The following is a 56,118-nucleotide window of genomic DNA, read 5'->3' as shown; positions in this document are numbered from 1 at the left end:
GCCGTACGGGCCCTACTCCTCGCCCGAGCCCTTCTTCAGCTGCCGGGCACGCTCCCGCTCCCGTTCCTTCTCCGCCTTCGTCCGCTTGCGCTCCACATCGACCCCGCCCATCAGCGCGAAGCCGGTGATCCGCACCCGCGGCGAGCCCGGCGAGGGGATGCCCTCGCCCGACGCACGGTCGCCGAAGCCGCCCATGATGCCGATGCCCCTGACCTCGACATCCAGCTCCGGCGGGACCGTCACCTGCATCCCGCCCATGATCGTGAAGCAGCGGACGACGACCTCACGGTCCTCGAAGCGGGCCTCGCGCAGATCGATCTCGCCGCCGCCCCACATCGCGAACGCGGTGAACTTCCGGGCCACCGTCCACGTACCCTTGCGCCTGAAGCCGCCCCAGAAAGCGAACGCCCCCGTCGAGGTGGCGGGGCCGCCGACACGTGCCGCCCAGTCGACCCCCGTCGAACCCGTCCGCGCGGGCGAGCTTCCCGGACCCACCGGTGCCACCACCCCGCCCGGCGCCGGAAGATCGCGGACCAGCGGCTCCAGCTCGCCATGCGTACGGGCCTTGTAGGCCGCGTCGAGCCGCTGCTCGAACTCCTCCATCTGCAGCCGGCCCTCGGCCACCGCCTCGCGCAGGACCTCGGCGACACGCTCACGCTCGGCATCGGAAGCACGCATGTCCGGATGTTCGCTCGTCATACCGCGCAGCCTATTGAACGCGCCCGCCCACGTCACCGATCCGACTGCCACCAGCGGTAATTGACGCCGCTTCACATTCCTCTACGCACCGCCGGCCGACGCGTACATCCTGGCGATCACGGCCTCGATGTCCGGCTCCCGCACCGACAGGTCCACCAGTGGGTACTCCGCCGCGATCCGCGCCACCAGCGGGGCGGCCGATCCGGACGCGGGGAACGCCAGCCACTGCCGCGGCCCCTCCACCTTCACCGTACGCACCGAATGCTCCGACTCCAGCCGGATCGCCGGGAGTTCGCGCTCCAGGTCGACGACCAGGGTGCGTTCGCTCGCGCCGATCTCGTGCAGTCCGGCGAGCGCCCCGTCGTACATCAGACGACCGTGATCGATCACCATCACCCGCCGGCAGAGCTGCTCGATGTCCGTCAGGTCATGGGTGGTGAGCAGCACCGTCGTACCCCGCTCGGCGTTCAGGTCGCGAAGGAAGCCGCGGACCTTCGCCTTCGAGACCACATCGAGGCCGATCGTCGGCTCGTCCAGGTACAGCACCTCCGGGTCGTGCAGCAGCGCCGCCGCGATATCGCCGCGCATCCGCTGCCCGAGCGACAGCTGCCGCACCGGTACATCCAACAGCTCACCCAGATCGAGGAGTTCAACGCAGCGGTCCAGGTTCTCCCGGTAGCGGGCGTCCGGGATCCGGTACATCCGGTGCACCAGCCGGTACGAGTCCCGCAGCGGCAGGTCCCACCAGAGCGTGGTGCGCTGGCCGAAGACCACACCGATCCGGTGCGCCAGCCTCGTACGCTCCCTGGAAGGGTCGATGCCCGCGACCCGCAGCCGGCCGCCGCTCGGGGTGAGGATGCCGGTCAGCATCTTGATGGTGGTCGACTTGCCCGCGCCGTTCGGGCCGATGTAGCCGACCATCTCACCGCGCGGCACGCGGAAGCTGATCCCGTCGACCGCGCGGACCTCCCGACGCTCACTGCGCAGGAAGCCCGTCCTGCGGCGCACGTCGAAGACCTTCTCGACGTCGTCGAGCTCGATGAAGTCGGTATCCGTGTCCATGCCCATGTCCGATGCCCTCGTTCTCCCGCCGGTCAACTTCCCGTGCTCCGGTACGAGCGCAGGCCCGCCCGCCATGCCGTCCCCGCGAGCGCCCAGCACACCCCCGCCACCACCGGAGGCAGAAACGCCACCCACTCCGGCAACCCCAGCGGGTAGTCCCGGCCCAGCACATACAGGGCGGGCAGCCAGTTCACGAAGGCCAGCGGCACGACGAACGTCACCCCGCGCACCAGATCCTTCGCGAAGATCGTCGGCGGGTACTGGAGCAGCGTGTTCCCGCCGTACGTGAAGGAGCTCTGCACCTCGGCGGCGTCCTGCGCGAAGAACTGGAACGCCGCCCCGCACACGAACACGGCCCCGAAGATCGCTGCCCCGGTCAGCAGCATCAGCGGCACCATCGCCACCCGCAACGGTGTCCAGTCGATGTCCAGCGTCGCCAGGGCGTACCCGAGCACCAGCAGCCCCTGCGTGATCCGCCCCAGCCTCCGCAGCGCGAACCGGTCCGCCGCCACCTGGGCGAGCACCGGCACCGGACGCACCAGCAGCGTGTCCAGCGTGCCGTCCCGGACCCTGCGGCCCAGCCGGTCCATCGACCCCAGCACCAGATCGGCCAGGCCGAACGCGGTGCCCGAAGCCCCGTACAGCAGGGCGATCTCCGGCAGCGTGTAACCGCCCAATTCGTCGACGTGCGCGAACATCAGCATGATCGCGACGAAGTCGAAGCCGGTCGCCGCGAAGTTCCCGAACGTCGTCATGACGAACGACGCCCGGTACGCCATCGTCGAGCGCAGCCACATCGAGGCGATCAGCCCGTACGCACGGACCCCCTCGACCAGCCTCGACCGTTCGGCGAACGCCACCTCGGGCGCCTCGACGCCCCCGCCGGCCTCCGCCGCCTGTGCCGTCTGTGCAACCTCAGCCACCCTGGACCACCACCCTGCGCGTCGCCACCGACTGCACCAGCCGCCCCGCCAGCAGCAGCGCCAGCGCCCAGCCGCCCTGGAACGCGAACGCCTCCACCAGCCCCCACCCCGTGTGCTTGCCGAGGAACACATCGGCCGGCACCTGCAACAGCGCCGACCACGGCAGTGCGCGTGCCACCTCGCCCAGCAGCCCCGGGAACAGCGTCAGCGGAAGCAGCATCCCGGAGAAGAACAACCCCGCCAGAAACGCGATCTGCGTCGCGCCCGCCCCGTCCATCAGCCAGAACGCGGAGAGCGCCACCAGATAGCGCACCGCGAAACTGACCACCACACCGAGCGTCACCGAGACCAGATACGCCAGCCAGATCCCCGGCGACACGGGCAGCGCCAGCGGGAAGGCGAGCGCGCCCAACACCATCGGCACGATGCCGCGTGCCAGCAGCTGATACGCCGCGCGCCCCAAGTCCCCGGCCAGCCACCACATTTGAAGATCGATCGGCCGGTAGAGATCGATCGCCACATCGCCGGTACGGATCCGCTCCATCAGCTCGTCCTCGAAACCGCCGCCCATCATGGCGCACGTCGCCAGCAGCGCCTGACCCAGCCACACGTAGGTGAGCGCCTGGGACATGTCGTAACCGCCGAGCCGCGGCCGCTCGTCCCACAGGGCCATATAGGTGTACGCCAGGATGAAACCGAAGACGGTGTTGGTGAACACCCCCGCCGCCGTCGCGATCCGGTAGGTGGCATAGCGCCGGAACCCGCCCGCAGCGACCACCGCGTACAGCCGCACCTCAATCGCCCCCGCACTCGTTCGCACTCGGACGCCCAACGGCGCCGGGCACCAAAGCGCACGACCCTAGTCCAGCGGCAGCAGCCGCCGCGACCGCTTTTCGGCCTTCCCTCCGGAGGTCGATCCGGTGCTTATTGCGCAGAAAAGTGCAGTATGGGGGAACCGACCGCGGCCGAGGAGTCTTCACCGACATGAGCGACGAGCCACAGCAGCAGAGCGGGGATCCCGGCAACGGGAACTGGGCCCCGAGGGACCTCTCTGCCGGCACCGGCGCACCCGCAGGCCAGGCAGCCGCGCCCGGAGGGAGGAACGGGCGCACCGGCCGGCCCAGGCGCACCGGCTGGCGCCGGGCCGTCCCCACCTGGCGGGCCGCACTCGGCACGCTCCTGGTGATCGCCCTGATCCTCATCGGCGGCTTCATCGCCGGATACCAGCTCGTCGGCATCCCGCCCGCCAACCCCACCGCCACCGCGCAGTCCAACGTCTATCTCTACAAGGACGGCACCGTCATCGCCCGCGACGGCGACGTCAACCGGCAGAACGTCCAGCTCGCCCAGGTCCCGCTCCCCGTCCAGCACGCCGTCCTCGCCGCCGAGGACCGCAACTTCTACTCCGAGCGCGCCGTCGACATCAAAGCCATGTTCCGGGCCGGCTGGAACACCCTCACCGGCAAGGGGAGACAAGGCGGTTCGACCATCACCCAGCAGTTCGTGAAGAACTACTACCTCGGCCAGGAACAGACCGTCATCCGCAAGATCAAAGAGTTCTTCATCGCGATCAAGCTCAACCGCGAAGTGAGCAAGGACCACATCTTCGAGGGCTACCTCAACACCAGCTACTTCGGCCGCAACGCCTACGGAATCCAGGCCGCCGCCCAGGCGTACTACGGCAAGGACATCGGCGACATCACCCCCGCCGAAGGCGCATACCTCGCCTCCCTGCTCAACGCCCCCAGCGCGTACGACGTCGTCGTCCACCCCGAGAACAAGCCCGCGGCCGTCGCCCGCTGGCACTACGTACTCGACGGCATGGTCAAGGAGAACTGGCTCAGCGCATCCGACCGCGCCACCATGCAGTTCCCCGTGCCCGACAAGGTGAAGAGATCGACCGGCCTCTCCGGACAGCGCGGCTACATCGTCCAGGCCGTCAAGGACTACCTCACCGACCACCAGATCATCGACGAGGGGACCCTGGCCACCGGCGGCTACCGGATCACCACCACGCTGGAGAAGAAGAAACAGAACGCCCTCGTCGAAGCCGTCGACGACAACGTCATGTCGCAGACGAGCGACGATCGCACGGCCGACCGCAACGTCCGCGCCGGCGGCGCCTCCATCGACCCCACGAACGGCCGGGTCGTCGCCATGTACGGCGGCATCGACTACACCAAGCAGTACGTCAACAACGCGACGCGCCGCGACTACCAGGTCGGCTCCACCTTCAAACCGTTCGTCTTCACCGCCGCCGTCGCCAACGGCTCCAGGACCCAGGACGGCCGCCGCATCACCCCCAACACCGTCTACGACGGCACCGACAGGCGCATGGTCCAGGGGCCCAACGGACCCACCGGCTACGCCCCCTCCAACGAGGACGACGTCAGCTACGGGCCGATCACCGTCCGCATGGCCACCGACAAGTCCGTCAACGCCGTCTACGCGCAGATGGCCGAGGACGTCGGCCCCGAGATCGTCAAGCAGACCGCCATCGACCTCGGCATCCCCAAGAACACCCCCGACCTCACCGCGTCACCGTCCATCGCCCTCGGTACCGCCACCGCCAGCGTCCTCGACATGACAGGGGCGTACGCGACCCTCGCCAACCACGGCAGGCACACCCCCTACACCCTCGTCGACAAGGTCAGCAAGGACGGCGAGGAACTCCCCCTCCCCGACCGGAGCACCGAGCAGGCCGTCAGCCGCGAAGCCGCCGACACCACCACCTCGATCCTGCAGAGCGTCGTCGAAAACGGCTCAGGAACCGCAGCCCAGGGCGCCGGCCGCCCCGCCGCCGGCAAGACCGGCACCGCCGAGGAGGACAAGGCGGCCTGGTTCGCCGGCTACACCCCCGACCTCGCGACCGTCATCTCCGTCATGGGCCAGGACCCCGAGACCGGGGTGCAGAAACCGCTGTACGGAGCGCTCGGCCTGTCCCGGGTCAACGGCGGCGGCCCGCCCGCCCAGACCTGGGCCCAGTACACCGGCGCCGCACTGCAGGGCACCAGCGTCCAGAACTTCGACCTCACCCTCGAAAGCGGCGCCGAGGAACCGTACCTGCCGACGGACGAAGGCACCGGACCGACCGACACCGACACCCCGTTCGGGACACCGTCGGTCACGCCGCCGAGCAGCCCGGCCTTCCCGCCCACCGTCCCCGACGACACCGAACCCGCCATCCCGCCGGGCCCACCGACCGCCCCGCCGGACGGCGAATTCACCGACGGAGGGGACAACGGCGACTTCGACGACCTCTTCCCACGCGGCGACGGCGGCGCCCCGCCGGACCCGGCCTCGACCCCGGTCCCGGCGCCGCTGCCGGCCCCGGTCCGCCAGTGAACATCCGGCCGAGCCACGACTCAGTGCCCCGAGGTCGCCTTCAACCCCACCACGGCCACCAGCAACAGAGACACGAAGAAGACCCGGGCCGCGGTCACCGGTTCGTGCAGCACCACCATGCCCAGCACCGCCGCCCCCGCCGCACCGATACCGACCCACACGCCGTACGCCGTACCGATCGGCAGCGACTTCGCCGCCTGCGACAACAGCACCATGCTGGCCACGATCCCGAATCCGGTGAACACACTCGGCCACAGCCGGGTGAACCCGTCGGTGTACTTCATCCCGATCGACCAGCCCACTTCCAGCAGACCGGCCACAAAAAGCAGAACCCACGCCACGACGGCACCTCCGACACACAGACACACGGACATCACGGGTGCGTCGTCTTTGCGAAAAGCCCGGTACGGCGCGTCTCGTCGGGGTCCCACCAACATAGCAAAGAACAAGCAAAAGGCCTGGTGACGGCTGTCACCAGGCCTTACGTCAGACACATCCGGAGAGCTACAGATAGAGCCCGGTCGAATCCACCGAACCCTCGAACCGGTCCGCGGCCACCGCGTGCAGATCGCGCTCCCGCATCAGCACATACGCCACGCCGCGCACCTCGACCTCCGCACGGTCCTCGGGGTCGTACAGCACCCGGTCGCCCGGCTCTACCGTCCGCACGTTCTGGCCGACCGCGACCACGACGGCCCAGGCCAGTCGACGACCGACCGCAGCCGTCGCCGGAATCAGGATGCCGCCGCCCGAACGCCGCTCGCCCTCGGGCGTATCGGACCGGACCAGCACGCGATCATGCAGCATGCGAATGGGCAGCTTGTCGTCGGTGTTCTCGCTCACGACCCGAAACCTACCTGTCCACAGCCGCGCCACACGCCCCCGGGGGTCAGCCTTCTCAGCGCTTCTTCCGCCGCGCGGACACCACGACCAGTCCGAGCACGCCCGCTGCCAGCAACGCCACCGGAATCACCCGCTCCAGACGCGGCGCGCCATCCTCCGAAACAAACTGCGCCTTCACATCCGACACCGTCCGATTCACCGCGACGAACGCCCGCCCGGCCGTCCGGTCCGCGGCCTCGACAGCCTTGGCCTTCGCATCGCCGATGATCGTCTTCGGGTGCACCCGCACCCCGATCTCGTCGAGCACCACCGCAAGCTGCTCACGCCTGCTGATGATGTCCGCCTCGATCTGCGCAGGGGTCCTGGCATCCGACACTGCGCCGCCTCCGTGGTCGTCGTCCGGTAAACCTTCATCGACAGTCTGTCAGCTCGGCCGCCCGCACACCCGGCGGCACCCCTATTACGCTCGGTCCCGTACACCCCACACGCCCTTGAGGAGAACCATGAGCGAGCGACTCCAGCCCGGCGACACCGCCCCGGCCTTCACCCTCCCCGACGCCGACGGCAACGACATCTCGCTCGCCGACCACAAGGGCCGCAAAGTCATCGTCTACTTCTACCCGGCCGCCCTCACCCCCGGCTGCACCAAGCAGGCGTGCGACTTCACGGACAACCTGGAGCTCCTGACCGGCGCCGGATACGACGTCATCGGCGTCTCCCCCGACAAGCCGGAGAAGCTCGCCAAGTTCCGCGAGAAGGAAAACCTCGAGGTCACACTGGTCGGCGACCCGTCCAAGGAAACCCTCCAGGCCTACGGCGCATTCGGCGAGAAGAAGCTCTACGGCAAAACGGTGACGGGCGTCATCCGCTCCACGATCATCGTCGACGAGGAGGGCAAGGTCGAACGCGCCCTCTACAACGTCAAGGCCACCGGCCACGTAGCCAAAATCATCAAGGACCTCGGCATCTGACCGCCACCACGCCCCTGTGACGGGCGTCGCACTTTCACCCCACATCGGTTTGCGACCGCCATGACCGCGCAGAAGCCTTTCCTGGAACACCCACCGAGGAAAGGACCCGGCCATGGCGGCCTCCGACCTTCAGCAGGTGGCCGACCCCGAAGCGGTCAAACGCCACCCCACCCTCTTCCGCGCCATCCGGCAGCGGAAGAACCCCAGGCTGCGCCGGTCCGACATCACCGTCACCGACGACCAGGCAGTCAAGCGGGCGGTGAAGGCGGCCTCCCTCGGCAACGCCATGGAGTGGTTCGACTTCGGCATCTACTCCTACCTGGCCGTCACCCTCGGGCACGTCTTCTTCCCGTCCGGGAACAACACCACCCAGCTGCTCTCCTCGTTCGCCACGTTCGCGGTCGCCTTCCTGGTACGCCCGCTGGGCGGAATGTTCTTCGGCCCCATGGGCGACCGGATCGGCCGCAAGAAGGTCCTCGCCCTCACCATGATCATGATGGCGGTCGGCACCTTCGCCATCGGCGTCATCCCGTCCCATGCCTCGATCGGCCTCTGGGCGCCCGCCCTGCTGATCTTCTTCCGCCTGGTCCAGGGCTTCTCCACCGGCGGAGAGTACGGCGGCGCATCCACCTTCATCGCCGAGTACGCCCCCGACAAGCGCCGCGGCTACTTCGGCAGCTTCCTCGAATTCGGCACCCTGGCCGGATACGTCGGCGCGGCCGGTCTCGTCACCGCACTCACCGCCGTCCTCGACACCCCCGCCATGGAGTCATGGGGCTGGCGCATCCCGTTCCTCGTCGCGGGCCCCCTCGGCCTGGTCGGCCTCTACCTCCGGCTGCGCCTCGACGAGACCCCGGCCTTCCAGAAGCTGGAGGGCGGCAGCGCTCAGGCCACCGAGGCCGCAGACAGCGTCGAGACCACCACCAAGGATGACCTCGCGAAGATCTTCCGGCAGTACTGGCCGACGCTGATCCTCTGCATCTGCCTCGTCGGCGCGTACAACATCACCGACTACATGCTGCTGTCGTACATGCCGACGTACCTCTCCGACGAACTCGGCTACAGCGAGACCCACGGCCTGCTCATCCTGCTCGCCGTCATGGTCTTCCTGATGCTGATCATCAGCCAGGTGGGCAAGCTCTCCGACCGCTTCGGCCGCAAGCCGCTGCTGATGGCCGGAATGCTGGGCTTCCTCTGCCTCTCGCTCCCCTCCTTCCTGCTGATCCGCCAGGACGGCATCCCGGCCATCACGATCGGCATGCTGATGCTGGGTCTCTCCCTGGTCTGCATGCTCGGCACGATGTCCGCCGCACTCCCGGCCCTCTTCCCCACCCAGGTCCGCTACGGCTCCCTGTCTGTCGGCTACAACCTCTCGGCCTCGCTCTTCGGCGGTACGACCCCGCTGGTGATCACCGCGCTGATCAGCTGGAGCGGTACGAACCTGATGCCGGCGTACTACGCGATGGCGGCGGCCCTGGTCGGCGTGATCGCGGTGGCCTGCATGAAGGAGACCGCCCAGCGGCCGCTGGACGGCTCACCCCCGTCGGTGGAGACGGAGGAGGAGGCGGCGGAGCTGTGCGCGGCCCAGACTCCTGAGCCCAAGTTCTGACTCCTGACCCCTGACCCCGTCCCCGGGAACGGCCCGCACCGCTTCTGCGTCGACTGAAGCGGGGCGGGCCGTTCCGCATCTTGTCGGATATCGGACGTGACTCTCCGATAAACGGTTCGTTGTTCCGTACGACACCGCGAACGTGCGGTCGGGAACGGAGGGGATCGATGGCGGTTCGATACACCCGTGAGCTGCTCGAAGAAGCGGCACGTGAAACGACCAACTTCGACGACGCCATTCGCTGGTGCGGGGGCACACCCACGGCGGGAAGCCGGCGATACCTGCGCCAGAAGATGGCAGAAGCGAAGATCGACACTTCACACTTCCCGAAGACATGGGTGCGCTACACGGAAGAGGCGCTGAGGGAGGCGGTCGCACCCTCTTCCTCGGTCACGGAGGTCCTGCAACGGCTGGGGATCAAACCCGTGGGCGGCAGCCATACGCACATCAGCAGACGGATCACGTCTCTGGGCATCGATGTATCTCACTTCGCGATGCGCCGAGGCCGGCCCCGAGGCTCACGCGGAAACCTGCTCATGCTGGGCTCTCCACAAGACGGGCGGATCCCCGGCGCACGGCTCCGTCGAGAGCTCCTTCGGATCGGGATACCGGACCGCTGCGCAGAGTGCGGCACAGGCACCGTATGGAACGACAAACCACTGCGGCTCGAGGTCGACCACAAGAACGGCAACTGGTGGGACAACCGACCGGAAAACCTGCGGTTCCTCTGTCCCAACTGCCACTCTGCGACGGACACGTATCGCGGGCGGAAGCGGAGGGCGACGTGAGCGCTCCCACGTACACGCGCGACCGACTGGCAGCGGCCGCCGCCGAGTCATCCAGCATGGTGGATCTGATGCGCAGACTCGGCGCCACGCTCGGCAGCGGATCGCGCAGCTACCTGAACCGGCGACTGCGGCACTATGGCATAGACGTGTCCCATTTCCGCGAGGAACCCCTGCCGGAGCGAGAGCGCCGCTCGTACTCGAAAGAGCTTCTCGCCAAAGCTGCGGCACACTCCCACAGCATCCGAGAAGTGCTCGAGTACATGGGCCTCCCGCCGCGGGACAGTCCGTACGGCCATATCCGCAAGAAGCTCGATCAATACGACATCGACACCTCGCATTTCACTCGTGGCCGACGGTATGGAGCAGGCACTCTGGCCCGAGACGATCTGGTGGCGGCCGTGGAGGCGTCATTCAGCCTCGCCGGCACGCTCAGGCTTCTCGGTCGTATCGACAACGGCGCCGGTCGTGCTCTCGTGAAGCGGAGCATCGAAGCACATGGCATTTCGACCGAACACTTCACAGGGCAAGGCCACTTCCTCGGGGCCTCTTCTCCCTACCGCAAGCCTGCACAGGAGGTATTGAGGCGGCTCGCCCCACCCTCACCCCGGACAAGGACGGTTATTCTGCGGCGTGCGCTCGATGATCTGGCCTTCCCGCACAAGTGCGCCGCATGTGGCATTGGGGATGTCTGGCGGGGCAAGCGACTGGTCCTGGAGATCGACCACATCAACGGCGACTGGCTGGACAACCGCCCTGTGAACCTTCGGTACTTGTGCCCGTCCTGTCATAGCCAGACGGCGACATTCGCCAATCGCTCTCCGTCCCTCCGCGGAAGGCAGTAGGATCTCGTTCGCATGCGCCCGTACGCCATCTGGTTGAGCGGCGATCTTTAGGTGGTCGTGTATGTCGGTTCGAATCCGACCGGGCGCACCAAGTATCCGATGTCGGGCTTCCTAATAAGGCACAGGAAGCCCGACATCAATGCGTCACCCCACCAGCTCCCGCACCACCGGTACCAGCGCCCGGAACGCCTTGCCCCGGTGGCTGATCGCGTTCTTCTCCGCCGGGGTCAGCTCCGCGCAGGTCACGGTCATGCCCTCCGGCTGGAGGATCGGGTCGTAGCCGAAGCCGTTCGTGCCGGACGGGGTGTGGCGCAGGGTGCCGAGGAGGTGGCCTTCCACCACGTGTTCCGTGCCGTCCGGGAGGGCGAGGGCCGCGGCGCAGGCGAAGTGGGCGGCACGGTGGGTGTCGTCGATGTCGGAGAGCTGGGCCAGGAGCAGATCCAGGTTGGCGCGGTCGTCGCCGTGGGTGCCGGACCAGCGGGCCGAGAAGATGCCGGGGGCGCCGCCGAGTACGTCGACGCAGAGGCCGGAGTCGTCGGCGATCGCGGGGTGGCCGGTGGCCTGTGCGAGGGCGTGGGCCTTGAGGAGGGCGTTCTCGGCGAAGGTGACGCCGGTTTCCTTGACGTCGGGGATGTCGGGGTACGCGTCCGCGCCGACGAGTTCGTAGGTGAGGCCGGCGTCGGCGAGGATCGCGTGGAGTTCGTTGACTTTCCCGGCGTTGCGGGTGGCGAGGATCAGGCGGGTCATGTGCCGATTATCGCGGGGCGGGCCGGGCCCGGTGCTACGAGGTGCAGACGTTGCCGATCTCCTTGGCGGCGTCGGTGACCGGGGTGATGTCGGGGGTGGCGTCGCCGTTGTCTATGGAGGTGCGGACGTTCTTGACGCCGGTCTGGAGGTCGTCGACGGCCTTGGAGAGGTCGGCGTTGTCGGTCGTGTCGCCGAGGTTGCCGAGTTCCTTGTCGATCTCGTCGAGTGCTTCGGCCGCCTGGGTGGGGTCGTTCGAGGCGTTGGAGACGGCCTGTTGGAGGTTGTTGACGCTGGTGGCGATGGCGTCGGCGGTGCGGACGCAGTCGAGCGCCTTGTCGACGGCGCCGCAGCCGGTTGCTGCGGTGAGAGCGACGGTGAGGGCGGTCAGGGTCAGCGCGACGGTGGTGCGGCGGTGGCGGGTGGCCTTGGCCATGGTGCGGGTTCCTCCCCGGGTGCGGATACGCGGACGGGCGCACGGTTCGACCCGTGCGCCCGTACTCGTCACGACGCTCTGTGGTGCGTACTTGGTTGCTTCTTTACTCGCCGAGGGTGCGGGCGAGTGCCACGTGCTGGTAGGCGGTCAGGTCGACGCAGCCCGCGGTGGCGAGGTCGAGGAGCGCGTTCAGTTCCTTGCGGTCGAACGGCTCGGCCTCGGCGGTGCCCTGGACTTCGACGAAGCGGCCGTCGCCGGTGCAGACGACGTTCATGTCGGTCTCGGCGCGGACGTCCTCCTCGTAGCAGAGGTCGAGGAGCGGGTTGCCGTCGACGATGCCGACGCTGACGGCGGAGACGGTGCCGGTGAGCGGTTTGCGGCCGTGCTTGATGAGCTTCTTGCCCTGGGCCCAGGTGATGGCGTCGGCGAGGGCGACGTATGCGCCGGTGATGGCGGCGGTGCGGGTGCCGCCGTCTGCCTGGAGGACATCGCAGTCGAGGACGATGGTGTTCTCGCCGAGGGCCTTGTAGTCGATCACGGCGCGCAGGGAGCGGCCGATGAGGCGGCTGATCTCGTGGGTGCGGCCGCCGATCTTGCCGCGTACGGATTCGCGGTCGCCGCGGGTGTTGGTGGAGCGGGGCAGCATGGAGTATTCGGCGGTGACCCAGCCTTCGCCGCTGCCCTTGCGCCAGCGCGGGACGCCTTCGGTGACGGAGGCGGTGCAGAAGACCTTGGTGTCGCCGAAGGAGATGAGGACTGAGCCTTCGGCGTGCTTGCTCCATCCGCGTTCGATGGTGACGGGGCGGAGCTGTTCGGGGGTGCGGCCGTCGATACGAGACATGGCGTCGAGCCTATCGGCTGCGCCGCAGGCCCCGGTCCGGGCGGGAGCGGGGCCTGTGGGGTGTGGAGCCGGCGGGCTCAGCGGGTGGTCACATCATGTCTTCGATGTCGGCGGCGACGGGGTCGGCGTCGGTGCCGATGACGACCTGGATCGCGGTGCCCATCTTGACGACGCCGTGGGCTCCGGCGGCCTTGAGCGCGGCTTCGTCGACCTTGCTCGGGTCGATGACTTCGGTGCGGAGGCGGGTGATGCAGCCTTCGACCTCTTCGATGTTGTCGATACCGCCGAGCCCGGCGACGATCTTCTCAGCCTTGCTGGCCATGTCGTTCTCCCTGATTGTTCGCGTCCGCATGCCGGCCCACCATGGGTCCGTTTCGTCACGGTAACGCACGGTTGGCCCAACTTCGCGGGCGAGCTGTCGGCCCATCACCAATGATGACGATCACCGGCGCCCTGCCTTTCGGGCGGACTCCGCACCGTATCGCAACTGGTCTACACCACTTTGCGGCGACCGCCAAACGTGGCCTGTTCCGAGAGGACGACGATGAGCTCAGACAGCGCCGCCGTGCCACGGAAACAGTGGTGGAACGGCCTGTTCCAGGGCCTCCAGAAGATGGGACGCAGCCTCCAGCTCCCGATCGCGGTACTCCCGGCCGCGGGCATCCTCAACCGGCTCGGCCAGGAGGACGTGTTCGGGAACAAGGGGCTCGGCTGGAACAACGTCGCCAAGGTCTTCGCCGCGGCCGGTGGTGCGCTGCTCGACTCCGGACTGGGACTGCCGCTGCTGTTCTGCGTCGGGGTCGCCATCGGTATGGCGAAGAAGTCGGACGGCTCGACGGCGCTCGCCGCGGTGACCGGCTTCCTCGTCTATTACGCGGTGTTGCACGCCTTCCCGGTGGACTGCGCCCCGGGCTCCACGTTCACCGCCGGCGGTACGTGGTTCGGTACCTGTGTCACGGGCGACGCCAAGGTGACGGCCGCCGAGTACCAGAACCCCGGGGTGTTCGGGGGCATCGTGATGGGCCTGCTGTCCGCGTGGTTCTGGCAGCGGTACCACCGCGTCAAGCTGGTCGACTGGCTGGGCTTCTTCAACGGCCGACGGCTCGTACCGATCATCATGGCGTTCGTCGGGCTGCTCTTCGCGGCCCTGTGCGCCTGGCTTTGGGCCCCGATCGGTGACGGTCTGATCAGCTTCTCGAAGTGGCTGACCGATCTGAACTGGCTGGGCTCCGGGATCTTCGGCGTCGCCAACCGCGCACTGCTCGTCATCGGCCTGCACCAGTTCCTGAACACCTTCGTCTGGTTCCAGTTCGGCGACTTCACCAAGCCGGACGGGACGGTGGTGCACGGTGACATCAACCGGTTCCTGCAGGGCGACCCGACGGCCGGGCAGTTCACCACGGGGTTCTTCCCGATCATGATGTTCGCGCTTCCGGCGGCGGCCCTGGCGATCTACCACTGCGCCAAGCCGCATCGCCGGAAGGCGGTCGGCGGCATGATGGTCTCGGTCGGCCTGACGTCGTTCGTGACGGGTATCACCGAGCCGATCGAATACTCGTTCCTCTTCGTCGCCCCGCTCCTGTACGCGATCCACGCGGTGCTCACCGGTGTATCGATGGCGGTGAGCTGGGGGCTGGGCGTGAAGGACGGCTTCAGCTTCTCGGCGGGGCTGATCGACTACGTCATCAACTGGAGCCTGGCGACGAAACCGTGGCTGATCATTCCGATCGGTCTCTGCTTCGCAGTGGTGTACTACGTGCTGTTCCGGTTCGCGATCACCAGGTTCAACCTCCAGACCCCTGGACGGGAGCCCGACGAACTGGAGGAAGAGATCGAGAAAGACCTCGTCAAGTAGGTCTACGGCCGGATTCCACCCCCGGCCGGCAAGGGCCCTCGGACCTCATGGTCCGGGGGCTTTCGTCATGTCACTGACGGTGTGGATGAGCTACTGCGAAGTAGTCGACATTTGCATGTTCCTTATACAACCCACACCGTGCTAAAACTGGTCTACACCACTGAGTGGTCCAGACCACGTGACACCCGTCACGTTTCTGGAGTCGCTGCCCCCAGAAATCCTGTACCTGGCGGCGCCTTGTCCAATGGAGGAAGTTGATGACCACGGCGAGCGCCGCACCCGCGGCCACCAAGAAGAAGGGTGCGGGTGTGATGGCTGTTATGCAGCGCATCGGCCGCAGCCTCATGCTGCCCGTCGCGGTACTGCCCGCAGCCGCTCTGCTGGTCCGGCTCGGCAACGCCGACATGCTCGGCCGCGACTCGTTCCCGACCTTCATCACGAAGCTCGCCGGCTACATGTACGCGGGCGGCGGTGCCATTCTCGACAACATGGCGCTGCTGTTCGCCGTGGGTATCGCGATCGGCTTCGCCAAGAAGTCGGACGGTTCGACGGCCCTCGCCGCGGTCACCGGTTACCTGGTCTTCCAGAAGGTGCTCGCCACCTTCACCGACAGCAACCTGCCCCAGGTCGCGAGCGTCGTGGACGGCAAGATCGTCATGAGCGACGCGCCGGTCAACGCCGGTGTGCTCGGCGGTGTCGTGATCGGCATAGTCGTTGCCCTGCTCTACCAGAAGTTCCACCGGCAGAAGCTGCCCGCCTGGGCGGGCTTCTTCAGCGGCCGTCGCCTCGTCCCGATCCTCTCGGCCTTCGCGGGCCTGGTCATCGGCATCGTCTTCGGTCTGATCTGGCCGGTCCTCGGCACCGGTCTGCACAACTTCGGTGAGTGGCTGGTCGGTTCCGGCGCCGTGGGCGCGGGCATCTTCGGTGTCGCCAACCGTGCGCTGATCCCGATCGGCATGCACCACCTGCTGAACTCGTTCCCGTGGTTCCAGGCGGGCGAGTACAAGGGCAACCACGGCGACATCGCCCGGTTCCTGGCCGGTGACCCGCAGGCCGGACAGTTCATGACCGGCTTCTTCCCGATCATGATGTTCGCCCTTCCGGCGGCCTGCCTCGCCATCGTCCACTGCGCCCGCCCCGAGCGCCGCAAGGTCGTCGGCGGCATGATGTTCTCCCTCGCGCTCACCTCGTTCGTCACCGGCGTGACCGAGCCGATCGAGTTCACGTTCATGTTCATCGCCCCGGTGCTGTACGCGATCCACGCGGTGCTCACGGGCGTGTCCATGGCTCTGACCTGGGCGCTCGGCATGAAGGACGGCTTCGGCTTCTCCGCCGGTCTGATCGACTTCGGATTGAACCTCGGCATCGCGACCAAGCCGTGGACGCTGGTCCTGGTCGGCCTCTGCTTCGCGGTGGTCTACTACGTGGTCTTCCGCTTCGCGATCACCAAGTTCAACCTGCCGACCCCGGGCCGGGAGTCGGACGAGGAGCTCGCCGAGCTGCTCAAGGCCGAGGCGAAGTAGGCCTCACCCCTCGCCCCGGTGCGACAGAGCCCCCACCTTCCGTCCGGAAGGTGGGGGCTCTGTCGCACCGGAGCGAGGCGCTAGATCTCGTAGACCGCACCCGGGACCGCGACTTCCACCGGGCCACCGTAGATCGCGCGGGCGTCCGCCAGATTGCGCTCCGGGTCCGTCCACGGCGGGATGTGGGTCAGGACGAGCTGACCCACCTTCCCGCGTGCGGCGATTTCGCCCGCTTCGCGGCCGTTGAGGTGGAGGTCAGGAATGTCCTCCTTGCCGTGGGTGAACGACGCTTCGCAGAGGAACAGATCGGTGCCCTCGGCGATTTCGTCCAGCAACTCGCAGGTTCCGGTATCGCTGGAGTAGGTCAGCGAGCGGCCGTCGTGCTCGATGCGGATGCCGAAGGTGTCGACGGGGTGGCAGAGCTTCTCCGTACGGACCGAGAAGGGGCCGATGTCGAACGAGCCGGACTTCAGCGTGTGGAAGTCGAAGACCTCACTCATCGCCCGGTCGGACGGCGTGTCGCCGTGCGCGGCCGTCAGCCGCTGCTCGGTGCCGTCGGGGCCGTAGACCGGGATGGGTTCCGGTCGTCCGCCGTCGTGCCGGTAGTAGCGCACCACGAAGTACGCGCACATGTCGATGCAGTGATCGGCGTGGAGATGGCTGAGGAAGATGGCGTCCAGGTCGTAGAGGCCGATGTGGCGCTGCAGCTCGCCGAGGGCGCCGTTACCCATGTCGAGGAGCAGCCGGAAGCCGTCGGCCTCTACGAGGTAGCTCGAGCATGCCGAACCCGCGGACGGGAACGAGCCGGAGCAGCCGACGACGGTGAGCTTCATGGAGCGTGAACCTCCGAGACGTGGGAACGGGGAGGGTTCGTGCAATTTGTTGAGCGTAAGGCGCGAAACACCCCGTCGCTCCTCCAGGGCCTGCCGTTGTGGGCGAACTCACCTGCTCTGTCACCGGTTCGATGGAAACGGTCGCGAGGCGCGGGCCTGCGGAGGCGCCGGTACCGTCGGTGCATGAACATGTCCTGGTGGCCTGCGCTCGGCGCGGTCGTACTGCTGGCGCTCATTGCCGCGATTGCCGATGGGCGGGGCCGGATCGGGCGCGGTGACCGGCGCCCGGGTGGGCGCCCGAGGGGGCGCACGCGCCCGCCGGGGAGGACCGAGGGGCCCCGGGGCGGGCCGGAGCGCACGCCTCGGCCGGGTGAGATCTGGTGGGCCGAGGTTCCCTACGAGGACGGGCCGGGGTCGAAGGACCGGCCGTGTCTGGTGCTGTCGGTACGTGACGGCGCGGCGCGCGTCGCGAAGATCACCAGCAAGCACCACGAGGAGCGGCCGGGAGTGATCGCGCTGCCGCCGGGCGCGGTGGGCGATCCGCAGGGGCGGGCGAGCTTCCTGGAGACGGATGAGCTGCGGGATGTGGCGGTGCGGGGGTTCCGGCGGCGGGTGGGAGTGGTGGATCCCGGGGTGTGGGATCAGGTGCGACGGTTCGGGTGAGGTGCGGGGGGGCCGTGGCGGTGGGAGGCATGCGGCGGGCTGCCCAGTACCTGCCCCTGCCGGCTGTGACCGTGTGCGCCTCCGCCGTGCGGGGCCGCCGCGGACCGACCCGCTCCTCGACCGCCGGAGGGGCTGAAAACGCCGGGCGGGCTGGAGGTCTCCAGCCCGCCCGGCATCTGGGTACCGCCTGAGCGCCGCGCTACGCCCAGAGCTGGCCGTGCAGCGTTTCGATGGCCGCTTCCGTGGTCGGGGCGGTGTAGACGCCCGTCGACAGGTACTTCCAGCCGCCGTCCGCGACGACGAAGACGATGTCGGCCGGCTCCCCGGCCTTGACCGCCTTGTTTCCGACGCCGATCGCCGCGTGGAGTGCCGCACCGGTGGAGACGCCCGCGAAGATGCCTTCCTGCTGAAGGAGTTCGCGGGTACGGGTGACGGCGTCGGCGGAGCCGACGGAGAAGCGGGTGGTGAGGACCGAGGCGTCGTAGAGCTCGGGGACGAAGCCCTCGTCGAGGTTGCGGAGCCCGTAGACCAGGTCGTCGTAGCGCGGCTCGGCGGCGACGATCTTGATGTCCGGCTTCTGCTCGCGCAGGAAGCGGCCGACGCCCATCAGGGTTCCGGTGGTGCCGAGGCCCGCCACGAAGTGGGTGACGGAGGGCAGGTCGGCGAGGATCTCCGGGCCGGTGGTCGCGTAGTGGGCGCCGGCGTTGTCCGGGTTGCCGTACTGGTACAGCATCACCCAGTCGGGGTGCTCGGCGGCAAGCTCCTTGGCGACGCGGACGGCCGTGTTGGAGCCGCCGGCCGCCGGGGAGGAGATGATCTCGGCGCCCCACATGGCGAGCAGGTCCCGCCGCTCCTGGGAGGTGTTCTCCGGCATGACGCAGACGATGCGGTAGCCCTTGAGCTTGGCCGCCATGGCGAGCGAGATGCCGGTGTTGCCGCTGGTGGGTTCCAGGATGGTGCAGCCGGGGGTCAACCGGCCGTCCTTCTCCGCCTGTTCGACCATGTGGAGCGCGGGGCGGTCCTTGATCGAGCCGGTGGGGTTGCGGTCCTCGAGCTTGGCCCAGATGCGGACGTCGTCCGACGGTGACAGCCGGGGCAGGCGGACGAGCGGGGTGTTGCCCACCGCGGCGAGCGGACTGTCGTACCGCATCAGTTCATGCCGCCCGCGACGGCCGGGAGGATGGTGACGCTGTCGCCGTCGCTGAGCTTGGTGGAGATGCCGTCGAGGAAGCGGACGTCCTCGTCGTTGAGGTAGACGTTCACGAAGCGACGGAGTTCGCCGCCGTCGACGATGCGCTCACGGATGCCGTTGTGGCGGCTGTCGAGATCCGTGAAGAGGTCGGCGAGGGTCTCTCCGTTGCCTTCGACGGCCTTCGCGCCGTCGGTGTAGGTGCGGAGGATGGTGGGGATGCGGACCTCGATGGCCATGGCGTGGGCTCCTGTCGAAAGCGGAGTGGTGGCGTGGGGCGCGCGGCTCTGCCCCCGCGCAGGGAAAGTGCGATGGTCGGCGCTTCGGGCCGGGACCCGGCTCAGGCCTTGCCTGCGACGGGGAGGCGGCTCGTACAGATCGCGCTGGAGAGCCTGCACAGGTCGACGTGCAGGCGCGCGACGAGCAGCGTGCCCGGCGTCTTCTCGCTCACGTCATAAGGAACCATGCGCTCATCGTATCGATTCCCGGTCCGGATTCCGGCATGTGATCTCACCTGTCGGATGGTGGACGTTCGCCTGGTGGACTGCTGTCGGCGTGAGGAGGAGACGGGGGCCGGGCGCCGCCCCCGTCCCACGGCCGGTCAGGCGGGCTCGTACGCCTCGACGACCTTGACGTCCTCCTCGGTGATCACACCGTCGACGATGCGGTACGAGCGGAACTGGAAGGGGCCCGCGTCGTCCGTGTCGGCGGTGGAGACGAGCACATAATGGGCGCCGGGCTCGTTGGCGTAGGTGATGTCGGTGCGCGAGGGGTAGGCCTCGGTCGCGGTGTGCGAGTGGTAGACGATCACCGGCTCCTCGTCGCGGTCGTCCATCTCCCGGTACAGCTTCAGCAGGTCAGCGGAGTCGAACTCGTAGAACGTGGGCGAGCGGGCGGCGTTGAGCATCGGGATGAAGCGTTCGGCACGGCCGGTTCCGGCCGGGCCCGCGACCACGCCGCACGCCTCGTCGGGGTGGTCCGCGCGGGAGTGCGCGACGATCTGGTCGTACAGCGCCTGGGTGAGGGTCAGCATGGCGTCAGGATAAGCAGAGGGCCCCCGCGACTCCGAGGAGTGGTACGCGAGGGCCCGCATGCTGGACAGCAGGTGCCGAAGGCGCTGGGTCAGCGCTTGGCGAATGCCTTGTTCTCGGGGTTACGGGCCTTGAGCACCAGGTACGAGACGCCGAGGATCAGCGCCCAGAGCGGGGCGCAGTACAGCGAGATCCTGGCGTCCTTGTCGACCGCCATCATGACGATGACCATGCCGATGAAGGCGAGGGCGAAGACGCTGGTGTACGGGGCGCCGGGGGCCCGGAAGGTGGACTGCGGGAGCTCTCCGCGGTCGGCCCGGAACCGGTAGCGGATCTGGCAGACGAGGATCATGATCCAGGCCCACATGCCGGAGATGGTGGCGAAGGAGACGACGTAGTTGAAGGCGTCGCCGGGCCACTGGTAGTTGATCCAGACGCCGACGAGCATGAGCGCGGCGGAGAAGGTGGTGCCGATGAGGGGCGTGCCGCTCTTGGTCAGCCTGGTGAAGAACTTCGGGCCCTGCCCGTTGAGCGCGAGGTCGCGCAGCATGCGTCCGGTGGAGTACATGCCGGAGTTGCAGGAGGAGAGGGCCGCGGTCAGGACGACGAAGTTGACGATCGCGGCGCCGACGCCGAGGCCCATCTTCTGGAAGGCCGCGACGAACGGGGAGATACCGGGCTCGAACTCGGTCCACGGGACGACCGACAGGATCATGATCAGCGCGCCGACGTAGAAGACGGCGATACGCCACGGCACGGTGTTGATGGCCTTCGGCAGGACCGTCTTCGGGTCCTTGGACTCGCCCGCGGTGACGCCGACGAGCTCGACGGCGAGGAAGGCGAACATCACGATCTGCAGGGTCATGAGGGTGCCGCTGATGCCGTGCGGGAAGAAGCCGCCGTCGGACCAGAGGTGGGTCACGCTCGCGGTGTCCCCGGCGTCGGAGAAGCCGAGGGTGAGGATTCCGGCGCAGATGAGGATCATGCCGACGATGGCCGTGACCTTGACCATCGAGAACCAGAATTCCAGCTCACCGAAGAGTTTCACGGAGATCAGGTTCACGGCGTACAGGATGACCGTGAAGATCAGTGCGGAGACCCATTGGGCGATGTCGAACCAGTACGTCATGTACTGGGCGGCCGCGGTGACTTCGGTGATTCCGGTGACGACCCAGAACAGCCAGTAGGTCCAGCCGGTGACAAAGCCCGCGAAGGGCCCGACGAATTCACGGGCGTACTCCGAGAAGGAGCCCGAGACCGGGCGGTACATGAGGAGTTCGCCGAGCGCCCGCATGATGAAGAAGATCACCAGGCCCGCGACGGCATAGGCCAGGATCAGACTCGGTCCCGCCTTGGCGATGGCCTTGCCCGCGCCGAGGAAGAGGCCGGTACCGATGGCACCGCCGATCGCGATCATCTGGATCTGGCGGGCTCCGAGACCGCGCTGATACCCCTCGCTCGAGGTGGCATCGTGCGTGGCTGCTCCGGCCTCCCGGCCGGCTTGTCCCTTGTCGACCTTCGCCGATGTCATGGTGATGCGCCTTTCTCCACGCCGATCCGCGCCGCTGAGGCTGCGGATCAGGTCCTGATCCCCCCGGATATGGATGGAGTGCGACCGGCGATCCGCCGGCTGTAGCGCCCCCGGGAACAGGGGTGGCGTCCCCGGGTGGTCGTGAAGATTTATCACGGGCCAACCGGCGATCCGCCGGACATTATGTGGCGCACACCACAGGAAAAAGCGGACAAGCGTTTCCAAACCGCCACAAAAAAGGCCGTTCAGGTGACGGGATCGTTATTCGGATTTGAGCGTTCGTTGAGCGAACACCCGGCGGGAACGGCAGGGGTGATCTTCGGATCCGGCCACGCGGGAATGACCGTTTTGTCCGGCCCCGGGAGCGGCCGGACACCCGTTACGGCATCAGGGTCTCGACGAGGGTTTCCTGCAGCGCGCCCAGCCAGAGATAGGCCATGACCATAGGCTTGCGCGGGTCGCTGTCGGGCAGCCGGTAGAGCGATCCCTCGCCGCCTTCGTCCTGGTCGGAGACGTCCAGGCGGGTACCGATGGTCAGCCTGAGGTCGTTGAGCGCGCCGAGCCAGTTACGGCACTCGTCGGCGGTGAGCTCGAGGATCCCGCCGTCCTCCCCGTCCGGGATCGCGTCCAGGGTGCGCACGACGGTCAGGGCGTCGTCGCGCTTGCGGGAGCGCAGGTCGTTCTCGGTGTACCGGCGGAACTCGGCGGACGCGGCGCGCAGTTCGCTGTCGTCGTCCCCGTACGCCTCCGGGAAGAGGCGGGCCAGGGCCGGGTCGGTCGGCGGTTCGCTGGGTCCTTCGGCGAACAGGGCGGCGAGCGGGTCCTCGCCCTCGGCGGGTTCGTCACCGGGACCGATCAGCTCCAGCAACTGGACGGCGAGGGAGCGCAGGATCGCGATCTCCACCTCGTCGAGCGCGACGGCCGCGCCGCCGCCGGGGGTGGCCTCGAAGTGGCCGGCCATGGGTTCTCTCCGATGGTGGGTCGGGCGGGGCAGAGGACGGGGCGGGTCGGGGGAAGGGGCGTGCTAGTTGCGGTCCTGCGTGAGGGTGGCCCAGAGCCCGTAGCCGTGCATGGCCTGGACATCGCGTTCCATCTCTTCACGGCTGCCGCTGGAGACGACCGCGCGGCCCTTCTGGTGCACGTCGAGCATGAGCTTGTGGGCCTTGTCCTTGGAGTAGCCGAAGTAGGCCTGGAAGACATAGGTCACGTAGCTCATGAGATTGACCGGGTCGTTGTGGACCAGCGTCACCCACGGCACGTCGGGCTCGGGGACGACGAGGTTCTCCTCGGCCGATTCTGGACGTTCGATCTCTACGGGGGCGACGCTCACCCACCCCATGCTGCCACTCAGGAGGGGGCAGCGCACAAACAGACCCTAGATCTCGTCACTCTGACGAAATAGGGGTAGCATCCGTGCCATGAACTCTGCGGACCTTGGGCGACGGGTCGGTGTGCCGTCGACAGCGCTCTTCACCGACCAGTACGAGCTCACGATGGTGCAGGCCGCACTCAAGGCGGGCACGGCCGACCGGCGCTCGGTGTTCGAGGCATTCACCCGTCGGCTGCCCGAGGGACGGCGCTACGGCGTCGTCGCGGGCACCGGACGGCTGCTCGACGCGGTGGAGAACTTCCACTTCGACGACGAGATGCTCACCTTCCTGCGTGAGCGGAACGTCGTCGACGCGCCGACGCTGGCCTGGCTGGCGGACTTCCGCTTCAGCGGCGACATCTGGGGCTACCCGGAGGGTGAGGTGTACTTCCCAGGCTCGCCGATCCTGCGGGTCGAGGGATCCTTCGCCGAGTGCGTGCTGCTGGAGACGGTGATCCTGTCGATCCTCAACCACGACTCGGCGATCGCCGCGGCGGCGTCCCGCATGTCGGTGGCCGCCGGCGGGCGCGGGCTGATCGAGATGGGTGCACGACGCACCCATGAACTGTCGGCGGTGGCCTCGGCGCGTGCCGCGTACGTCGGCGGCTTCGACACGACGTCCGATCTGGCGGCGGGGTTCCGCTACAACATCCCGACGGTCGGGACGAGCGCGCACGCGTTCACCTTGCTGCACGACAGCGAGCGCGACGCCTTCCGGGCGCAGGTCGACTCGCTCGGCCGGGGCACGACCCTGCTGGTCGACACCTATGACGTCGCCGAGGCCGTCCGTACGGCGGTCGAGATCGCCGGGACCGAGCTGGGGGCGGTACGGATCGACTCCGGGGACCTGCTGCTGGTCGCGCACCGGGTGCGCCAGCAGCTCGACGAGCTGGGCGCCACCGGGACGAAGATCGTGGTGACGTCGGACCTGGACGAGTACGCGATCGCGTCGCTGGCCGCGGCGCCGGTGAACGCGTACGGCGTGGGGACGCAGCTGGTGACCGGCAGCGGTCAGCCGACCTGCTCGATGGTCTACAAGCTGGTCGCCCGGGCGGTCTCCGCCGACCCGGCGGAACCGCTGCAGCCGGTTGCGAAGAAGTCGTTGGGGGCGAAGTCCTCGGTGGGCGGTCGCAAGTGGGCCGCGCGGCGGCTGGACGAGTACGGGGTGGCCGAGGCCGAGGTGATCGGCACGGGCCCGGTGCCGGACGGCCTGGCCGACCGGCAGCTGCTGGCCGAGCTGGTCAGGGGTGGTGAAGTGGTCGCCCGCGAGCCGCTGGACGCGGCCCGGGAGCGGCACATCGAGGCGCGGCAGGGGCTGCCGCTGTCGGCGATGCAGCTGTCCAAGGGAGAGCCGGTCATTCCCACGGAGTACGTCTGAAGGTGTGACGGCCGGAAAGCGACGGGCGGCGACAGCAAGCGGACGCCCCCTCCCGCAAGGCGGCCCCAGTCTCTAGGCTCGATTCCGTCTCTTCCCCCACCGTTCCGCTCGCATTCCCTCCCCCGGTCGGACCTCCCCGTCGGACCTCCCCATCGAAGGACACCCGCCATGCATCGCGCGTTGATCGTCGTGGACGTTCAGAACGACTTCTGCGAGGGCGGCAGCCTCGCCGTGGCGGGGGGCGCCGATGTCGCCGCCGCCATCACCGACCTGATCGGCGAGGCCCAGGCCGGTTACCGCCATGTGGTGGCCACCCGGGACCACCATGTCGACGTGGGCGACCACTTCTCCGAGCATCCGGACTTCGAGCACACCTGGCCGCCGCACTGTGTCGCCGGTACGGAGGGGGTCGGCTTCCACCCCAATTTCGCACCGGCGGTCGCCTCCGGCGCGATCGACGCGGTCTTCGACAAGGGGGCGTACGCGGGGGCGTACAGCGGCTTCGAGGGCCTCGACGAGAACGGGGTCGGGCTGGCGCGGTGGCTGCGGGACCGTGGGGTGACGGAGGTCGACGTGGTCGGCATCGCCACGGACCACTGCGTGCGGGCCACTGCGCTGGATGCGGTGCGGGAGGGGTTCACGACGCATGTCCTGCTGGACCTGACGGCGGGGGTCGCCGCGGCGACCACAGGGCGGGCGCTGGAGGAGCTCCGGGGAGCCGGAGTGGAGCTTTCCGGCAAGCCGGTGGTGTAGGGCGAGGGCTTGCCGGGTTGCCCGGCGGCCGCTCCGTCCTCGGTCCCCCCATGGCCTCAAAGACATCGGGGTCCCTTGCCACGCTCGTTTCCGCCGACGTGGCGCTCGAGTGCGCGGGCCGGATCATGGCCGGTGGCCCTAATTCTGCTGGGCCGGCACCGACGGGGTGAGCAGCGTTCGTATGGGGTGCCAGAGTTCCTGGGCGTTTTCGGGTCTGGCCCGCCAGAGTAGGCCGTCCGGGTGGTGCAGCACCGCGGTGACCTCGTCGGGGGTGGGGGGTTCCGCGTTGCCTCGGAGGTAGACCGCACGCAGGCCCAGGTTGCGCAGGCGGGTCAGCGCGCGGGCCCGGTTGGCCGCATGGACCAGGACGCGGACCGGGCTGCCCGGCCCCGTTCCGTCCGCCGGACCGGTCAGGGTGATCGCTACCACCACACTGCCGTTCGGCAACTTGCTGAATCCTCCGCCGGCCATACTCCGCACTCCCCCATGAGACGTCGTGTCAATAAGAATCCGAACAAGAGGCACCTAAACACGATCGGCCGCCGCCCGCTAGAGGGCGACGGCCGATCATGCTCTGACCTGCGGTTATGCGGAATTACTTGTGCGAGGCGCCAACCATGACGGTGACCGTCGAGCCGCTGAGCGGCTCGCTGACGATCGTGATCCGAGTGTTGGTGTCAGCGACCTTCACGCTTCCGGTCGCGTTCTCCTCGTACCAGTAGGTGCCCTTGTGGTCGTCGAAGACCGGGACGCCCAGCTGGGGCTTGATCTTGACCGCCACGTCGGCCTTGTGCAGCGTGAAGCCGTCGGTCGGCCGCCAGCTGAACGGCGCGTCGAAGGGCTGGATCTTGTTGCGGATGACGGTGCCGTCGGCCCACTTCAGCGGCTTCGCGTGCGCGTCGATCGGCAGGATCAGGCCCTTGCCCGGGTGGGCGGAGACGTTGTTGTCCTTCTGGGAGGTGTCCCAGAGCCAGATCAGCAGACCGTTCTGGTATGGGTAGTGCTCGACCCAGTCCGGACGGGTCGTGGTGAAGCCGAAGTTGTACGGGCCGACCTTGAGGGTCTGGTCGTACGAGACGTACTGGCGGTTCTCCGCGAGGTAGTACTGCGGGTACTCCTTGGTGAACGACTCGCCGACGCGGGAGAAGCCCTTGGCGGTCCAGCCGTTGTCGTCACCCTCGGCGTTGTCCGAGAAGAGCGCGGCACCGTCGGCGTTGACCGCGATGGTGTCGGCCGCGAAGCCCACACCGCCCGCGCCACCGTCGGTGGTGTAGCGGAAGCGGATGTCGATCTTCTTGCCGGCGTAGGCGTCCAGCGAGTACGAGAGCTTCTGGTACTTGCCGGAGACGTCGGTCAGGGCCGGCTTGTCGCTGGCGTCACGCGGGATCGCCTTGCCGTCGGCCGTGCCGTCGATCGCGGTCCAGCTGGTGCCACCGTTCTCCGACACCTCGGTGTAGAGGTAGTCGTAGTCCTTCTCGATGTCCCACCAGCCCGAAAGGTCCAGGGACGCCTTGGACTTGCCGGTGAGGTCGACCGAACGGGACAGGGTGTTGTTGAGGTTGTCACCCATGTCGCTCCACCACTGCTTGGAGCCCTCGGCGGGCTTCGTGACAGCGGTGGTGACGGCCTTGTCGGGCAGCGTGACGACGAGCGCCTGCTTGTCCTTGGTGTTGTACTCCGAGACACCCAGCTTGTGGACCGAGTTCGTCGCGGCCTTGGCCGAGGCGTAGTTCAGCCAGCCCAGCTGCAGCTTGTCCCACGCGGTCATGTCGCCGGGCAGGTCACCGATGGCGTTCTTGCCGGTGCCGAGCCAGGAACCGGCCGACATCAGGGACCAGAAACCGACCGAGTTCTCGGCGGTGTTGGTGGTGTCGTACAGGTCCGGCAGACCGAGGTCGTGGCCGTACTCGTGCGCGAAGACACCCAGGCCGCCGTTCTCGGGCTGCGCGGTGTAGTCGCCGACCCAGATGCCGGTGTCACCGATCTGGGTGCCGCCGGCCTTGTTGTCGGCCGGGCCGGTCGCACCGGCGTTGGTGCCGTACGCGTACCAGCGGTGCGCCCAGATGGCGTTCGCGCCCTCGACGCCGCCACCCGCGGACTCGTCCTCACCGGCGTGCACGATCTGGAAGTGATCGATGTAGCCGTCGGGCTCGTTGAAGTTGCCGTCGTTGTCGAAGTCGTAGCGGTCCCACTGGTCGTAATTGGCCAGGTCCGCCTTGATCTGCTCCGGCGTGCGGCCCTTGGCCTTCTGGTCGGCCGCCCAGGCGTTCACGCCGTCCTTGATCATGTCCCAGGAGTTGGCACAGTTGGACGAGCCGCAGTAGTTGGAGCCGTAACGGGCCTCGTTGTACGGGACCTTGACCCAGTCGGAGACCTCGCCGTCGACCGAGTAGCGCCCGGAGGACGTCTTCTCGTAGTACGTCTTCAGCGAGTTCTTGCCGGCACCCTCACCGAAGTAGAGGTCCTGGAAGTGGGCCTGGTTGTAATCGGCCTGCCAGGCGGTGCTGTTGTCCTTCGCCGGGTCCGGCTTGGCTATCGTGTTGTGCAGCGGTCCGGGCGTGCCGCCGTACTTCTTGACGGGCGGCTTGGGCCCGTCGCCGTCCGGGTCGAACATGGTCGTGTCGTCGACCTTGTCGCCGAACTCCACCAGGACCGTGAAGATCTTGTCCGTCTTCTCGCGGCCGAGCTCGACGTACTTCTTGTCGTCGAGCTTGACGACCTTGGAACCGTCGCGCGTCGACACCTTCTTGTCGCCCGCGATGACCTGTTCCAGAGCGGCCTGACGCTGCGCGTCCTGCTGCTCGCTGAAAGGGCCTTCCAGGTCGTGCGCGCCGCCCTTGGCCGACCCCGGATCACGGCGGTCGACGATGGAGCTGCTCGCTCCTTGGGCCTTGTCGTCCGCCTGGGCTGTGGCGAAGGCCGACGCCGTAGCGGCGGTGGCGGCCATGGCCACGACAACCGCCGTGGCGCGAAGCGCCCGTCTCTTAGTGGTCACTTGATGCTGTCCCTCCCCGGCGTCCGCGGCTGCAGCCTTGGGGTGTGGCGGGGCTGCGCGCGGATACGCGTCACAAGTGACGACATTCGACCGGAGTTACGAGAGAAAAGACAGACCTTGACTTGCACAGGCCAAGTGCACTATGCAGTAGGGCATTTCCGTTATCCGGACGTTCATCGGGCAGGTAACCGGCGCGCCGAAGCGCCCCCTCGGAACCTGGGATGACTCAGTGCGCCCCCCGTGCACCGGCACCGTGGGTTAGGTCACGCTTACTACCGGTTCCTCCCGGGCATCCACCGTCGTAGAGTCGCTTGACAGTGCGACCGCGTTGAGAGACTGCCCATCCGATGTCCCGAGGACGGATACCGCCATGCCGCGTCCCACTGCTGCACAGCTCTCCTACGGATCGGTCACCGTCGTCTTCTCGACGCTCGCCATGCTGCTGCTGTCCCGTACGAGTTCGGGCCTCGGCATCGCGGTCATCGGAACGGCAGCGATGGCGCTCGGCCTGTTGGTGGCCGTCACCGTGCCCCTGCCGCTGCGGACGAAGACGCGGAAGGCGGCGAGGACGGCAACCGGGGTTCGTACGAACCCTGCCGTCCCCACCGCCACTTCCGCCACGTCTACGGAAGATGTCGTCGGCGACGACATCCACCGGGCCAGAATCCCGGCCGTCCACACCTCCGAGCGCGTGGGCGAGCACTCCCTGCGCCGCTGATCGGACTCCTGCCTACGCGGTCGAGACCACCACGGTCTTGGCCGCCTTGTCCTGCAGCCCCTGCCGGTACGGCTTGTCCGTGAACATCAGCACGATGTTGATCAGCCACCACAGGCACGGGCAGCACAGCAGCGCCGGCAGCCACAGCACCACGGCCCGCAGGAACGAGGCACTGGTGTCCGGCACCCGGCCGTCGTTGAGCATCGCGACCCGCAGCTTGAGCAGCCGCTTGCCGATCGTGCGACCGTCCTTGTGCGTGAAGTACGTGTCGTACGCGACGTAGACCACGAGGGCGATAAGCGACCAGAGCAGCTGATGCCCGTTGTAGGTCTGGGCGAACACGTCGCCGGCGCTTTCGCTGTTGCCGTTGTTGTCCGTCACGTCGACCGCGCCGCCGAACGGCAGCGAGATCAGATACAGCGGGATCGAAATGATCAGGAAGTCGATCAGCCGGGCCAGGATCCGCTTGCCGGGCTCGCCGAGCGGCGGCATGCCCGCCAGCGGGTCGGTGCCGCCGTACGGGCCGCCGCCGTAGGCATGGGGATCGTACGGGGGAGGCTGCGGAGGCGGCTGAGAACGGTCGTAGGGCGAGCCCGACCCCGGACCACCCGCACCGGGCCCCGACCCCGGACCCGAGCCCGGCCCGGACTCGGACCCCGCCCCGGCCCCGGACCCCGGCTGCGACCCGGCCCCGGACCCCGACGGCGGCGTCGGAGGCTCCTGCGGCTTCTTGAGGAACGGGTCGTCCTCGGGTGGCTGGCCGGGCGTCGGCTGATCGTTGCTCATGGGGGCAGTGCATCCCGGCCCGGGGGCCCCCGCAACGGCTCAGGTGCGTTCGGGGGAACCCGGCACCGCACCACGGCACCGTCACCCGACGAGCCGTCAGTACGCGGGGTCAGCCCGCCACGAAGGTACGGGCGGCCTTGTCGTGCCAGCACTGCCGCCACGGGCGGTCGAACAGACACCACACCACGTTGACCACACCGATCACCAGGATGCCGAGCACACCGTAGACCAGCCACCGTCGCAGCGCCGCCCCGAAACCGGGCGCGCTGTGGGACTCGATGTCCCGCACCTCGAGCCCGCACAGCTTCTTGCCGAGCGTGCGGCCCCACTTCGCGGTCGGCAGCGCCTCCAGCAGCACACCGAGCACCAGGAACGCCGCGAGCGCCCCGCCGAACAGGACGGACGTGGTGGAGTCCACCAGCCAGACGGTGACCGTCTCCCCGGACAGCTTCGCCGCGTCGATCTTCTCCTCGATGTGATCCATCGCCTGCGTGACAAGGGGGAACGCGACCGCCCCGGCGAGCGCGCCCAGCACGACCGTGTCGACGAGCCGGGCGGCGAAACGCTTGCCGAGCCCGGCGGGGCGGGCCGCCGCCTGGGCCTGGGCGAGCTGCTGGAAGTGGTCGTTGACCGGGGGCTTCCAGGGCACGACGGGCTGCTCCGGCTGAGCCGGCTGCGGGCCGCCGAACTGCGGCTGACGCTGTTGCTGCTGGGGCGGAAGTTGCTGCTGTTGTTGCTGGGGGGCGGCGAGCTGATGGACCTGCTGCGCCCAGGAGGCAGCACCGCCGCCGGGTCCCGGAGTGAGCGGATTGTTGAGTTCCGACGGAGCGGGAGCCGGTGCGGGTGCTGCGGGGGCCGCGGCGCCTGCGGGTGTGATCCCGGGTGCCGGGGCAGGCGCGGGCGCAGAGACCTGCGGGGTGGCGCCGGGAGCGACCGCGCGGATCGACATCGTCCCCCCGCCCGGCTCCTGTTCGGCCTTCTGGGACCGGGCCGGCCGGCCGGCCTGACCCATGGCGCGGATCTCGACCGTGCCGTCGGCAGGCGGACGCCCCGCCTCGCCGGACCCGGCACCGGTCCCGCTCCCCGTCCCGCCGGCGCCACCGCTGCGGCCCGGCCGGTTGACCCGGATCGCGACGGTGCTCTCGGGGACCTGGCTGTTGCCGTCCCGCATGCCCGGCAGCGCGCCGCCCGTGGGGTCCTGCGAGCCGGGCCCTCGCGGATCCGTGGGAACCCGGTCCGCGGGGGCGTTGCCGCCCGGGGCGCGGTCGCCGGGCATCCGGTCGGCGGGGCCGCGCCCCGCCGGCGTACGCGGATCCTGAGCCGCGGCTGCGCCCTGCTCCCCCGGTCCGCCGGTCTCGCCGGGCTGCCCGGTGCCGCCCCAGGACACCCGCCGGTCGCGCTCGCCGCCGAAGCCGGTCTGCCGGGAGGCGTCTGCCTGCCAGGCGGATGCGGGCTCGGGGCGGTCAGGACCGTACGGCTCCTCGTCCAGGAAGACCGGACCGGTTTCGTCCACCGGCGTGTGGACCGGGCCGGACGGCTGCGCGGGGGCCGATCCCGGTACCGACGGCCGCTGCGGTTCCGGGGCCGCTCCAGCAGGCGTCTCGGGCGCCGACTCGCCCTGCAGAGGCGCGGGACGGCTGGTACCGGGCACCCACGAAGCGCCGTTCCAGTACCGGACATATCCGGGAATGGACGGGTCGGGGTAATACCCCTCGCGGGGCCTGTCGTCACCGGGTGCCGGGGTTGGGGCGCTCATCACCGTGGTCCCGTATCTCTTCGAAGCTTCAGGTCAACGGACCACATCTACCAGACAGCCGCGTACCCCCGTGCCAGTCCGGGTGTTTGGGCCACTTTCCGGTCGCCGTGAAGTTCTTCCCGGAAGTCGCGTAATAGGTGGCGGGGAGGGCGCTCTCTCCATGTGCGGGCCGGTCAGGGGGACCGGTTTCACAGGCACCGAAAGGACGCACCTCATGCACACCGTTGTGGAACGCGAGCTGGAGCTCAACCTGGTCCTGTCGCCGGAGCGCAGCATCCCCGTGCCTGCCCGGCTGACCTACCGCACGGAGGACCCGTATGCCGTGCACATCACTTTTCACGTCGGCTCCGACTTCCCGGTGCACTGGACGTTCGCCCGAGATCTGCTGGTCGAAGGCGCGTTCCGGCCGTGCGGGCACGGCGACGTACGGATCTGGCCGACCAAGATCCAGCGGCGCAGCGTCATCTGTGTGGCGCTGACCTCGCCCGACGGCGACGCGCTGATCGAGGCGCCGTCCGCGGCCGTGGCCGCCTGGACGGAGCGGACGCTGCGCCTGGTGCCGCCCGGCACGGAGACCGAACGGCTCGGTATCGACGCCGGTCTCGCCGAACTGCTCGCACCGCTGCCGGCCGACGACCTGTGGCTGAGCGACCCGTGGCCGTCGGACGAGTCGGCGGACGGCGAGTTCTGATGCGCAGCCTCCCGGGGAGGCCCAACGGCCCGTCGAGGGGATCAGAAGACCTTGCCGGGGTTGAGCAGCCCCAGCGGGTCGAACGCCGCCTTGATGCCCCGGTGCAGCTCGACGCTCACCTCGCCGAGTTCGCGGGCCAGCCATTCCTTCTTCAGGACGCCGACGCCGTGCTCGCCGGTGATGGTGCCGCCGAGTTCCAGGCCGAGCGCCATGATCTCGTCGAAGGACTCGCGGGCCCGCCGGGACTCGTCGGCGTCGGTGTGGTCGAAGCAGACGACGGGGTGGGTGTTGCCGTCGCCCGCGTGGGCGCAGACGCCGATGGTGAGGTCGTACTTCTCCGCGATGCCCGCCGTCCCCTCGATCATGGCGCCGAGCTTGGAGCGCGGTACGCACACGTCGTCGATCATCGTGGCGGACTTGACGGTCTCCAGGGCGGTCAGCGACATCCGGCGGGCCTGGAGGAGAAGTTCGGACTCGGCGGCGTCGGCCGCGGGGACCACCTCGGTGGCGCCCGCGGCGGTGCACAGTTCGGCGACGGCGGTCAGGTCGGCCGTGGGGTCCGGGGTGTCGAAGGCGGCGAGCAGGAGCGCCTCGGTGGAGTCGGGGAGGCCCATGTGGGCCATCTTGTTGACGGCGCGCACCGTCGTACGGTCCATCAGTTCGAGGAGTGAGGGAGTGTGACCGCGCTCCATGATCCGGCAGACCGCGTCGCAGGCGGCCGCCGCGGACGGGAACTCGGCGGCGAGGACGAGTTGCTGCGGCGGCTGCGGCTTCAGTGCGAGCACGGCTCCGACGACGATGCCGAGACTGCCTTCCGAGCCGACGAAGAGCCGGGTGAGGTCGTATCCGGCGACACCCTTGGCCGTCCGGCGCCCGGTCGTCAGAAGCCGCCCGTCGGCGAGGACGATCTCCAGGCCGATCACGTACTCGGCGGTGACCCCGTACTTCACGCAGCACAGCCCGCCGGACGCGGTGCCGATGTTGCCGCCGATGGTGCACATCTCCCAACTGGACGGGTCCGGCGGGTAGTACAGCCCGTGTTCGTTCACCGCGCGGGACAGCACGGCATTGACGACACCGGGCTCCACGACGGCGATCCGGTCGACGGGGTCGATCTCCAGGATCCGGTCCATCTTCACCAGGGACAGCACGATGCAGCCGTCGGAGGCGTTGGCCGCGCCCGACAGACCGGTACGGGCCCCCTGCGGGACGACCGGGACACGCAGTGCGGTCGCGGTCCGCATGACGTGCTGGACCTGTTCGACGGTGCGCGGCAGCACCACCACGGCCGGTGCGCCCGCGTCGCAGAAGCTCGCCATGTCGTGGGCGTACGAGGCGGTGATGTCCGGGTCGGTGATCAGGGCCTCGGCAGGAAGGCCTGCGCGCAGTCGTTCGAGAAGATCGTCCATGATCCAAGCGTGACACCCGGGGCCAGTGGTGTGAACCCGTCTGCGGCAGTGTTCGCAAGGTGCTGTGTGCTCTTCGTACTGACGCAGAGTGATCGGCATGGACGTCATGCCGCAGCAGCCTCCGGAGCCCCCGCACTCGGACCACTCGGATCCGGACCATCCGGATCGCCCGCCCCCCACCTCACTGCCCACCTCGCCGTCCTACGACGACGTGCCGCCGGGGACGCCGCCCACGCCCGACGGCGAACCGCCCCTCGGCCCGGACCCGGAGCCGTCGGTGGAACCGCCGCCCGCCTCGTTGCACACGACGCTGCGCAGGGCGGCGTTCGGCGTGGTCGCGGCTGCCGTGCTGGTGACAGGTGCGGTCGTGGCGGTACCGGACGACGGCAGGAAGGCCGCGCCGCCGTCCGAGCCGGGAGGGGTCTCGCGCGCCCTGGCGGCGACGAACTCGGGCTCTCCCGCCTCCCTCTCGGATCTGAAGGCGATGATCGGGGACCGGCGGAGCTGGGTGGGCACGCATCCGTCCGACGCGCGGTCGTGGGCGACGCTCGGCACGGCTTACGTGGAGTGGGGGCAGCGCTTGGCGGACGCGGCGTACTACGGGCGGGCCGAGCAGGCACTGAGGCGCTCTCTGGACGCACAGCCGGGTGACCACGGGAACACGGCGGCCCTGGTGGGGCTGGCGACGCTGGCCAACGCGCGGCGCGACTTCGTCACGGCGAAGAAGTGGGGCGAGACGGTACGGGCCCGGCAGCCGAAGGACTGGACGGCGTACCCGGTACTGATCGACGCGTACGACGGGCTCGGTGAGTACACGGCGGCGGGCAAAGCGGCGGAGAAGTACACGGCGCTGCGCTCGGGCGTCCCGGCACTCTCGCGGACGGCGCAGATGTACCGGAACCAGGGCCGTCGCGAGGACGCGCTCGTCACCGCGCAGAACGCGGCGAGCCGGGCCACCGCACCCGCCGAGAAGGCGGACTGTCTGCACCGGCTGGGCGAACTTGCCTGGGAGCAGGGCGAGTCCGAGAAGGCGGTGACCCAGTACAGCGCGGCCCTGCGGACCGACCCGGCCCACCATCCGTCGCTCGCCGGCCGGGCCCGGGCGCTGGCGGCCCTGGGCCGCACGGACGAGGCGCAGCGCGACTACCGGGCGGCGCTGTCCCGGCTCCCCCGCCCCGAATACATGCTGGAACTGGGCGAGTTGTACGAGTCGCTGGGCCGGGGCGACGAAGCCCTCGGCCAGTACACCCGGCTTCGCAAGAGCCTGGCCCGGGCCGACGGCTACGGAGTCGACGACGCGTTGCTGCTGGGCCGCCTCGAGGCCGACCACGGGAACGCGGTCACGGCGGTGAGACTCCTGAAGACGGAGTGGCAGCGCCGGCATCACAGCGCTGAGGTCGCCGACGCGCTGGGCTGGGCGCTGCACCGTTCGGGCGACTCGGCGAGTGCGCTGCAGTACGCGCAGCAGGCGGCGGACACGGGCGGAGGGGCGGCGCTGTACGCGTATCACCTGGGCGTGGTCGAGCAGGGTCTGAGGGAGTACGGCCCGGCCCGCCGAAACCTGGAGGAGGCGCTGCGGACCAACGCGCAGTTCTCACCGCTGGCGGCCCCGGCGGCCCGGAAGGCCCTGGACGCGCTGAGCCCGCCGTCGGCGACCGGCCCGCGGGACGTGCAGCCCACTCCGGGGCCGGATCCCATGGCCGCCGGCCCGGGCCGCGGCACGCCCGCTCCGGCCGCCGGGGCGGCATCGCCGGCGGCGGGCGGCCACTGACAGGGTGCGGTGCCCGACGCCGTGCGCGGGACGTACTCGCCGGGCCGCCCGCGGTGGTGCACACGGATCGCCGGACGGCCCGGCTTCCGGCCGTCCGGCGCTTCACCTTCACCGACCGGAAACGAGCGGCGACTACCGGTGCAGTGTGGTGCCGGCTGTGACCCCGGTCCGCTGGAGGGCGGCGTTGGTCGCGCGGGTCGAGTCCCCGTCCGTCGGAGAAGACCAGGCGGACACCGACGGCGTGACACTCCGGGCCGTCGGCCGAATCGGGGAAGGTCACGGTGCCGGCCGCCGAGCCGTGGTCCACGCCCGCGGAACGGCAGGCGCGGCCCGGCCGGCCGTCGCCGCCCGGGTGGTGTTCCTCAGCGTGATACGGCCCGCGGCGACCCCGTCGACGCCGAAGTCGTAGACGGTGCCGTTCACGGTCAGGTTGTCCACGTACGTGTCGAGCGTGGCACCCACGTCGCCGAGCCGGCCGACTTTCGCGATGACCCCGAACCCCCAGCACGAAGGGCGGGGCCTCCGCGTCCGCCGGGAGCCCCGCCCTTCACATCCGAGAGTCCGGCTCAGAGGTTGCCGCGCTTCTCCTGCTCGCGCTCGATCGCCTCGAACAGGGCCTTGAAGTTGCCCTTGCCGAAGCCCATCGAGCCATGGCGTTCGATCATCTCGAAGAACACCGTCGGGCGGTCCTGGACCGGCTTGGTGAAGATCTGCAGCAGGTAACCGTCCTCGTCGCGGTCGACAAGGATCTTCAGCTCGCGGAGCGTCTCCACCGGGACACGGGTCTCGCCGGCCCACTCGCCGAGGGTGTCGTAGTACGAGTCGGGGGTGTCCAGGAACTGGACACCGGCCGCGCGCATCGCACGTACCGACGCGACGATGTCGTTCGTGGCGAGGGCGATGTGCTGGACGCCCGCGCCACCGTAGAACTCCAGGTACTCGTCGATCTGCGACTTCTTCTTCGCGATCGCCGGTTCGTTGATCGGGAACTTGACCTTCAGAGTGCCGTCGGCGACGACCTTCGACATGAGGGCGGAGTACTCGGTGGCGATGTCGTCGCCCACGAACTCCTTCATGTTGGTGAAGCCCATGACCTTGTTGTAGAAGCCGACCCACTCGTTCATCCGGCCCAGCTCCACATTGCCGACGCAGTGGTCGACGGCCTGGAAGGTGCGCTTGGCCGGCGGTTCGACGATCGGCGCGGCCGCTGCGAAGCCGGGGAGGTACGGACCGTCGTAACCGCTGCGGTCGACGAGGGTGTGGCGGGTCTGGCCGTACGTGGCGATCGCGGCCAGCACGACCGTGCCGTTCTCGTCCTTGATCTCGTGCGGCTCGGCGAGACCCAGCGCGCCGTGTTCGACGGCGTACGCGTACGCCGCCCGGGCGTCCGGGACCTCGATGGCCAGGTCGACCACGCCGTCGCCGTGCTCGGCGACATGGTCGGCGAGGAAGCGGCCGTGGTCGGTGGATGCCTTGATGACGGAGGTGAATACAAAGCGTGCCGAACCGTTGGTCAGCACGTAACTGGCGGTCTCGCGGCTGCCGTTCTCCGGTCCGGAGTAGGCGACGAGCTTCATGCCGAAGGCGGTCGAGTAGTAGTGCGCGGCCTGCTTGGCATTGCCCACGGCGAAGACGACCGCGTCCATTCCCTTGACCGGGAAGGGATCGGCCTGCCGGGAGGTAACGGGGGCGTTGTGCAGCGTCTCAGTCATGCTGGAAGACTCTCCCCACATCGCAAGGTGCGCAATAGTTTGCGTATCTGCTGGGCAATGTGTACAGGTGCTTGCCGGAACAGGCAGACTATCTGTACAGGGTGACCATAGGGAGTCGCACGTGGCGATCGATCATCTGGACGGGCGGCTCATCGTGCTGCTCGCCCGCGAACCGCGGATAGGCGTACTGGAAGCGTCCCGTCGGCTCGGGGTGGCCCGCGGGACCGTGCAGGCGCGGCTCGACCGGCTTCAGTCGAATGGCGTCATCCGCGGATTCGGCCCGGACGTCGATCCGGCAGCGCTCGGCTACCCCGTCACCGCCTTCGCCACGCTCGAGATCAAGCAGGGCCAAGGTGCCGATGTACGGGCCCATTTGGACGGCGTCCCCGAAGTGCTGGAGCTGCACACCACGACCGGGCACGGCGACATGCTCTGCCGGCTCGTCGCCCGCTCCAACGCCGACCTTCAACGGGTGATCGACCGCGTTGTCGGTTTTGATGGCATTGTCCGGGCCTCCACGGCGATCGTCATGGAGAACCCGGTGCCTCTGCGCATCATCCCCCTCGTCCAGCAGGCAGCGGAGGACAGCGACTGAGTCGAGGAGTGGCGTGTGAGCTTCTGGGAGTACCTGGTCAATCGGCACCAGCAGCTGCTCACCGACGCGTACCAGCATGTCAGCGCCGTGTTCCAGTGCATGGTCATCGCCACCGTGCTCGGCATCCTGATCGGGATCGTCACCTATCGCAGCAGCTGGGGCGGCTCACTGGCCATCACCTCGACGGCGGCGATCCTCACCATCCCGTCCCTCGCCGCGATCGGTCTGCTGATCCCGCTCGTCGGGCTGGGGGTCCCGCCCACCGTGATCACGCTGACGCTGTACGGGCTGCTGCCCGTCGTCCGTAACTCCATCGTCGGACTGCGCAGCGTCGATCCGGCCCTCGTCGACGCGGCCAAGGGCATCGGGATGTCGCGCATCGCCCGGCTCTGCAGGGTGGAACTGCCACTCGCCTGGCCGCCGATCCTCACCGGCATCCGGGTGTCGACGCAGATGCTGATGGGCATCGCCGCCATCGCCGCATACGCCTCCGGCCCCGGCCTCGGCAACGAGATCTTCCGCGGCATCGCCTCGCTGGGCAGCGCCAACGCGATCAATCAGGTCCTCGCCGGCACCCTCGGCATCGTCATCCTCGCCCTGCTCTTCGACGCCGCGTACGTCCTGCTCGGGAGGCTCACCATCCCGAGGGGGATCCGTGCCTGAGACCGACACCGGGGCCGCGGACAAGCCCGCCACCACCTCCGGGGCAACCATCCAGCTGGAGGCACTGACCAAGCGCTATCCCGGCAACCCGAAGCCGGCCGTGGACAGTGTCTCCATGGAGATCAAGGCCGGGGAGACGGTGATCTTCGTCGGTCCGTCCGGCTGCGGGAAGTCCACCACCCTGAAGATGATCAACCGGCTGATCGAACCGACGTCCGGCCGGATCAGGATCAACGACGAGGACGTCACCGACATCGACCCGGTGAAGCTGCGCCGCAAGGTCGGGTACGCGATCCAGTCGTCCGGGCTCTTCCCCCACATGACGGTCGCCGAGAACATCGCCCTCGTACCGAAGATGGTCGGCTGGTCGAAGTCGAAGGTGAAGGACCGCGTCGAGGAGATGCTCGACCTGGTCGGGCTGGACCCACGGGAGTTCCACGGGCGCTACCCGCGCCAGCTGTCCGGCGGCCAGCAGCAGCGGGTGGGCGTGGCGCGGGCGCTGGCCGCCGATCCGCCGGTGCTGCTGATGGACGAGCCGTTCGGCGCCGTCGACCCGATCACCCGCGACCATCTCCAGGACGAGCTGATCCGGCTCCAGCACGAACTGCACAAGACGATCGTCTTCGTCACCCATGACTTCGACGAGGCGATCAAGCTGGGCGACCGGATCGCCGTGTTGCGGGAGCGTTCGCACATCGCGCAGTTCGACACTCCGGAGGCGATCCTCACCAACCCGACGGACGACTTCGTGTCCGGGTTCGTCGGCGCGGGCGCGGCCCTGAAACGGCTCAACCTCACCCGCGTACGGGAAGTGGAGATCGCCGACTTCCCGACGGTGACGGTCGACGACCCGCTGCAGGACATCTTCAACAAGCTGCGCTCCGGCCCGCACAACGAGCTGCTGATGCTGGACCGCAGGAACCGTCCCTACAAATGGCTGCGGCGCGGCGACCTGATGCGGGCCCGTGGCTCGCTGGCGCGAGCCGGGCAGCTGGTCCACGACACGGTGACCCGGGACGGCACGCTGCACGACGCACTGGAAGCCGTGCTCATCGACAGCGGCGGCCGGGTCGCGGTGACCGGGCGGCGCGGCGAGTTCATCGGCGTCGTCGACATGCAGACCCTGATGAACTCCGTCCACGAACTCCTGGAGGCCGACCGGCTCACCGCCATGGAGCACCAGCACGATCTGGAGGAGCTGCGCGCCCATCAGACCGAGCGGGACCAGGAGGGCGGTGCAGGCGCATGAACCCCGACCAGCCGGTCCCTCCCGACCAGCCGATTCCCCCCAACGGTTCGATTCCTCCACTCATTCCGGTGCCTGCCGAGACCGGTGAGCAACCGACGTCCGTCCGGCTGCCCGGCGAGCTCGAGGTCAGGGGCCGAGCCTTCCACGACGAGGAGGAGGAACCCGCACCGCCGCCCGCAGGACCGCCGCGCCGGATCACCTGGCGCAAGCTGGTGCTGGTACCGGTCGCCCTGGCGATCGTCCTCGTCGCCACCTACCTGTGGATCACCAACGTTCCTCTCGACTCGATCGCGAGGAACTCGCTCTCCGGCGGCAATGTGCAACTGCGCTGGTGGCAGCATGTCGAATTGACCGCGATCTCCACCTTCTGGGTGCTGATCATCGCCATTCCGCTCGGGATCGCGCTCACCCGGCGCAGATTCCGCAAGGGCGCCCCGCTGGTCACGGTGGTCGCCAACGTCGGGCAGGCCACCCCGGCGATCGGGCTGCTCGCCCTCCTGGTGATCTGGCTGGGCATCGGTCCGCGGACGGCGATCATCGGCATGGTGATCTACGCGGTGCTGCCGGTGCTCTCGAATACGGTGGCCGGCCTGAAGGCGATCGAACCGAACCTGGTCGAGGCCTCACGCGGCATCGGCATGTCGGCGATGGGAACGCTCACGAAGGTCGAACTGCCGCTCGCCGTCCCGCTGATCCTGGCGGGCGTGCGGACGGCGCTGGTGCTCAACGTCGGCACGGCGACCCTGGCGACGTTCGGCGGCGGTGGCGGGCTCGGCGACCTGATCACCTCGGGCATCCAGACGCAGCGGATGCCGGTGCTGGTCCTCGGTTCCGTGCTGACGGTGGTGCTGGCGCTGCTGGTGGACTGGATGGCCTCCCTGGTCGAGGTGGCGCTGACACCACGCGGACTGGAGGTGGGGTGATGCGTACGGGGGCGGGGGCGTCGCGCACGTTCCGGGCCGCTCTGGTCGGTGTGCTGGTGCTCACCCCCGTGCTCGCCGGCTGCGGGCTCAAGAGCGGTTCGCCGATGGCCGACGACGTGGCGCCGGGCTCCGTCGGCCAGGGGCGACCGCTGGACGGCGCCTCGCTGACCGTCACCTCGAAGAACTTCAGCGAGAACATCATCCTCGGCCAGATGATCGGCCTGGTCTTCAAGGCCGCCGGTGCCGAGGTCCTGGACCGGACGAACCTGCCCGGGTCGATCAGTGCGCGCGAGGCCATCATCAAGGGTGACGCCGATGCGATGTACGAATACACGGGCACCGCCTGGATCACCTACCTCGGCCATGCGAAGCCGATCACCGACCCGCTGAAGCAGTGGAAGGCGGTCCGGGACGAGGACCGGAAGAACGGGGTGACCTGGCTGCCGCAGTCCACCCTCAACAACACCTACGCCCTGGCCATCAGCAAGAAGAACAACGCGAAGTACCGCCTGAGGACGCTCTCCGACGTCGCCGCGCTGGCGAAGAAGAACCCGCCGGCGGTCACGATCTGCGTGGAGAACGAGTTCGCCTCGCGCGACGACGGGCTGCCGGGCATGGAGAAGGCGTACGGGATGTCGATCCCGCCCGGCAACATCAAGAAGATGGACGCCGGGATCATCTACACACAGGTGTCCAAGTCCAACTCCTGCCTGCTGGGCGAGGTGTACACCACGGACGGCCGGATCAAGGCGATGGACCTCGACGTCCTCGCGGACGACAAGCACTTCTTCCCCAACTACAACGCGGCGCCCGTCATCCACACCGCGACCTTCGACAAGTACCCCGAGATCGCAGGGCTGCTGGATCCGCTCAGCAGGCGGCTGACCACGGAGGTCGCGCAGGAGCTGAACGCGAAGGTGGACGTGGACGGGCAGGACCCGCACCAGGTGGCGAAGGACTGGCTGATCCAGGAGGGCTTCATCAAGAACGGATAGGCACGGCAGGGAAGTTACAAAGAATTCGTTGCAAAGATACCTTTGCATCTCTACAGTCGAAGCATGGCCGCGAACGAAGCCGACGGCGAGAAGCCGCTCGACCCGAACATCCACCGCGTCGACGCCCGCACGCTGCGCGGCCTCGCCCACCCCCTGCGACTCCGCCTGCTCAACACCCTCCGGGAGTTCGGCCCCGCCACCGCGTCGGGACTGGCGGACCGGCTCGGCGAGTCCAGCGGCGCCACCAGCTACCACCTGCGCCAACTGGCCACGTACGGCTTCGTCGAGGACGACCCGACGCTCGGCAAGGGACGCGAGCGGTGGTGGCGGGCCGTTTACATGGGCATCACGTTCGACCGGACGGCTGAGTTCCTGCGTGACCCCAATCCCGAGGTGCGCGGCGCCACCAGGCTCGTGCTGCACGAGATCGCCGGCTCACACACGCAGGAGCTGAACACCTGGCTCGGCACCATGCACGAGTGGCCCGAGGAGTGGCAGCACTCGTGGGACGTGAGCGACTTCAAGATGCGGCTCACCCCGGAGCTCTCGCTGGAACTCGCCGAGAAGATCCACGACCTGGTCGAGAGCTACCGGGGCCGGGTCCCCGAGGACACCGAGGGCTCGGCCGTCGTCCGCACCCATCTTCACGTCTTCCCGCGCCCCACCGACTGACCGCACGGCCCGACCGCACGCCGCCCGGTCGCACCGCCTGTCCGCACCGCCTGTCCGCACCGCCCGGCCGCACCGCCTGACCTCACCGCCTGTCCGCACCGCCCGAGAGGACTTCGCCATGCACCCCGACATGCACTTGCCGCTGCACCACCTCCGCTCCGCCGAACTGCAGCAGCGTGCATCCGAGTTCAGCCTGTGCCGTCGGCCCCGCCAGTCACCGCGGCAGGGTCTCCGCATGCACCTGGGATGGGCCCTGGTCGAGCTGGGCCTGCACGTCCTACCGAACCGCCGCGGCCTTCCGGCCCCCGGCACCCCTCGCACGGCGTAACCATGGGCGGGGGGAACCGCAAACCGCTCGCTGCTCTTCTCGCAGCCAACTCCATATCGACTGCGGGCACTTCGCTCACCCTGATCGGGGTCCCGTGGTTCGTCCTGCAGACCACCGGCAGCGCCGGCCGGGCCGGCGTCGTCGCCTTCTGCGCCACGCTGCCGATCGTCGTCTCCGCGGTGATCGGCGGACCCGTCATCGACCGAGCAGGACGGCGACGGGTCTCCGTCACCTCCGACACGGTGTGCGGTCTCGCCATCGCCGCCGTCCCACTGCTGCACTACGCGGGGGCGCTCGAGTTCTGGATGCTCTGCGCGCTGATGGCACTGAACGGACTCGTCCACACGCCCGGCAACACCGCGCGCTACGTCCTCCTGCCGGATCTCGCCGAGCACGCCGGGACCACGATCACCCGCGCCGCCAGCCTCTTCGACGCCACCTCGCGCGGCGCCAGGATGACCGGCGCGGCTCTGGCCGGGGTACTGATCGCGTTCGTGGGTGCGGAAACCGTACTGCTGCTGGACGCCGCGACGTTCGGCGCGTCCGCACTGCTGATCGCGGCGGGCGTACGAGGAGTGCGGTCGGCCGAGCCGCGCAAGTCGGCCGCGCCGGTCTCGCTGCCTACCTACCGCGCCGAACTGCGCGAGGGCTACACCTACTTGTTCGGCAACCGGCTGCTGCTGGCCGTCGTGGTAATGGTGCTCTTCATGAACGGCACCGACCAGGGCTGGAACGCCGTGCTGCTTCCGGTGCACGCCGAGCGCGAACTGGGCGGTGCGACCCAACTGGGGCTGCTCACCGCACTGTTCGGTGCGGGCGGCCTGACGGGCGCGCTGGTGTACGGGGCGGTGGGGCACCGGTTCTCACGGCGGGCCGTGTTCACGGTGTGCGTGGTGCTCTGCGGCGGGCCGAGGTTCGTGGTGGCCGCGCTGACGGACACGACGCTGCCGCTCGCCGTGACGATGCTGCTCGGCGGTCTAGCGGGCGGGGTGCTGAACCCGATCCTGACCACGGTGATGTACGAACGAGTACCGCAACGGCTCCGCAGCCGCGTCTCCGGGGCGATCACCGCGGGCTGCGAGCTGGCACTGCCGGTGGGCGGGCTGGTGGCGGGGCTGCTGGTCGAGAGCGTGGGTGTGGACGGGGCGCTGCTGGCGCTGGGTGGGGTGTACCTGCTGGCGACGGTGAGCCCGATGGTCTTCCCCATGTGGCGGACGATGGACAGCAGGCCGTCCGATGGGGCGCGGGGCGGTGAACCGGCCGCCGAGGTGAAGGCGGACGTCTCACGCGAGTAGGCGGGCGGCCCGCACACCGACCGGACCGGGCCGGGTCGGCCGGACCGGGCCGGGTCGGGTCGGCCGGGTCGCGCCGGGCCGGCCCGGCGTCAGCAGCTCGGGACCTTGTGGCCCTGCTCCAGCGCCTGCAGCGAGGACACCGCGCTCTTCAGCGTCGTGACGGGGATCAGCTTGAGCCCCTTCGGGAGCTCGGCGCCCGCCTCCTTGCACTCCGCCTTCGGGACGAGGAAGACGGTCGCCCCGTCGCGCTTGGCGGCCTGGGTCTTGAGCGAGACCCCGCCGACCGCGCCGACATCGCCGTTCGCCTCGATGGTGCCCGTACCGGCGATGGTGCGGCCACCGGTGAGATCGCCACCGGAACCGTTGCCGTGGAGCTTGTCGACGATGCCGAGCGCGAAGAACAGGCCGGCGCTGGGCCCGCCCACATTCGCGAGACGCAGGGTGACGTCCACCGAGCCGGGGGGCTTTCCGAGATACGTCAGGGCCGCGTCGACGGCGGAGTTCTGCGACTTCTTCATGTCCTCGAGGTTGTGCTTCTCGATCTCCTTCTCGGAGCCGCCGGTCGGGTAGACCGAGTCGCGGGGCAGGACCGCACGGTCCGTCCGGAACCAGCCGTCGATCACATCTCCCAGGCCGACGTCCGCGTTCGGCCCGGTCGCAATGATCGTCGTCATCCGCAACTGGCCCCTGGTGGACCGGGTCGGCGTGCCCTCGATGCTGATCACGGGCGTGCCGCGCACGTCCCCGAGCACGTTCGCGGTCGTACCGGGCTGCGCCAGCGTGAACGGCAGCGGCGCGAAGGCGGCCACGCCGAACAGCGCGAGGACGGGCAGAGCGCACAGGGCGAGTGTGCGGGGGCGCGAGAGACGAGTGACCACCCGCCCAATCTAGCCGCCGGGGGCGGAGGGCGAGTGCGGCCACCCCCGGCCCGTCCGGCGCCCGAGGACGCCCGAGCCGCCGGGCCGGGCCGTCCGGCGCCCGAGGACAGCACGGCCACCGGACGGCACCGGTGCACTACCGCAGCGCGTCCGCCACCTCACGGGCCGCGTCGACGACGCGTGGGCCGACCCTCTCCGGTACCGCGTCCGCGAGCATCACCACACCCACGCTGCCCTCGACCCCGGTCACGCCCATCAGCGCCGCCGCGGCGCCACTCGCACCCGCTTCGAGTTCGCCGTGGGTGAGGGTGAAAGCGGGTTCGGCCACCGGCTTCGCCCGGGCGGCAAGGATCGCCCGGCCCGCTGCCCCGCGGTCGAGGGGATGACGGAAGCCGGCCCGGTACGCCACGTGGTAATCGGTCCAGGTCGGTTCGACGACCGCGACCGCCAGCGCGTCGGTGCCGTCGACCAGGGTCAGGTGGGCGGTAGCTCCGATGTCCTCGGCGAGGGACCGCAGCGCGGGCAGCGCTGCCTCCCGTACGAGCGGATGCACCTGGCGGCCCAGGCGCAGCACGCCCAGGCCGACTCTTGCCCGGCCGCCCAAGTCGCGGCGCACCAGGGCATGTTGTTCCAGAGTGGCGAGCAGACGGTAGACGACGGTGCGGTTCACGCCGAGTTTGTTGGACAACTCGGTGACAGTCAGCCCGTGGTCGGTGTCGGCAAGCAGCTTGAGGACGCGTAGTCCCCGGTCGAGCGTCTGGGAGGTCTCCGCGGTCACGACGCCCTCTCCTCTTTGGTGAGTGGCGGCACTCTCACGGAGGTTGCGTCGCCGGTCCCAGCGGCGACGCACGGAGAGGCCGCCGGCGGCCAAGGCACCGGCTGCGCTCCGCGGCGGCGTTGCCACGGGGCGTTCACTTTTTGGGGACAGTAGCGAGCCAGTCCGCTCAGCGGAAGACCTCGTCCAGAATCCGGGCGTCCGCGAACATGCGGTTGTGTCTCGGAAGCATAAGTGCCGGTCAGCGCGGCGCGGATCGGATTCTGACCATCTACGCGCGTCCAGGTCGACGGACGTCTTCGCGACGCTCCGTGTGCGGAAGTGAACCGTCGTTAACTCACCGTGAACGGATGTGGCGTAATTTTTCTGTCCGTCAAGACCTCTCGCCCCCGCAGCACCGCCGTCGCCGGGCCCCGGACGGCGGAGCCGGGGTCGGTCCGGGGCCCACCCTCCCGGCCCGACCGACTCCCGACCCCCGCCCCGACCGACTCCCGAGCCCCGTCACCGCGCGGCCTCACGACCTCACGACCGTGCGGCCGCACGGCCTCACGTCATGCGCGTGGCCCACTCCTGCACCTTGTTGATCCGCTGCTGGATCTGCCCGGCCGTCGCCTCCGCGCTCGGCGGCCCGCCGCAGACCCGCCGCAGCTCGGTGTGGATCACACCGTGCGGCTTGCCGCTCTGGTGCGTGTACGCCGACACCATCGTGTTGAGCTGCTTGCGCAGCCCCAGCAGCTGCTTGTGGGTGACCACCGGCCGGGCCTCGGCCGGCTTCTCCAGCAGGTCGGCCTCCCCGGCCGGCTTCTGCCTGCTGTGCGCGATCTGCCGGGTCTGCCGCTTCTGGAGCAGCAGCTGCACCTGGTCGGGTTCCAGCAGCCCGGGGATGCCCAGGTAGTCCTGCTCCTCCTCGCTGCCCGGATGCGCCTGCATGCCGAACTCGGCACCGTCGTAGAGCACCCGGTCGAAGACCGCGTCGGACTCCAGCGCCTCGAACGGCAGCTGCTCCTCGGTCTCCTCGTCCTCCAGCCGCTCCGCGTCGGCGAGGAGCTTGTCCTCCTCCGAGAACGGGTTCTCCTCGTCGCTGCCCTTCTTGGGCTTGTCGAGGACGTGGTCCCGCTCGACCTCCATCTCGTTGGCGAAGTCGAGGAGCATCGGGATGGTCGGCACGAAGACGGAGGCGGTCTCGCCGCGCCGACGTGACCGTACGAAACGCCCGACGGCCTGGGCGAAGAACAGCGGGGTCGAGATGGTGGTGGCGTACACACCGACCGCGAGGCGCGGCACGTCGACGCCCTCCGACACCATCCGGACCGCGACCATCCAGCGCGAGTCGTCCTCGCTGAACTTGTCGATCTTCTTCGACGCGGCCTTCTCGTCGGAGAGGACCACGGTGACCTTCTCGCCGGTGACCTTCTTGAGGATCTTGGCGTATTCGCGCGCCGATTCCTGGTCGGTCGCGATGACGAGACCGCCCGCGTCCGGAATGCCCTTGCGTACTTCGGTCAGCCGCTTGTCGGCGGCCGACAGGACGTTCGGGATCCAGTCACCGGTGGGCGACAGCGCGGTCCGCCAGGCCTGCCCGATCGCGTCCTTGGTCATGGGCTCGCCGAGGCGGGCGGCGATCTCGTCACCGGCCTTGGTGCGCCAGCGCATGTTTCCGCTGTAGCTGAGGAAGATCACGGGGCGGACGACGCCGTCGGCGAGGGCGTTGCCGTACCCGTACGTGTAGTCGGCCGAGGATCGCCGGATGCCGTCGTTCCCCTCCTCGTACGCGACGAACGGGATCGGGTTCGTGTCGGACCGGAACGGCGTACCGGTGAGCGCGAGCCGCCGGGTCGCCGGGTCGAACGCCTCCTGGCAGGCCTCACCCCACGACTTCGAGTCACCGGCGTGGTGGATCTCGTCGAGGATCACGAGGGTCTTGCGCTGCTCGCACCGGTTGCGGTGCAGCATCGGACGGACGCCGACACCCGCGTACGTGACCGCGACCCCGTGGTACTCCTTGCTCACGGGGCCCGCGCTGTACTCGGGGTCGAGCTTGATCCCTATCCGGGCGGCCGCCTCCGCCCACTGCTTCTTCAGATGCTCGGTCGGCGCGACGACGGTGATCTGCTGCACGACATGGTGGTGCAGCAGCCATGACGCGAGGGTCAGCGCGAAGGTGGTCTTCCCCGCGCCGGGCGTGGCGACCGCGAGGAAGTCGCGCGGCTGCTCCTGGATGTACTTCTCCATGGCGCCCTGCTGCCAGGCTCGCAGCTTCCCGGCCGTGCCCCAGGGGGCGCGGCCGGGAAAGGCGGGTGAGAGGTGGTGGGAGGCGGTAGTAGTCACGGTCTCCGGTTCGGGGCTCTCGGGTACGTGGGGCGCTGTCCGCACGGGCCGGGACGGGCTCGTACGCGATACGACAACCGGGCCACCCTACCGGGGGCCCGACCGGAACCCCGTATGGACGAACCGTGGTTCGGGAGCGCTGAGACGCTCTTCACAGGAAATGGCTACCTGCGGCACTAAGGCTCTCCCCGAACCCGCCCCGCCACCCACGCCCCCACCAGCGCCACCCCCGCCATCGGCAGGAACACCACCGCGAAGGCCCCCGGATGCGCCGTGGACGCCCCCGCCTGCGCGGCCTCGTGCGCCGCCCCCACCGCACCGCCACCGAGCGCGGCGAACGCCGCGCCCCCCGCGGCCAGCAACAGCACGTTCGACAGCCCGTCGGAGATCTGCAGCGCGGCGGAGTTGGCCCCCGCCTCCTCCGGCGCCGACAGCTTCAGCAACAGCACGCTCGTCGAAGCGATCACCATGCCCATGCCGAAGCACCCGACGGCCCAGGCGACGGCCACCGTCCACACCGGCACCGAGGCGATCAGCACCGAGGGTGCGCCCGCGATCGCCGCCACGACCAGCACCATGCCGCCCACCATCAGCCGCTCCCGGTACGGTTCCAGGCGCGGCCGGGCCTGCACGTACGAGCCGAGCGCCCAGGTCCCGCCCCCGGCGGCGAGCGACAGCCCGGCCATCGTCGGGGACAGCCCGCGCTGCGTCACCAGCATCAGCGGGACGAAGGACTCGGCGGCGATGAACGACCCGGCGGAGATCCCGCGCAGCAGCACCACCGACGGCAGTCCGCGCGCCGCCCGCCCGGTACCCGCGGGCAGCAGCCCCCGTACGGCGGGAACGAGCAGAGCGACACCCGCGGCGGCCGGAACCAGCGCAAACCAGTTCCGCTCCTGCCCCGCGTACTGCAGCAGACCGGCCCCCACCGAGATGCCGAGCGCCAGACCGATGCGCCGGCGGTCGTACGGTTCGACGGGCGCCGACGGATCGGCAGGCCCGGACGCCATACGCCGGATCGCCGGCAGCGCGAGGGCCAGCGGGAAGACCACCAGCACCGGAATCCCGACGAAGACCCAGCGCCAGCCCAGATGCTCGGTCACGCTGCCGGAGGCGAGCGGCCCGACGACGGAGGGGACGACCCAGCTCGCGGCGAAAGCGGCCATGATCGCCGGCCGGATCCGCTCCGGATAGGCCCGGCTGACGACCACGTACAACGCCACGATCACCAGCCCGCCACCGAGCCCCTGCACGGCCCGCCCGGCGATGAACATCCACATGCTGCCCGCCGTCCCCGACAGCAGCAGCCCGGCTCCGAAGGCACTGATCCCGGCGGCCAGCGGCGCCAGCGGCCCGCGCCGGTCCGCCCACTGCCCGGAGAGCACCATGGCGAAGAGACTGGTCGTGAAGTACGCGGAGAACGCGAACGCGTACAACGGAATGCCGTGCAGCTCACGGGCGGCGACCGGCATCGCGGTCCCGACGGCGGTCGCCTCGAAGGCGATCAGGAACACGACGGAGACGATGCCGATGCTCAGCGCCCGATAGGTCCGGCCCAGCAGCCCTTCGGATTCGGCGACGACGGGAGCGTCCACAGCATGGGGCGAGACATCGGCGTCACGCGGTTCGAGGGCGGTCATGAGCCCAAGAGTAAGGGGCAAGATCCTCTTTGACCCCTGGCGCGAGTCGGTCGCGCACTGGTCCCTTGGTCGTAGGACCGGGGCGTGGAACGGGGCGCCGACCATGAACGGCGTATGGCAGTCGCGTTGCACCGTGCCCCGCGCTCTTGAGCACCCGCCCACGCCGCCCCTACGGTCGACACATCAGCAGGACACGCAGGAAACGCAAGAAACGCACGACCGTGTGCCCGAGTGGTTCAGGGGCTCGACTGCAACTCGAGTTACACCGGTTCGAATCCGGTCACGGTCTCCGGTCCGGGAGTCACGCGGATCTGCTGAAGGTGGGGAAGCGGCCCCTGACGGGCCGCTTCCCCACCTTCATTTCCCACCCTCGGTTCGCCCCATGGCCAGGTCGGCCGGAACTACGACGGCCCATCGGCCACGAACGATCCGAGCCCGACCTCGGTACGGATGAGCCCTTCAGCCTTCAGGTGGGTCAACGCCTTCTGGGCCGTCGAGGCCGCAATCCCGAACTCCGTCGACAGCTCCACCACGCTGGGGACTTTCCCGCCCACCGGGTAAGCACCGTCCGCGATGCGAGCAGTGATCACTGCCACTGCCGCGATGCCCAGGCGGATCCAGGGACCCAGGTTGCCCGTGCCCCGCCCCGGCACGCCGCCACTTCCGCCCCCAGGGCCGACATGGCTCCTGATACTCCGGCGCAAGCATCGTCACGTTCTCGGCACCCCTTGCCCCTGATGTACATGCGGGGTTCACCGTATGAACCTGAAGCGGCAACCGGGTCCGTCGCGACGGTCGGGCACAGTGTGCCCACCCACCCGATTCGATCACCAGTGCGGCAGCCCATGTCACGGCCGGCCCGCTGTCAGGAGCCTCCCCGCGATGGACAAGCCACTCCCGAGATCCGCCACCGTCGCCAGCAGTCCCCAGGGGACTGCGCGGGCCGAACGGGCCAGGGATCCATGGTGGGACAACGCCCGGTTCGTCTCTGCAACATTGATCGTGATTCTGCACACCGTGGGCAGCATCATGGAACGGGAGGACGTGCTGCACTCCTTCCACATCGCAAGCTGGGCCTTCCGGGTGCCGGCCTTCGTCATGCTGGCCGGCGTGTTCAGCAGCGCGGGCCCGCTCGGCTCCCGCCCCCTACGCTCCCTGCTGCAGAGCATCGTGCTGCCCGCCCTGGCGTTCAGTCTGTTCTTCTCGCTGGAGAGCCGATGGCTGGGGGCGGAGTTCACCCTGCATGTCGTCCAGTTGCCGTGGACCCTGTGGTTCCTGATGTCCCTCTTCTTCTGGCGGCTGCTGCTGCCGCTGGTGGTGCAGCTGCGACACCCGCTGGTGGTCACCACGGGCATCGCCCTCGCGGTGGGGTACATCGACGAGTTCGGGATGGCCTTCTCCGCCAGCCGGACCCTTGTCTACATGCCGTTGTTCTACCTCGGCTGGCGGATCGGCCAGGGCTACCTGCACACCTGGTTCACCAGCCGCTGGAGCCTGCCCGTGGCGGTCGCGGGCATTCTGGCCTCCTGTGTCACCGGCTGGCTGTGGCACCGGGACATCAAGGGCAACTGGCTGTCCATGCGCCACCCCTACTCCGTCGCCGATCCGATGAGCCTGGAATGGGCCTGGGTCATCCGGCTGCTGGTGCTGGCCTCGGCCGCGGCCCTGGTGCTCTGTCTGCTGAGGCTGATGCCCCGACGGCGGCTGCCGTTGATCTCCGCATTGGGTGCGGGCGGTTTCACCATCTATCTGCTGCATCCGCTGGTCATCATGCCGTTCCGGGAGCATGGCTGGATCTCCCGGGTGAACACCCCCGTCGAGATCGTCGGTCTGGTGCTCTGCGCGATCCTGCTGACGATGACGCTCGGCTCCCCGCCGGTCCGCCGACTGGTTCGGCCGCTGACCCGGCCGTCCATCAGCTGGCTGTTCGCCCCTGCCGCGCCGCGTCAGCAGCCCGTGTTCACGGAGACGACAACGTCGCCGACCCCGTCCACGGTGACGGCGACGATTCCGGCGCCCCGCAGTGCCGCCGAGCAGCAGACCACGGCGACCTGATCGCACGACGCGCACACACGGCCGCGTGCCCGACTGATTGAGGACTCGCCTGCAAAGCGAGTTACGCGGCTTCGATTCCCGCCACGGCCTCTACCCGCCTGACCAGGCAGAACGAAAGGGCGGCACCCCGTATTGGGGTGCCGCCCTTTGGCCGTCCGTCTCAGTTACCGTCTCAAACCCCTAGCCCCAGGCCGTCCGGGCCAAGGCATGTGCCACGAACGTACGCGATCAACACACGACGCGACGCGCCCACCGAGTGAGTGATCTCGAGGGTCAGGCTTACCGACATGCGATCACGGTGCACCTGAGGTGAGATAGAAGAGAAGCCATGGCCGCCATATGCACATCTCACCCATTGCTCACATGCTGCGCAGAGGCTGAGGTTATGAGAGTCATTGACCTTCTGTCGCCGGCCGGGTATAAGACCGGCAGTATCGGGCTACCACCTGACATTTTCGAAGCGAAGGTCAGCATTCCCCTGATCCATCAGGTCGTCGTGGCTCAGCTCGCCGCTTCCCGCCAGGGAACCCACAAGTCGAAGAGCCGTGGCGAGGTCTGCGGCGGCGGGAGGAAGCCGCATCGGCAAAAGGGTACTGGCCGCGCCCGTCAGGGCTCAGTCCGTGCGCCTCAGTTTGTCGGCGGTGGCGTGGTCCACGGCCCCAAGCCACGTGACTACTCGCAGCGAACTCCGAAGAAGATGAAGGCTGCCGCCCTTAGAGGTGCCCTTACCGACCGCGCTCGCCATAACCGCGTCCATGTGGTGACCGACATAGTAGAGGGCCCCAAGCCGTCCACCAAAGCTGCGAGAATTCTGCTGAGCAGGATTACTGAGCGCAAGAACCTACTCTTGGTTGCCGAACGGAATGAAGAAGCCGCCTGGCTGTCAGCCCGCAACCTGCCTCAAGTACACATCCTAGAATCGGGCCAACTCAACACATACGACGTATTGCTTTCCGACGACGTCGTATTCACACAGGCGGCGTTCGAGAATTTCGTACAGCGGTCAGAATTGCCTGATATTCCGGAATATCCTCAATGGCTCTCGACCGAAAGCGAGCGCCATTTCAACGAGTCGGCCCGACAAGCCCCAAGACACAAGCGTGTCGCATTCTGGTCGATTCGCGTTTCAGAAGAGGCGCAGATGTGGGCGGAAGGACGAGGGATTGATCCAGCGAGCGAGCACATCGCGATGGGGCACCTTGATCCAAGGTACGACGAAGTGCCAAGCAGGGTTTTCGGCGTGATCCTTTACCGCTATGTGCAAGATCTGCCGCCTGGCCTCAGTAAGGTCATAGGACATCTGAACGTCGATGGGCGAACATTCAAGATCGTGCAACGGAACGTAATCGTGAATCCGGCACTCCAAGTTGACCCACCTCCTGGCGGTTTGGTCGCCTGCTGGGCATGCTCCACAACAACCGAAAGCAAGGGGTGGCTTACTGCGCGACACGCAGTCAATCCAGCGGGACATGTCCATTTCTCGGAACGAGGAGTCGATCGAGGCAAAGGTGCTGTTGTCCAAGTAGGAATGGGGGACATCGATGCCGCCCTAGTCGCCCCAGATAACCCGCCGACGCCACCGCATAACCATAAGCTTCCCGTGGTTCCGATCCCCCTCCTCTTCAATCACATCTTCAATTTCACGGATCAGAACGGACGATCAATAAGGGGAGTAATTGAGGATGTGGAGACCACCTTCCCCATTCTGCTGGATCCGAAGTACGCGATACGCATCAGACTTTCCGACGCAGGGGCACACGGCGACTCTGGTGCCTTGATTCGAATAGTCGAGACCGGAGAAGCCGCTGGACTCTACATAGAAGATTACACGGCGAATGCGAGATGGGGGAACCCTGAAACAATGGGTGGGGTTGGTCTCGCTGCCGAGCAAATAGAGGCGATAATGGGAATCGAGTTGAGGGACGATGAACGACACAAGCCGCGACCTTGAAACTGTGCCAATCTTGGTGCGAACCATTCCGGAATGTGGGCACCCTACCGAGCCGGAAGAAAAGCGTGAGGGTTTCAGGCAGCACGGCAAGTTCCCGCTCCCTTGGGGCCACTCCAACGTTGAACTGGACGATGAATCCTTGCACCTAAAGGATCTACAGGCAAGCTTCGACAAAATTCAGCGCCAAGTCGAATCCATCATGGAAGCACAAGCCACCTCCAGCCATGGATTCGGCATCACCGAGGTGACCGCAAAACTGGGAATTTCGGCAAAAGGTGGACTGGCATTCATAGCCGAGGCCGGCATCGAAGCGTCGATCGAAGTGAAGTTTGTTTCACGAGGCTAACTTTGGATTCTTGGGGTGTCGTCGGCCTCCTGCTGGCCCAGAGCTAGCCACGCTTACGCTCGTCCAACAAATCTCCTAAGGGGCCACCCGAGGGGGACGGCGGGTAGCCCCTTCTACGGCTCAGGAACGGGTACTACACGCCGGGACTCTTCACTCCTCACCCCCTGGATTGCGCCATTGGCGCCCAGATCAGACCGTCCACCTGCCTCGCGATGTCCGTTCGTACCGCGTCGACCATGTGCTGATACCGAGCGGCCATGGCGGTCGTCGACCACCCCATGAGCCCCATGACCGCCCGCTCGGGGACACCGAGGATGAGCAGCACCGTCGCGGCTGTGTGCCGCGCGTCGTGCAAACGGCCGTCCCGGACCTTGGCCTCTGCCAGAAGAGACTTCCACTCGGTCCAGTCACGGCGGTGGGACGGACTACAGCCGTGCTCGTCCGGGAAGACAAGGCCGTTCTCCTCCCAACGTTTCCCGGCCGCTTCCCGCTCCGCTTCCTGCGCCTTGAGATGCGCACCGAGTAGGTCAACAAGCTGTTCGGGGAGACCGACCGCACGACGCCCGGCGCGGGACTTGGTGGTGGACAACTCCGGGTTGGTTCGTCGCCTTTGCGGGCAGTACCCGGCCGCCTTGCGTCCGCAGAGTTCGGCGCACCCGTGGGCGTACTGCGGCCGGTGGCGACTACGGCGGACAACGAGGAATCCACCCTCAAGGTCCACGTCCTCCCACTTCAGTCCCAGCACCTCGCCCTGGCGCAGTCCGAGGGCGAGGGCGACGGCCCACCGTGCGGAGTTGCGATGCTGCTCAGCAGCCTTGAGCAGCCGCTGTACCTCTTGGACGCTGTAGGGCTCCACCTCGTACTCACCCGTCTTCGGGGCCTTGGCCAACTGAACCGGGTTCTTGCCAAGATGCCCTCGCCGTACGGCTTCGTTGAGGGCGGTGCGGAAGGTGCGATGCACCTGGTGGGCAGTCCCGGGCTTGCTGCCGTTGGCCTGCATGTTCGCGTAGAACACCTCGATGTGCTCGGGCTTTAGCCGGTCGAGACGGTGAGCCCCCAAGCCGGGGATCACGTGCTTCCGCACGGCGACGCGGTAACCGACCATCGTGTTGTCGTTGACGGCGAGGGGCGCGACGTTCTCGATCCAGTGGGTAAGCCACGCCTCGACCGTCCACGCCTTGCCTGGTTTCCACACGGTCTTGGAGTCGCGCGCCTTCTCCAGCTCCCGGACAGCGGCCGTCACTTCGGCACGGGATTTGCGTTCCACGTGACGCCGATCCGGCTTGCCGTTGTCGCAGATGCCGACAGTGACGCGGCCATGCCACTTACAAACCTGCGAAGCGGTGGCGATGCTCAGCGTTTGATGCGTGCGCGGATGGCGAGGACACCGAGGGCCAGGAGGGGCGGTTCGAGGATGGAGCCCGAATCTGCCACGCCCGCTCAAGCTCAGACTGACTCTCAGATTCTTGAAGCGCGCCGACTCCTTGACACCATTCCTCACGCATAATCCCGCGTCGATCCTGTCGCGCGCCATCGGCTGCTGATCTTGTTCAAGAATCGGTCAATTGCTCAACAGCCGCATTCCCCACCTCCCCTAACCAGTAGGAAAGTTTATGTCGGGTATGGATAGTTCGGGGGTGGTCGGGTCCTAGCACCCGCTCCCGGTCGTCCAGCAGCTCGGCCAGGGCAGCCGCGGCGCCAGCCGCATCCCCCGCCTCCCCCCGGTAGGCGGCGAGGGCGCTCCGGGTGGTCAGGGTGTCGGGGTGATCGGGTCCGAGCACCCGCTCACGGTCGTCCACCAACTCGGCCAGGGCAGCCGCGGCGCCAGCCGCATCCCCCGCATCCCCCCGCCAGTAGGCGAGATTGTGTCGGTCGGTGAGAGTGTCGGGATGGTCAGGTCCCAGCACCCGCTCCCGGTCGTCCACCAGCTCGGCCAGGACGGCCGCTGCGCCAGCCGCATCCCCCGCCCCCCCTCGCCAGGCGGCGAGGTTGCTCCGAGTGTCGAGGCTGTCGGGGTGGTCGGACCCCAGCACCCGCTCCTGGTCCTCCAACACCTCAGCGAAGGCGGCCACGGCGCCGGCCGCATCCCCCGCCTTCCCCCGCCAGTGGGCAAGATTGTTCCGGGTGATGAGGGTTTCAGGGTGGTCGGCTCCCAGCACCCGCTCGCGGTCCCCCAGCAGCTCGGCGTAGGCGGCCGCTGCGCCAGCCGCGTCCCCCGCCGCCCCTCGCCAGGCGGCGAGGTTGCTCCGAGTGACGAGGGTGTCGGGGTGGTCGGACCCCAGCACCCGCTCCTGGTCCTCCAACACCTCAGCGAAGGCGGCCACGGCGCCGGCCGCATCCCCCGCCTTCCCCCGCCACG

General features: G+C 68.5%; 54 protein-coding genes, 2 tRNA genes, 2 pseudogenes and 1 riboswitch. Of the genes and pseudogenes, 25 read left to right on the top strand and 33 right to left on the bottom strand.

Going from position 1 to position 56,118, the window contains the following annotated elements; translation table 11 throughout:
- Positions 1-12: 12 nt before the first annotated feature.
- The 4 genes from ACFYP5_RS24250 to ACFYP5_RS24235 all read right to left on the bottom strand — a co-directional run bounded on the left by ACFYP5_RS24250 (position 13) and on the right by ACFYP5_RS24235 (position 3,477).
- Entirely contained in the window at positions 13-678 is a 666-nt protein-coding gene (locus tag ACFYP5_RS24250) for a DUF1707 domain-containing protein (RefSeq protein WP_389039881.1), read from the bottom strand.
- 102 nt (positions 679-780) lie between these two features.
- Positions 781-1,767, bottom strand: coding sequence for an ATP-binding cassette domain-containing protein (locus tag ACFYP5_RS24245; protein ID WP_389039591.1), 987 nt, complete (start codon positions 1,765-1,767; stop codon positions 781-783).
- 26 nt (positions 1,768-1,793) lie between these two features.
- Positions 1,794-2,684, bottom strand: coding sequence for an ABC transporter permease (locus ACFYP5_RS24240; protein WP_389039590.1), 891 nt, complete (start codon positions 2,682-2,684; stop codon positions 1,794-1,796).
- Positions 2,677-3,477 carry an ABC transporter permease gene (locus tag ACFYP5_RS24235; RefSeq protein WP_389039587.1) on the bottom strand — a complete coding sequence of 267 codons (801 nt, stop codon included), beginning with the start codon at positions 3,475-3,477 and terminating at the stop codon, positions 2,677-2,679. The genes ACFYP5_RS24240 and ACFYP5_RS24235 overlap by 8 nt, the downstream gene beginning before the upstream one ends.
- Before the next feature lie 191 nt (positions 3,478-3,668).
- Here ACFYP5_RS24235 and ACFYP5_RS24230 point away from each other — a divergent pair, with 191 nt between their 5' ends.
- A complete protein-coding gene (locus tag ACFYP5_RS24230) occupies positions 3,669-6,029 on the top strand; it encodes a transglycosylase domain-containing protein (RefSeq protein ID WP_389039584.1) in 2,361 nt (786 codons plus the stop codon).
- A gap of 20 nt (positions 6,030-6,049) precedes the next feature.
- Here ACFYP5_RS24230 and ACFYP5_RS24225 read toward each other — a convergent pair whose 3' ends face one another.
- From ACFYP5_RS24225 to ACFYP5_RS24215, 3 genes are all read right to left on the bottom strand, one after another.
- Positions 6,050-6,370 carry a DMT family transporter gene (locus ACFYP5_RS24225; protein WP_389039582.1) on the bottom strand — a complete coding sequence of 107 codons (321 nt, stop codon included), beginning with the start codon at positions 6,368-6,370 and terminating at the stop codon, positions 6,050-6,052.
- A 37-nt stretch (positions 6,371-6,407) separates the two neighbouring features.
- A riboswitch (guanidine-III (ykkC-III) riboswitch) is annotated at positions 6,408-6,475 on the bottom strand.
- A 58-nt stretch (positions 6,476-6,533) separates the two neighbouring features.
- The gene (locus tag ACFYP5_RS24220; protein WP_030923137.1) at positions 6,534-6,872 is read right to left on the bottom strand and encodes a co-chaperone GroES; all 339 of its coding nucleotides are present in this window, start codon (positions 6,870-6,872) and stop codon (positions 6,534-6,536) included.
- 55 nt (positions 6,873-6,927) lie between these two features.
- Entirely contained in the window at positions 6,928-7,248 is a 321-nt protein-coding gene (locus ACFYP5_RS24215) for a DUF3618 domain-containing protein (protein ID WP_030923134.1), read from the bottom strand.
- Positions 7,249-7,375: 127 nt separating this feature from the next.
- On the opposite strand from ACFYP5_RS24215, the gene bcp reads away from it, so the two are divergent.
- From bcp to ACFYP5_RS24190, 5 genes are all read left to right on the top strand, one after another.
- Positions 7,376-7,843: a thioredoxin-dependent thiol peroxidase gene (gene bcp / locus ACFYP5_RS24210; protein ID WP_030923127.1), complete on the top strand. Its 468-nt coding sequence runs from the start codon at positions 7,376-7,378 to the stop codon at positions 7,841-7,843.
- 112 nt (positions 7,844-7,955) lie between these two features.
- A complete protein-coding gene (proP, locus tag ACFYP5_RS24205) occupies positions 7,956-9,452 on the top strand; it encodes a glycine betaine/L-proline transporter ProP (protein ID WP_389039579.1) in 1,497 nt (498 codons plus the stop codon).
- Positions 9,453-9,619: 167 nt separating this feature from the next.
- Positions 9,620-10,240, top strand: a complete 621-nt coding sequence (locus ACFYP5_RS24200; protein WP_389039577.1) for an HNH endonuclease — start codon at positions 9,620-9,622, stop codon at positions 10,238-10,240.
- Positions 10,237-11,082 carry an HNH endonuclease signature motif containing protein gene (locus ACFYP5_RS24195; RefSeq protein ID WP_389039574.1) on the top strand — a complete coding sequence of 282 codons (846 nt, stop codon included), beginning with the start codon at positions 10,237-10,239 and terminating at the stop codon, positions 11,080-11,082. The genes ACFYP5_RS24200 and ACFYP5_RS24195 overlap by 4 nt, the downstream gene beginning before the upstream one ends.
- Positions 11,083-11,096: 14 nt before the next feature.
- Positions 11,097-11,173, top strand: a tRNA-Leu gene (locus tag ACFYP5_RS24190).
- 53 nt (positions 11,174-11,226) lie between these two features.
- On the opposite strand, the gene rdgB is transcribed toward ACFYP5_RS24190, so the two are convergent.
- From rdgB to ACFYP5_RS24170, 4 genes are all read right to left on the bottom strand, one after another.
- Positions 11,227-11,829 carry an RdgB/HAM1 family non-canonical purine NTP pyrophosphatase gene (gene rdgB, locus ACFYP5_RS24185; protein ID WP_389039571.1) on the bottom strand — a complete coding sequence of 201 codons (603 nt, stop codon included), beginning with the start codon at positions 11,827-11,829 and terminating at the stop codon, positions 11,227-11,229.
- A gap of 34 nt (positions 11,830-11,863) precedes the next feature.
- A complete protein-coding gene (locus tag ACFYP5_RS24180; RefSeq protein ID WP_352262572.1) occupies positions 11,864-12,262 on the bottom strand; it encodes a hypothetical protein in 399 nt (132 codons plus the stop codon).
- 103 nt (positions 12,263-12,365) lie between these two features.
- Positions 12,366-13,103 (bottom strand): ribonuclease PH, encoded by a 738-nt coding sequence (rph, locus tag ACFYP5_RS24175; RefSeq protein ID WP_389039568.1) that lies wholly within the window; start codon positions 13,101-13,103, stop codon positions 12,366-12,368.
- 88 nt (positions 13,104-13,191) lie between these two features.
- Positions 13,192-13,455, bottom strand: coding sequence for a PTS glucose/sucrose transporter subunit IIB (locus ACFYP5_RS24170; RefSeq protein WP_356641490.1), 264 nt, complete (start codon positions 13,453-13,455; stop codon positions 13,192-13,194).
- A 192-nt stretch (positions 13,456-13,647) separates the two neighbouring features.
- On the opposite strand from ACFYP5_RS24170, the gene ACFYP5_RS24165 reads away from it, so the two are divergent.
- Positions 13,648-14,958 carry a PTS transporter subunit EIIC gene (locus ACFYP5_RS24165; RefSeq protein WP_389039564.1) on the top strand — a complete coding sequence of 437 codons (1,311 nt, stop codon included), beginning with the start codon at positions 13,648-13,650 and terminating at the stop codon, positions 14,956-14,958.
- Between the two features lie 257 nt (positions 14,959-15,215).
- Positions 15,216-16,481, top strand: a complete 1,266-nt coding sequence (locus ACFYP5_RS24160; protein ID WP_389039561.1) for a PTS transporter subunit EIIC — start codon at positions 15,216-15,218, stop codon at positions 16,479-16,481.
- Between the two features lie 80 nt (positions 16,482-16,561).
- Here ACFYP5_RS24160 and ACFYP5_RS24155 read toward each other — a convergent pair whose 3' ends face one another.
- Positions 16,562-17,314, bottom strand: a complete 753-nt coding sequence (locus tag ACFYP5_RS24155) for an MBL fold metallo-hydrolase (RefSeq protein ID WP_389039558.1) — start codon at positions 17,312-17,314, stop codon at positions 16,562-16,564.
- 183 nt (positions 17,315-17,497) lie between these two features.
- On the opposite strand from ACFYP5_RS24155, the gene ACFYP5_RS24150 reads away from it, so the two are divergent.
- Entirely contained in the window at positions 17,498-17,977 is a 480-nt protein-coding gene (locus ACFYP5_RS24150) for a type II toxin-antitoxin system PemK/MazF family toxin (RefSeq protein WP_389039556.1), read from the top strand.
- Between the two features lie 199 nt (positions 17,978-18,176).
- On the opposite strand, the gene ACFYP5_RS24145 is transcribed toward ACFYP5_RS24150, so the two are convergent.
- From ACFYP5_RS24145 to clpS, 7 genes are all read right to left on the bottom strand, one after another.
- Entirely contained in the window at positions 18,177-19,127 is a 951-nt protein-coding gene (locus ACFYP5_RS24145) for a PLP-dependent cysteine synthase family protein (protein WP_389039553.1), read from the bottom strand.
- Entirely contained in the window at positions 19,127-19,405 is a 279-nt protein-coding gene (locus ACFYP5_RS24140; RefSeq protein ID WP_030971063.1) for a MoaD/ThiS family protein, read from the bottom strand. The genes ACFYP5_RS24145 and ACFYP5_RS24140 overlap by 1 nt, the downstream gene beginning before the upstream one ends.
- Positions 19,406-19,506: 101 nt before the next feature.
- Positions 19,507-19,632: a putative leader peptide gene (locus tag ACFYP5_RS24135; protein ID WP_389039550.1), complete on the bottom strand. Its 126-nt coding sequence runs from the start codon at positions 19,630-19,632 to the stop codon at positions 19,507-19,509.
- A gap of 135 nt (positions 19,633-19,767) precedes the next feature.
- Positions 19,768-20,199 (bottom strand): Mov34/MPN/PAD-1 family protein, encoded by a 432-nt coding sequence (locus tag ACFYP5_RS24130; protein ID WP_030923086.1) that lies wholly within the window; start codon positions 20,197-20,199, stop codon positions 19,768-19,770.
- An 89-nt stretch (positions 20,200-20,288) separates the two neighbouring features.
- Positions 20,289-21,728 (bottom strand): amino acid permease, encoded by a 1,440-nt coding sequence (locus ACFYP5_RS24125; protein WP_389039548.1) that lies wholly within the window; start codon positions 21,726-21,728, stop codon positions 20,289-20,291.
- Between the two features lie 379 nt (positions 21,729-22,107).
- On the bottom strand, positions 22,108-22,689 hold the full coding sequence (locus tag ACFYP5_RS24120; protein ID WP_389039545.1) for a DUF2017 domain-containing protein: 582 nt from the start codon (positions 22,687-22,689) through the stop codon (positions 22,108-22,110).
- A 63-nt stretch (positions 22,690-22,752) separates the two neighbouring features.
- The gene (gene clpS, locus ACFYP5_RS24115; RefSeq protein WP_030971071.1) at positions 22,753-23,067 is read right to left on the bottom strand and encodes an ATP-dependent Clp protease adapter ClpS; all 315 of its coding nucleotides are present in this window, start codon (positions 23,065-23,067) and stop codon (positions 22,753-22,755) included.
- A gap of 79 nt (positions 23,068-23,146) precedes the next feature.
- Here clpS and ACFYP5_RS24110 point away from each other — a divergent pair, with 79 nt between their 5' ends.
- Positions 23,147-24,475 (top strand): nicotinate phosphoribosyltransferase, encoded by a 1,329-nt coding sequence (locus ACFYP5_RS24110; RefSeq protein WP_389039541.1) that lies wholly within the window; start codon positions 23,147-23,149, stop codon positions 24,473-24,475.
- Positions 24,476-24,643: 168 nt separating this feature from the next.
- Positions 24,644-25,228, top strand: coding sequence for an isochorismatase family protein (locus ACFYP5_RS24105; RefSeq protein WP_389039539.1), 585 nt, complete (start codon positions 24,644-24,646; stop codon positions 25,226-25,228).
- Between the two features lie 138 nt (positions 25,229-25,366).
- Here ACFYP5_RS24105 and ACFYP5_RS24100 read toward each other — a convergent pair whose 3' ends face one another.
- Positions 25,367-25,699, bottom strand: a complete 333-nt coding sequence (locus ACFYP5_RS24100; protein ID WP_389039537.1) for a hypothetical protein — start codon at positions 25,697-25,699, stop codon at positions 25,367-25,369.
- A gap of 124 nt (positions 25,700-25,823) precedes the next feature.
- On the bottom strand, positions 25,824-28,223 hold the full coding sequence (locus ACFYP5_RS24095) for an immune inhibitor A domain-containing protein (protein ID WP_389039534.1): 2,400 nt from the start codon (positions 28,221-28,223) through the stop codon (positions 25,824-25,826).
- 370 nt (positions 28,224-28,593) lie between these two features.
- Here ACFYP5_RS24095 and ACFYP5_RS24090 point away from each other — a divergent pair, with 370 nt between their 5' ends.
- Positions 28,594-28,941 carry a hypothetical protein gene (locus ACFYP5_RS24090; protein WP_389039531.1) on the top strand — a complete coding sequence of 116 codons (348 nt, stop codon included), beginning with the start codon at positions 28,594-28,596 and terminating at the stop codon, positions 28,939-28,941.
- A gap of 12 nt (positions 28,942-28,953) precedes the next feature.
- On the opposite strand, the gene ACFYP5_RS24085 is transcribed toward ACFYP5_RS24090, so the two are convergent.
- Complete coding sequence (locus ACFYP5_RS24085; protein ID WP_389039528.1) at positions 28,954-29,727, bottom strand: RDD family protein; 774 nt, start codon at positions 29,725-29,727, stop codon at positions 28,954-28,956.
- A 109-nt stretch (positions 29,728-29,836) separates the two neighbouring features.
- On the bottom strand, positions 29,837-31,483 hold the full coding sequence (locus ACFYP5_RS24080; RefSeq protein ID WP_389039525.1) for an RDD family protein: 1,647 nt from the start codon (positions 31,481-31,483) through the stop codon (positions 29,837-29,839).
- Positions 31,484-31,697: 214 nt separating this feature from the next.
- On the opposite strand from ACFYP5_RS24080, the gene ACFYP5_RS24075 reads away from it, so the two are divergent.
- Positions 31,698-32,174 carry an SsgA family sporulation/cell division regulator gene (locus ACFYP5_RS24075; protein ID WP_389039522.1) on the top strand — a complete coding sequence of 159 codons (477 nt, stop codon included), beginning with the start codon at positions 31,698-31,700 and terminating at the stop codon, positions 32,172-32,174.
- Between the two features lie 41 nt (positions 32,175-32,215).
- Here the strand turns inward: ACFYP5_RS24075 and ACFYP5_RS24070 are convergent, their stop codons facing one another.
- Positions 32,216-33,583, bottom strand: a complete 1,368-nt coding sequence (locus ACFYP5_RS24070; RefSeq protein ID WP_389039519.1) for an FAD-binding oxidoreductase — start codon at positions 33,581-33,583, stop codon at positions 32,216-32,218.
- A 97-nt stretch (positions 33,584-33,680) separates the two neighbouring features.
- Between ACFYP5_RS24070 and ACFYP5_RS24065 the strand changes: the two genes are divergently transcribed.
- The gene (locus tag ACFYP5_RS24065) at positions 33,681-35,354 is read left to right on the top strand and encodes a tetratricopeptide repeat protein (RefSeq protein WP_389039515.1); all 1,674 of its coding nucleotides are present in this window, start codon (positions 33,681-33,683) and stop codon (positions 35,352-35,354) included.
- 276 nt (positions 35,355-35,630) lie between these two features.
- On the opposite strand, the gene ACFYP5_RS24060 is transcribed toward ACFYP5_RS24065, so the two are convergent.
- Together ACFYP5_RS24060 and hppD are read right to left on the bottom strand one after the other, a co-directional pair.
- A complete protein-coding gene (locus tag ACFYP5_RS24060; RefSeq protein WP_389039512.1) occupies positions 35,631-35,816 on the bottom strand; it encodes a hypothetical protein in 186 nt (61 codons plus the stop codon).
- A 104-nt stretch (positions 35,817-35,920) separates the two neighbouring features.
- A complete protein-coding gene (gene hppD, locus ACFYP5_RS24055; RefSeq protein WP_389039509.1) occupies positions 35,921-37,066 on the bottom strand; it encodes a 4-hydroxyphenylpyruvate dioxygenase in 1,146 nt (381 codons plus the stop codon).
- A 121-nt stretch (positions 37,067-37,187) separates the two neighbouring features.
- Here hppD and ACFYP5_RS24050 point away from each other — a divergent pair, with 121 nt between their 5' ends.
- The 7 genes from ACFYP5_RS24050 to ACFYP5_RS24020 all read left to right on the top strand — a co-directional run bounded on the left by ACFYP5_RS24050 (position 37,188) and on the right by ACFYP5_RS24020 (position 43,786).
- The gene (locus tag ACFYP5_RS24050) at positions 37,188-37,661 is read left to right on the top strand and encodes an Lrp/AsnC family transcriptional regulator (RefSeq protein WP_030923048.1); all 474 of its coding nucleotides are present in this window, start codon (positions 37,188-37,190) and stop codon (positions 37,659-37,661) included.
- A 15-nt stretch (positions 37,662-37,676) separates the two neighbouring features.
- Positions 37,677-38,324, top strand: a complete 648-nt coding sequence (locus tag ACFYP5_RS24045) for an ABC transporter permease (protein WP_389039506.1) — start codon at positions 37,677-37,679, stop codon at positions 38,322-38,324.
- Positions 38,317-39,573 carry an ABC transporter ATP-binding protein gene (locus ACFYP5_RS24040; protein ID WP_389039503.1) on the top strand — a complete coding sequence of 419 codons (1,257 nt, stop codon included), beginning with the start codon at positions 38,317-38,319 and terminating at the stop codon, positions 39,571-39,573. The genes ACFYP5_RS24045 and ACFYP5_RS24040 overlap by 8 nt, the downstream gene beginning before the upstream one ends.
- A gap of 68 nt (positions 39,574-39,641) precedes the next feature.
- On the top strand, positions 39,642-40,496 hold the full coding sequence (locus ACFYP5_RS24035) for an ABC transporter permease (RefSeq protein ID WP_389039500.1): 855 nt from the start codon (positions 39,642-39,644) through the stop codon (positions 40,494-40,496).
- Positions 40,496-41,491 (top strand): glycine betaine ABC transporter substrate-binding protein, encoded by a 996-nt coding sequence (locus ACFYP5_RS24030; protein WP_389039497.1) that lies wholly within the window; start codon positions 40,496-40,498, stop codon positions 41,489-41,491. The genes ACFYP5_RS24035 and ACFYP5_RS24030 overlap by 1 nt, the downstream gene beginning before the upstream one ends.
- 63 nt (positions 41,492-41,554) lie before the next feature.
- A complete protein-coding gene (locus tag ACFYP5_RS24025) occupies positions 41,555-42,163 on the top strand; it encodes a helix-turn-helix domain-containing protein (protein WP_389039494.1) in 609 nt (202 codons plus the stop codon).
- 330 nt (positions 42,164-42,493) lie between these two features.
- Positions 42,494-43,786: an MFS transporter gene (locus tag ACFYP5_RS24020; protein WP_389039491.1), complete on the top strand. Its 1,293-nt coding sequence runs from the start codon at positions 42,494-42,496 to the stop codon at positions 43,784-43,786.
- Positions 43,787-43,875: 89 nt separating this feature from the next.
- On the opposite strand, the gene ACFYP5_RS24015 is transcribed toward ACFYP5_RS24020, so the two are convergent.
- The 4 genes from ACFYP5_RS24015 to ACFYP5_RS24000 all read right to left on the bottom strand — a co-directional run bounded on the left by ACFYP5_RS24015 (position 43,876) and on the right by ACFYP5_RS24000 (position 49,407).
- A complete protein-coding gene (locus ACFYP5_RS24015; protein ID WP_389039489.1) occupies positions 43,876-44,664 on the bottom strand; it encodes a S16 family serine protease in 789 nt (262 codons plus the stop codon).
- A 136-nt stretch (positions 44,665-44,800) separates the two neighbouring features.
- A complete protein-coding gene (locus ACFYP5_RS24010; protein WP_030923018.1) occupies positions 44,801-45,442 on the bottom strand; it encodes an IclR family transcriptional regulator in 642 nt (213 codons plus the stop codon).
- Between the two features lie 543 nt (positions 45,443-45,985).
- Positions 45,986-47,767: a DEAD/DEAH box helicase gene (locus ACFYP5_RS24005; RefSeq protein WP_389039486.1), complete on the bottom strand. Its 1,782-nt coding sequence runs from the start codon at positions 47,765-47,767 to the stop codon at positions 45,986-45,988.
- 176 nt (positions 47,768-47,943) lie between these two features.
- Positions 47,944-49,407 carry an MFS transporter gene (locus ACFYP5_RS24000; protein ID WP_389039484.1) on the bottom strand — a complete coding sequence of 488 codons (1,464 nt, stop codon included), beginning with the start codon at positions 49,405-49,407 and terminating at the stop codon, positions 47,944-47,946.
- A gap of 217 nt (positions 49,408-49,624) precedes the next feature.
- Between ACFYP5_RS24000 and ACFYP5_RS23995 the strand changes: the two genes are divergently transcribed.
- Positions 49,625-49,696 (top strand) — tRNA-Cys (locus ACFYP5_RS23995).
- A gap of 112 nt (positions 49,697-49,808) precedes the next feature.
- Here the strand turns inward: ACFYP5_RS23995 and ACFYP5_RS23990 are convergent.
- Positions 49,809-49,997, bottom strand: coding sequence for a GntR family transcriptional regulator (locus ACFYP5_RS23990; RefSeq protein WP_389039879.1), 189 nt, complete (start codon positions 49,995-49,997; stop codon positions 49,809-49,811).
- Positions 49,998-50,289: 292 nt separating this feature from the next.
- On the opposite strand from ACFYP5_RS23990, the gene ACFYP5_RS23985 reads away from it, so the two are divergent.
- The 3 genes and pseudogenes from ACFYP5_RS23985 (at position 50,290) to ACFYP5_RS23975 (ending at position 53,759) form a co-directional block, all read left to right on the top strand.
- Positions 50,290-51,462, top strand: coding sequence for an acyltransferase family protein (locus ACFYP5_RS23985; RefSeq protein ID WP_389039482.1), 1,173 nt, complete (start codon positions 50,290-50,292; stop codon positions 51,460-51,462).
- Positions 51,463-51,847: 385 nt separating this feature from the next.
- Positions 51,848-52,459 (top strand): annotated as a pseudogene (gene rplD, locus ACFYP5_RS23980) (50S ribosomal protein L4); the annotation flags it as partial.
- 928 nt (positions 52,460-53,387) lie between these two features.
- Entirely contained in the window at positions 53,388-53,759 is a 372-nt protein-coding gene (locus tag ACFYP5_RS23975) for a CU044_2847 family protein (protein WP_389039479.1), read from the top strand.
- Between the two features lie 157 nt (positions 53,760-53,916).
- Here the strand turns inward: ACFYP5_RS23975 and ACFYP5_RS23970 are convergent.
- Both ACFYP5_RS23970 and ACFYP5_RS23965 read right to left on the bottom strand, forming a co-directional pair.
- A pseudogene (locus ACFYP5_RS23970) lies at positions 53,917-55,086 on the bottom strand (tyrosine-type recombinase/integrase); the annotation flags it as partial.
- A gap of 223 nt (positions 55,087-55,309) precedes the next feature.
- Positions 55,310-56,118: tetratricopeptide repeat protein (locus tag ACFYP5_RS23965; RefSeq protein WP_389039476.1), on the bottom strand; the 809-nt coding region annotated here is incomplete at its 5' end.

It is taken from the genome of Streptomyces sp. NPDC005262 (genome assembly GCF_042872425.1).
Classification (GTDB): domain Bacteria; phylum Actinomycetota; class Actinomycetes; order Streptomycetales; family Streptomycetaceae; genus Streptomyces.
Note: the sequence above shows the minus strand (reverse complement) of the source record. Positions and strands in the feature narration are given on the sequence as shown.

Bases quoted from the DNA above. Each gene is read 5' to 3' on its own strand.
- ACFYP5_RS24110 (WP_389039541.1), top strand. From the start codon at position 23,147: ATGAACTCTGCGGACCTTGGGCGACGGGTCGGTGTGCCGTCGACAGCG.
- clpS (WP_030971071.1), bottom strand. From the start codon at position 23,067: ATGGGGTGGGTGAGCGTCGCCCCCGTAGAGATCGAACGTCCAGAATCG.
- ACFYP5_RS24130 (WP_030923086.1), bottom strand. From the start codon at position 20,199: ATGCTGACCCTCACCCAGGCGCTGTACGACCAGATCGTCGCGCACTCC.
- ACFYP5_RS24245 (WP_389039591.1), bottom strand. From the start codon at position 1,767: ATGGGCATGGACACGGATACCGACTTCATCGAGCTCGACGACGTCGAG.
- bcp (WP_030923127.1), top strand. From the start codon at position 7,376: ATGAGCGAGCGACTCCAGCCCGGCGACACCGCCCCGGCCTTCACCCTC.
- ACFYP5_RS24020 (WP_389039491.1), top strand. From the start codon at position 42,494: ATGGGCGGGGGGAACCGCAAACCGCTCGCTGCTCTTCTCGCAGCCAAC.
- ACFYP5_RS24090 (WP_389039531.1), top strand. From the start codon at position 28,594: ATGCCGCGTCCCACTGCTGCACAGCTCTCCTACGGATCGGTCACCGTC.
- ACFYP5_RS24140 (WP_030971063.1), bottom strand. From the start codon at position 19,405: ATGGCCATCGAGGTCCGCATCCCCACCATCCTCCGCACCTACACCGAC.
- ACFYP5_RS23985 (WP_389039482.1), top strand. From the start codon at position 50,290: ATGGACAAGCCACTCCCGAGATCCGCCACCGTCGCCAGCAGTCCCCAG.
- ACFYP5_RS24105 (WP_389039539.1), top strand. From the start codon at position 24,644: ATGCATCGCGCGTTGATCGTCGTGGACGTTCAGAACGACTTCTGCGAG.
- ACFYP5_RS24030 (WP_389039497.1), top strand. From the start codon at position 40,496: ATGCGTACGGGGGCGGGGGCGTCGCGCACGTTCCGGGCCGCTCTGGTC.
- ACFYP5_RS24150 (WP_389039556.1), top strand. From the start codon at position 17,498: ATGAACATGTCCTGGTGGCCTGCGCTCGGCGCGGTCGTACTGCTGGCG.
- ACFYP5_RS24200 (WP_389039577.1), top strand. From the start codon at position 9,620: ATGGCGGTTCGATACACCCGTGAGCTGCTCGAAGAAGCGGCACGTGAA.
- ACFYP5_RS24080 (WP_389039525.1), bottom strand. From the start codon at position 31,483: ATGAGCGCCCCAACCCCGGCACCCGGTGACGACAGGCCCCGCGAGGGG.
- ACFYP5_RS24230 (WP_389039584.1), top strand. From the start codon at position 3,669: ATGAGCGACGAGCCACAGCAGCAGAGCGGGGATCCCGGCAACGGGAAC.
- ACFYP5_RS24070 (WP_389039519.1), bottom strand. From the start codon at position 33,583: ATGGACGATCTTCTCGAACGACTGCGCGCAGGCCTTCCTGCCGAGGCC.
- ACFYP5_RS24000 (WP_389039484.1), bottom strand. From the start codon at position 49,407: ATGACCGCCCTCGAACCGCGTGACGCCGATGTCTCGCCCCATGCTGTG.
- ACFYP5_RS24135 (WP_389039550.1), bottom strand. From the start codon at position 19,632: ATGGTTCCTTATGACGTGAGCGAGAAGACGCCGGGCACGCTGCTCGTC.
- ACFYP5_RS24075 (WP_389039522.1), top strand. From the start codon at position 31,698: ATGCACACCGTTGTGGAACGCGAGCTGGAGCTCAACCTGGTCCTGTCG.
- ACFYP5_RS24250 (WP_389039881.1), bottom strand. From the start codon at position 678: ATGCGTGCTTCCGATGCCGAGCGTGAGCGTGTCGCCGAGGTCCTGCGC.
- proP (WP_389039579.1), top strand. From the start codon at position 7,956: ATGGCGGCCTCCGACCTTCAGCAGGTGGCCGACCCCGAAGCGGTCAAA.
- ACFYP5_RS24180 (WP_352262572.1), bottom strand. From the start codon at position 12,262: ATGGCCAAGGCCACCCGCCACCGCCGCACCACCGTCGCGCTGACCCTG.
- ACFYP5_RS24160 (WP_389039561.1), top strand. From the start codon at position 15,216: ATGACCACGGCGAGCGCCGCACCCGCGGCCACCAAGAAGAAGGGTGCG.
- ACFYP5_RS24125 (WP_389039548.1), bottom strand. From the start codon at position 21,728: ATGACATCGGCGAAGGTCGACAAGGGACAAGCCGGCCGGGAGGCCGGA.
- ACFYP5_RS24065 (WP_389039515.1), top strand. From the start codon at position 33,681: ATGGACGTCATGCCGCAGCAGCCTCCGGAGCCCCCGCACTCGGACCAC.
- ACFYP5_RS24120 (WP_389039545.1), bottom strand. From the start codon at position 22,689: ATGGCCGGCCACTTCGAGGCCACCCCCGGCGGCGGCGCGGCCGTCGCG.
- ACFYP5_RS24145 (WP_389039553.1), bottom strand. From the start codon at position 19,127: ATGCGGTACGACAGTCCGCTCGCCGCGGTGGGCAACACCCCGCTCGTC.
- rdgB (WP_389039571.1), bottom strand. From the start codon at position 11,829: ATGACCCGCCTGATCCTCGCCACCCGCAACGCCGGGAAAGTCAACGAA.
- ACFYP5_RS24025 (WP_389039494.1), top strand. From the start codon at position 41,555: ATGGCCGCGAACGAAGCCGACGGCGAGAAGCCGCTCGACCCGAACATC.
- ACFYP5_RS24155 (WP_389039558.1), bottom strand. From the start codon at position 17,314: ATGAAGCTCACCGTCGTCGGCTGCTCCGGCTCGTTCCCGTCCGCGGGT.
- ACFYP5_RS23975 (WP_389039479.1), top strand. From the start codon at position 53,388: ATGAACGACACAAGCCGCGACCTTGAAACTGTGCCAATCTTGGTGCGA.
- ACFYP5_RS24085 (WP_389039528.1), bottom strand. From the start codon at position 29,727: ATGAGCAACGATCAGCCGACGCCCGGCCAGCCACCCGAGGACGACCCG.
- ACFYP5_RS24170 (WP_356641490.1), bottom strand. From the start codon at position 13,455: ATGCGGACGCGAACAATCAGGGAGAACGACATGGCCAGCAAGGCTGAG.
- hppD (WP_389039509.1), bottom strand. From the start codon at position 37,066: ATGACTGAGACGCTGCACAACGCCCCCGTTACCTCCCGGCAGGCCGAT.
- rph (WP_389039568.1), bottom strand. From the start codon at position 13,103: ATGTCTCGTATCGACGGCCGCACCCCCGAACAGCTCCGCCCCGTCACC.
- ACFYP5_RS24165 (WP_389039564.1), top strand. From the start codon at position 13,648: ATGAGCTCAGACAGCGCCGCCGTGCCACGGAAACAGTGGTGGAACGGC.
- ACFYP5_RS24100 (WP_389039537.1), bottom strand. From the start codon at position 25,699: ATGGCCGGCGGAGGATTCAGCAAGTTGCCGAACGGCAGTGTGGTGGTA.